General features: G+C 55.7%; 56 protein-coding genes and 1 pseudogene (2 of these 57 cut by a window edge). 47 read left to right on the top strand and 10 right to left on the bottom strand.

All coding sequences use genetic code 11. From position 1 onward, the window contains the following. The 9 genes from purF to hisP all read left to right on the top strand — a co-directional run. Positions 1 to 638: the 3' portion of an amidophosphoribosyltransferase gene (gene purF / locus A936_RS16360; RefSeq protein ID WP_008459723.1), read on the top strand. 880 nt of this gene lie to the left of the window's left edge; only the last 638 of its 1,518 coding nucleotides appear in the window; the start codon falls outside the window, past its left edge; it ends in the stop codon at positions 636 to 638. A gap of 135 nt (positions 639 to 773) precedes the next feature. Further along, positions 774 to 2,186, top strand: a complete 1,413-nt coding sequence (locus A936_RS16365; protein ID WP_008459728.1) for an MFS transporter — start codon at positions 774 to 776, stop codon at positions 2,184 to 2,186. 65 nt (positions 2,187 to 2,251) lie between these two features. Beyond that, positions 2,252 to 2,923, top strand: a complete 672-nt coding sequence (locus A936_RS16370; RefSeq protein WP_008459729.1) for an ArsR/SmtB family transcription factor — start codon at positions 2,252 to 2,254, stop codon at positions 2,921 to 2,923. A 21-nt stretch (positions 2,924 to 2,944) separates the two neighbouring features. Beyond that, entirely contained in the window at positions 2,945 to 3,517 is a 573-nt protein-coding gene (locus tag A936_RS16375) for a UbiX family flavin prenyltransferase (RefSeq protein WP_008459730.1), read from the top strand. A gap of 287 nt (positions 3,518 to 3,804) precedes the next feature. Further along, positions 3,805 to 4,587: a lysine/arginine/ornithine ABC transporter substrate-binding protein ArgT gene (argT, locus tag A936_RS16380; RefSeq protein WP_008459731.1), complete on the top strand. Its 783-nt coding sequence runs from the start codon at positions 3,805 to 3,807 to the stop codon at positions 4,585 to 4,587. A 191-nt stretch (positions 4,588 to 4,778) separates the two neighbouring features. After that, on the top strand, positions 4,779 to 5,561 hold the full coding sequence (gene hisJ / locus A936_RS16385; RefSeq protein ID WP_008459733.1) for a histidine ABC transporter substrate-binding protein HisJ: 783 nt from the start codon (positions 4,779 to 4,781) through the stop codon (positions 5,559 to 5,561). A gap of 74 nt (positions 5,562 to 5,635) precedes the next feature. Then, entirely contained in the window at positions 5,636 to 6,322 is a 687-nt protein-coding gene (locus A936_RS16390) for a histidine ABC transporter permease HisQ (RefSeq protein ID WP_008459735.1), read from the top strand. Further along, positions 6,319 to 7,032: an ABC transporter permease gene (locus A936_RS16395; protein WP_008459736.1), complete on the top strand. Its 714-nt coding sequence runs from the start codon at positions 6,319 to 6,321 to the stop codon at positions 7,030 to 7,032. Before A936_RS16390 ends, A936_RS16395 begins: the two co-directional genes overlap by 4 nt. 10 nt (positions 7,033 to 7,042) lie before the next feature. After that, positions 7,043 to 7,816, top strand: a complete 774-nt coding sequence (gene hisP / locus A936_RS16400) for a histidine ABC transporter ATP-binding protein HisP (protein WP_008459737.1) — start codon at positions 7,043 to 7,045, stop codon at positions 7,814 to 7,816. A gap of 128 nt (positions 7,817 to 7,944) precedes the next feature. On the opposite strand, the gene A936_RS16405 is transcribed toward hisP, so the two are convergent. Further along, positions 7,945 to 8,895 carry a sugar-binding transcriptional regulator gene (locus A936_RS16405; RefSeq protein ID WP_008459738.1) on the bottom strand — a complete coding sequence of 317 codons (951 nt, stop codon included), beginning with the start codon at positions 8,893 to 8,895 and terminating at the stop codon, positions 7,945 to 7,947. A 194-nt stretch (positions 8,896 to 9,089) separates the two neighbouring features. Between A936_RS16405 and dalD the strand changes: the two genes are divergently transcribed. The 3 genes from dalD (at position 9,090) to A936_RS16420 (ending at position 13,301) form a co-directional block, all read left to right on the top strand. Next, on the top strand, positions 9,090 to 10,484 hold the full coding sequence (gene dalD, locus A936_RS16410; RefSeq protein ID WP_034809598.1) for a D-arabinitol 4-dehydrogenase: 1,395 nt from the start codon (positions 9,090 to 9,092) through the stop codon (positions 10,482 to 10,484). A 9-nt stretch (positions 10,485 to 10,493) separates the two neighbouring features. Next, complete coding sequence (xylB, locus tag A936_RS16415; RefSeq protein ID WP_008459740.1) at positions 10,494 to 11,960, top strand: xylulokinase; 1,467 nt, start codon at positions 10,494 to 10,496, stop codon at positions 11,958 to 11,960. A 63-nt stretch (positions 11,961 to 12,023) separates the two neighbouring features. Then, positions 12,024 to 13,301, top strand: coding sequence for an MFS transporter (locus A936_RS16420; protein WP_008459741.1), 1,278 nt, complete (start codon positions 12,024 to 12,026; stop codon positions 13,299 to 13,301). Positions 13,302 to 13,337: 36 nt separating this feature from the next. On the opposite strand, the gene A936_RS16425 is transcribed toward A936_RS16420, so the two are convergent. From A936_RS16425 to yfcG, 3 genes are all read right to left on the bottom strand, one after another. Further along, positions 13,338 to 14,231, bottom strand: a complete 894-nt coding sequence (locus A936_RS16425) for a TIGR01777 family oxidoreductase (RefSeq protein ID WP_008459742.1) — start codon at positions 14,229 to 14,231, stop codon at positions 13,338 to 13,340. 23 nt (positions 14,232 to 14,254) lie between these two features. Continuing rightward, positions 14,255 to 14,614 (bottom strand): dihydroneopterin triphosphate 2'-epimerase, encoded by a 360-nt coding sequence (gene folX, locus A936_RS16430; RefSeq protein WP_192810979.1) that lies wholly within the window; start codon positions 14,612 to 14,614, stop codon positions 14,255 to 14,257. Positions 14,615 to 14,691: 77 nt separating this feature from the next. After that, positions 14,692 to 15,321, bottom strand: a complete 630-nt coding sequence (gene yfcG, locus A936_RS16435) for a GSH-dependent disulfide bond oxidoreductase (protein ID WP_008459744.1) — start codon at positions 15,319 to 15,321, stop codon at positions 14,692 to 14,694. 151 nt (positions 15,322 to 15,472) lie between these two features. Here yfcG and yfcF point away from each other — a divergent pair, with 151 nt between their 5' ends. The 3 genes from yfcF to yfcD are packed head-to-tail and all read left to right on the top strand — an operon-like array spanning position 15,473 to position 17,327. Then, on the top strand, positions 15,473 to 16,117 hold the full coding sequence (yfcF, locus tag A936_RS16440) for a glutathione transferase (protein ID WP_008459745.1): 645 nt from the start codon (positions 15,473 to 15,475) through the stop codon (positions 16,115 to 16,117). 57 nt (positions 16,118 to 16,174) lie between these two features. Beyond that, positions 16,175 to 16,726, top strand: coding sequence for a phosphodiesterase (gene yfcE, locus A936_RS16445; protein ID WP_008459747.1), 552 nt, complete (start codon positions 16,175 to 16,177; stop codon positions 16,724 to 16,726). A 58-nt stretch (positions 16,727 to 16,784) separates the two neighbouring features. Next, positions 16,785 to 17,327: an NUDIX hydrolase YfcD gene (yfcD, locus tag A936_RS16450; protein ID WP_034809601.1), complete on the top strand. Its 543-nt coding sequence runs from the start codon at positions 16,785 to 16,787 to the stop codon at positions 17,325 to 17,327. 57 nt (positions 17,328 to 17,384) lie between these two features. Here the strand turns inward: yfcD and A936_RS16455 are convergent, their stop codons facing one another. Continuing rightward, positions 17,385 to 18,404 carry a LacI family DNA-binding transcriptional regulator gene (locus A936_RS16455; protein ID WP_008459749.1) on the bottom strand — a complete coding sequence of 340 codons (1,020 nt, stop codon included), beginning with the start codon at positions 18,402 to 18,404 and terminating at the stop codon, positions 17,385 to 17,387. A 256-nt stretch (positions 18,405 to 18,660) separates the two neighbouring features. On the opposite strand from A936_RS16455, the gene A936_RS16460 reads away from it, so the two are divergent. The 5 genes from A936_RS16460 to A936_RS16480 all read left to right on the top strand — a co-directional run bounded on the left by A936_RS16460 (position 18,661) and on the right by A936_RS16480 (position 22,657). Next, positions 18,661 to 19,104 (top strand): PTS sugar transporter subunit IIA, encoded by a 444-nt coding sequence (locus tag A936_RS16460; RefSeq protein WP_008459750.1) that lies wholly within the window; start codon positions 18,661 to 18,663, stop codon positions 19,102 to 19,104. Between the two features lie 85 nt (positions 19,105 to 19,189). Then, the gene (locus tag A936_RS16465) at positions 19,190 to 19,462 is read left to right on the top strand and encodes a PTS sugar transporter subunit IIB (protein WP_008459751.1); all 273 of its coding nucleotides are present in this window, start codon (positions 19,190 to 19,192) and stop codon (positions 19,460 to 19,462) included. A 24-nt stretch (positions 19,463 to 19,486) separates the two neighbouring features. Beyond that, a complete protein-coding gene (locus A936_RS16470) occupies positions 19,487 to 20,878 on the top strand; it encodes a PTS ascorbate transporter subunit IIC (RefSeq protein WP_008459752.1) in 1,392 nt (463 codons plus the stop codon). Beyond that, complete coding sequence (locus A936_RS16475; protein WP_008459753.1) at positions 20,878 to 21,711, top strand: transketolase; 834 nt, start codon at positions 20,878 to 20,880, stop codon at positions 21,709 to 21,711. The genes A936_RS16470 and A936_RS16475 overlap by 1 nt, the downstream gene beginning before the upstream one ends. After that, positions 21,704 to 22,657, top strand: coding sequence for a transketolase family protein (locus A936_RS16480; protein ID WP_008459755.1), 954 nt, complete (start codon positions 21,704 to 21,706; stop codon positions 22,655 to 22,657). The genes A936_RS16475 and A936_RS16480 overlap by 8 nt, the downstream gene beginning before the upstream one ends. A gap of 64 nt (positions 22,658 to 22,721) precedes the next feature. Here the strand turns inward: A936_RS16480 and pta are convergent, their stop codons facing one another. Both pta and ackA read right to left on the bottom strand, forming a co-directional pair. Continuing rightward, complete coding sequence (gene pta / locus A936_RS16485; protein ID WP_008459756.1) at positions 22,722 to 24,863, bottom strand: phosphate acetyltransferase; 2,142 nt, start codon at positions 24,861 to 24,863, stop codon at positions 22,722 to 22,724. A gap of 85 nt (positions 24,864 to 24,948) precedes the next feature. After that, entirely contained in the window at positions 24,949 to 26,151 is a 1,203-nt protein-coding gene (gene ackA / locus A936_RS16490) for an acetate kinase (RefSeq protein ID WP_008459758.1), read from the bottom strand. 78 nt (positions 26,152 to 26,229) lie between these two features. Here ackA and A936_RS23510 point away from each other — a divergent pair, with 78 nt between their 5' ends. From A936_RS23510 to A936_RS16510, 5 genes are all read left to right on the top strand, one after another. Beyond that, positions 26,230 to 26,433, top strand: a complete 204-nt coding sequence (locus tag A936_RS23510) for a hypothetical protein (RefSeq protein WP_157141428.1) — start codon at positions 26,230 to 26,232, stop codon at positions 26,431 to 26,433. Positions 26,434 to 26,489: 56 nt separating this feature from the next. Further along, entirely contained in the window at positions 26,490 to 26,945 is a 456-nt protein-coding gene (gene yfbV, locus A936_RS16495; RefSeq protein ID WP_008459760.1) for a terminus macrodomain insulation protein YfbV, read from the top strand. 95 nt (positions 26,946 to 27,040) lie between these two features. Beyond that, a complete protein-coding gene (locus A936_RS16500; protein WP_008459766.1) occupies positions 27,041 to 27,535 on the top strand; it encodes a YfbU family protein in 495 nt (164 codons plus the stop codon). Next, positions 27,513 to 28,208 carry a sugar phosphatase gene (locus tag A936_RS16505; RefSeq protein ID WP_205246337.1) on the top strand — a complete coding sequence of 232 codons (696 nt, stop codon included), beginning with the start codon at positions 27,513 to 27,515 and terminating at the stop codon, positions 28,206 to 28,208. Before A936_RS16500 ends, A936_RS16505 begins: the two co-directional genes overlap by 23 nt. Before the next feature lie 91 nt (positions 28,209 to 28,299). Next, positions 28,300 to 30,132, top strand: coding sequence for an SLC13 family permease (locus tag A936_RS16510; protein ID WP_008459768.1), 1,833 nt, complete (start codon positions 28,300 to 28,302; stop codon positions 30,130 to 30,132). Between the two features lie 82 nt (positions 30,133 to 30,214). On the opposite strand, the gene yfbR is transcribed toward A936_RS16510, so the two are convergent. Continuing rightward, entirely contained in the window at positions 30,215 to 30,814 is a 600-nt protein-coding gene (gene yfbR / locus A936_RS16515) for a 5'-deoxynucleotidase (RefSeq protein ID WP_008459769.1), read from the bottom strand. A 75-nt stretch (positions 30,815 to 30,889) separates the two neighbouring features. Beyond that, positions 30,890 to 32,104, bottom strand: coding sequence for an alanine transaminase AlaA (alaA, locus tag A936_RS16520; RefSeq protein ID WP_008459770.1), 1,215 nt, complete (start codon positions 32,102 to 32,104; stop codon positions 30,890 to 30,892). A gap of 1,002 nt (positions 32,105 to 33,106) precedes the next feature. On the opposite strand from alaA, the gene lrhA reads away from it, so the two are divergent. The 14 genes from lrhA (at position 33,107) to nuoN (ending at position 49,798) form a co-directional block, all read left to right on the top strand. Further along, positions 33,107 to 34,042 carry a transcriptional regulator LrhA gene (lrhA, locus tag A936_RS16525; protein WP_008459771.1) on the top strand — a complete coding sequence of 312 codons (936 nt, stop codon included), beginning with the start codon at positions 33,107 to 33,109 and terminating at the stop codon, positions 34,040 to 34,042. Positions 34,043 to 34,673: 631 nt separating this feature from the next. Next, positions 34,674 to 35,120 carry an NADH-quinone oxidoreductase subunit NuoA gene (gene nuoA / locus A936_RS16530; protein ID WP_008459773.1) on the top strand — a complete coding sequence of 149 codons (447 nt, stop codon included), beginning with the start codon at positions 34,674 to 34,676 and terminating at the stop codon, positions 35,118 to 35,120. A gap of 15 nt (positions 35,121 to 35,135) precedes the next feature. Beyond that, positions 35,136 to 35,810, top strand: a complete 675-nt coding sequence (gene nuoB / locus A936_RS16535) for an NADH-quinone oxidoreductase subunit NuoB (protein ID WP_008459774.1) — start codon at positions 35,136 to 35,138, stop codon at positions 35,808 to 35,810. Between the two features lie 86 nt (positions 35,811 to 35,896). Further along, positions 35,897 to 37,708: an NADH-quinone oxidoreductase subunit C/D gene (gene nuoC, locus A936_RS16540; RefSeq protein ID WP_008459775.1), complete on the top strand. Its 1,812-nt coding sequence runs from the start codon at positions 35,897 to 35,899 to the stop codon at positions 37,706 to 37,708. Positions 37,709 to 37,710: 2 nt separating this feature from the next. Next, a complete protein-coding gene (gene nuoE / locus A936_RS16545) occupies positions 37,711 to 38,211 on the top strand; it encodes an NADH-quinone oxidoreductase subunit NuoE (protein WP_008459776.1) in 501 nt (166 codons plus the stop codon). Then, positions 38,208 to 39,554: an NADH-quinone oxidoreductase subunit NuoF gene (gene nuoF, locus A936_RS16550; protein WP_008459777.1), complete on the top strand. Its 1,347-nt coding sequence runs from the start codon at positions 38,208 to 38,210 to the stop codon at positions 39,552 to 39,554. Before nuoE ends, nuoF begins: the two co-directional genes overlap by 4 nt. Positions 39,555 to 39,723: 169 nt before the next feature. Further along, positions 39,724 to 42,447 carry an NADH-quinone oxidoreductase subunit NuoG gene (nuoG, locus tag A936_RS16555; RefSeq protein WP_008459778.1) on the top strand — a complete coding sequence of 908 codons (2,724 nt, stop codon included), beginning with the start codon at positions 39,724 to 39,726 and terminating at the stop codon, positions 42,445 to 42,447. Then, the gene (gene nuoH, locus A936_RS16560; protein WP_008459779.1) at positions 42,444 to 43,421 is read left to right on the top strand and encodes an NADH-quinone oxidoreductase subunit NuoH; all 978 of its coding nucleotides are present in this window, start codon (positions 42,444 to 42,446) and stop codon (positions 43,419 to 43,421) included. The genes nuoG and nuoH overlap by 4 nt, the downstream gene beginning before the upstream one ends. Before the next feature lie 14 nt (positions 43,422 to 43,435). Further along, the gene (gene nuoI, locus A936_RS16565; protein WP_008459780.1) at positions 43,436 to 43,978 is read left to right on the top strand and encodes an NADH-quinone oxidoreductase subunit NuoI; all 543 of its coding nucleotides are present in this window, start codon (positions 43,436 to 43,438) and stop codon (positions 43,976 to 43,978) included. Between the two features lie 10 nt (positions 43,979 to 43,988). Further along, on the top strand, positions 43,989 to 44,546 hold the full coding sequence (gene nuoJ / locus A936_RS16570) for an NADH-quinone oxidoreductase subunit J (protein ID WP_008459782.1): 558 nt from the start codon (positions 43,989 to 43,991) through the stop codon (positions 44,544 to 44,546). Then, positions 44,543 to 44,845 (top strand): NADH-quinone oxidoreductase subunit NuoK, encoded by a 303-nt coding sequence (gene nuoK / locus A936_RS16575; RefSeq protein ID WP_008459783.1) that lies wholly within the window; start codon positions 44,543 to 44,545, stop codon positions 44,843 to 44,845. Before nuoJ ends, nuoK begins: the two co-directional genes overlap by 4 nt. Then, a complete protein-coding gene (gene nuoL / locus A936_RS16580; RefSeq protein WP_008459786.1) occupies positions 44,842 to 46,683 on the top strand; it encodes an NADH-quinone oxidoreductase subunit L in 1,842 nt (613 codons plus the stop codon). Before nuoK ends, nuoL begins: the two co-directional genes overlap by 4 nt. A 121-nt stretch (positions 46,684 to 46,804) precedes the next feature. Further along, positions 46,805 to 48,334 carry an NADH-quinone oxidoreductase subunit M gene (nuoM, locus tag A936_RS16585; protein WP_008459787.1) on the top strand — a complete coding sequence of 510 codons (1,530 nt, stop codon included), beginning with the start codon at positions 46,805 to 46,807 and terminating at the stop codon, positions 48,332 to 48,334. 6 nt (positions 48,335 to 48,340) lie between these two features. After that, positions 48,341 to 49,798, top strand: coding sequence for an NADH-quinone oxidoreductase subunit NuoN (gene nuoN, locus A936_RS16590; RefSeq protein WP_008459789.1), 1,458 nt, complete (start codon positions 48,341 to 48,343; stop codon positions 49,796 to 49,798). Positions 49,799 to 49,852: 54 nt separating this feature from the next. Here the strand turns inward: nuoN and A936_RS16595 are convergent, their stop codons facing one another. After that, positions 49,853 to 50,755 carry a LysR family transcriptional regulator gene (locus tag A936_RS16595; RefSeq protein WP_008459790.1) on the bottom strand — a complete coding sequence of 301 codons (903 nt, stop codon included), beginning with the start codon at positions 50,753 to 50,755 and terminating at the stop codon, positions 49,853 to 49,855. A gap of 112 nt (positions 50,756 to 50,867) precedes the next feature. Here A936_RS16595 and A936_RS24105 point away from each other — a divergent pair, with 112 nt between their 5' ends. From A936_RS24105 to menB, 8 genes and pseudogenes are all read left to right on the top strand, one after another. Next, entirely contained in the window at positions 50,868 to 50,984 is a 117-nt protein-coding gene (locus A936_RS24105; RefSeq protein WP_442892842.1) for an NAD-dependent epimerase/dehydratase family protein, read from the top strand. Positions 50,985 to 50,999: 15 nt separating this feature from the next. Beyond that, positions 51,000 to 51,725 (top strand): annotated as a pseudogene (locus tag A936_RS16600) (NmrA family NAD(P)-binding protein); the annotation flags it as partial. 37 nt (positions 51,726 to 51,762) lie between these two features. Then, positions 51,763 to 52,212, top strand: coding sequence for a GNAT family N-acetyltransferase (locus A936_RS16605; protein WP_008459792.1), 450 nt, complete (start codon positions 51,763 to 51,765; stop codon positions 52,210 to 52,212). 68 nt (positions 52,213 to 52,280) lie between these two features. Then, positions 52,281 to 52,577 carry a stress response protein ElaB gene (elaB, locus tag A936_RS16610; protein WP_008459793.1) on the top strand — a complete coding sequence of 99 codons (297 nt, stop codon included), beginning with the start codon at positions 52,281 to 52,283 and terminating at the stop codon, positions 52,575 to 52,577. Between the two features lie 111 nt (positions 52,578 to 52,688). Continuing rightward, entirely contained in the window at positions 52,689 to 53,990 is a 1,302-nt protein-coding gene (gene menF / locus A936_RS16615; protein ID WP_008459799.1) for an isochorismate synthase MenF, read from the top strand. Positions 53,991 to 54,072: 82 nt separating this feature from the next. Further along, positions 54,073 to 55,743 (top strand): 2-succinyl-5-enolpyruvyl-6-hydroxy-3-cyclohexene-1-carboxylic-acid synthase, encoded by a 1,671-nt coding sequence (menD, locus tag A936_RS16620; RefSeq protein WP_008459800.1) that lies wholly within the window; start codon positions 54,073 to 54,075, stop codon positions 55,741 to 55,743. After that, positions 55,740 to 56,513, top strand: a complete 774-nt coding sequence (menH, locus tag A936_RS16625; protein ID WP_008459802.1) for a 2-succinyl-6-hydroxy-2,4-cyclohexadiene-1-carboxylate synthase — start codon at positions 55,740 to 55,742, stop codon at positions 56,511 to 56,513. The genes menD and menH overlap by 4 nt, the downstream gene beginning before the upstream one ends. Positions 56,514 to 56,522: 9 nt before the next feature. Next, positions 56,523 to 56,653, top strand: the beginning of a protein-coding gene (menB, locus tag A936_RS16630) for a 1,4-dihydroxy-2-naphthoyl-CoA synthase (protein ID WP_008459804.1). The gene runs 727 nt beyond the window's last position; only the first 131 of its 858 coding nucleotides appear in the window; it begins with the start codon at positions 56,523 to 56,525; its stop codon lies beyond the right edge, outside the window.

Consider the following 56,653-nt stretch of genomic DNA (forward strand, 5'->3'; position numbering starts at 1 on the left):
TGGATATCGATGTGGTCATTCCGATTCCAGAAACCTCCTGCGACATCGCGCTGGAAATCGCCCGCATTCTTGAGAAGCCGTACCGCCAGGGGTTTGTGAAAAACCGCTACGTAGGCCGTACGTTTATTATGCCGGGCCAGCAGCTGCGCCGTAAATCCGTGCGCCGCAAGCTGAACGCCAACCGCGCTGAATTCCGCGACAAGAACGTGCTGCTGGTGGATGACTCCATCGTGCGTGGCACCACCTCTGAGCAGATTATCGAGATGGCGCGTGAAGCCGGTGCCAAAAAGGTTTACCTGGCATCCGCTGCGCCGGAAATTCGCTTCCCTAACGTGTACGGCATTGATATGCCGAGCGCCAACGAGCTGATTGCTCACGGCCGCGAAGTGGATGAAATTCGCCAGATCATCGGCGCCGACGGCCTGATTTTCCAGGATCTGGACGATCTGATCGAAGCGGTACGCGTGGAAAACCCGGACATCACCCAGTTCGAATGCTCCGTCTTTAACGGCATCTACGTGACGAAAGACGTTGACCACAAATACCTGCAGTATCTCGAATCCTTGCGTAACGACGACTCCAAAGCGCTGGCGCGTCAGAACGAAGTGGAAAACTTAGAGATGCACAACGAAGGCTAAGCTAAGCCGCCCTCGTTTACAGGCCCACGGTTTACCCCGTGGGCTTTTTTATGCCCGATGCACAGAGAGACAAATTGTGGTTGGTTTTTCATTCTATCATTCCATTACTTTATGGAATGATAGATGGAAGAGTGAATGTCAGACATTACGAGTCAAAATGCCTCCTGGGCCACGCTGCTTAGCGGCCATAACGGGCTGCGATCCCTGGCCCTCGCCGGCGGCGTGGCGCTGCATGCCATTAATATTTATATCGTCACCACGATTTTGCCGACCGTCATTCAGGAGATTGGCGGCCTGGCCTGGTATGCGTGGAACACCACGCTCTTTGTCGCCGCGTCGATTGTAGGCTCCGCCGTCTCTGCGAAGCTGATTGCGCGGCAGGGCGCGGCGATGGCCTACCTGTCGGCCCTGCTGCTGTTTTCCTGCGGGGCGGTAATCTGCGCGCTGGCACCCTCCATGCCGGTCATGCTCCTGGGGAGAGTGGTGCAGGGACTCGGAGGTGGTGTGTTGTTTGCGCTGAGCTACGCGCTGATCCGCGTCGCCTTTGAGGCTCCGCTATGGTCCCGGGCTATGGCGCTGGTTTCCGGCATGTGGGGTATCGCAACCCTATGCGGCCCGGCGATCGGCGGTGTTTTCGCGGAGATCGGCGAATGGCGCCTTGCGTTTTGGGCGTTGCTGCCGATAGCCGCCGTGCTTGCCCTGATTGTGATGGTGCAATTTAGGAGCATGTCGAAGCCTGAAGCCGGTGAGGCACGATTGCCCGTACTCACCATCTCGCTGTTGGTCCTGTCTGTGCTAGCCATTTCCCTCGCCGGGCTGGGCGGCTCTTTGGCCCTGAATATCTCCGGAATAGCTGTTGGTCTGGGGCTAGGGTGGCTCATCGCTCGCCTGGACAGCAGGCCGGACGCGGCAAAATTGCTGCCTCGCGGCGCTTATTCCCCGACGCGCGGTATTGGCCTGCTTTATGCGATGATGGCGCTGCTGGTCATTGGCCTGACGACGGAAATTTACGTGCCATACTTTCTGCAGCTCATCCATCTATTCAGCCCGTTGTCTGCCGGTTATTTGACGGCAATGATGGCCGGGGGCTGGACGCTGGCGGCGCTTTGTAGCGCTTCAGTCAGTTCAAAAATGTCGCAGCGGATAATCTGCGTCGGGCCGCTGGTGGTGCTTGTGTCGTTGGTCACGCTGTCCATTATTATGCCGACACCTTTTAACGGCCCGGCGGGCGTGGTTGCCTGCGGTACGGCGCTGGCGGGCGTTGGGTTCGGGATTGGTCTTGCCTGGCCTCATCTCTTAACGAAGGTATTTCAGGCGGCACCGCCCGGGGAAGAAACGCTGGCGTCCGCCTCCATTACCACCGTGCAGCTTTACGCGACGGCGCTCGCCGCCGCCCTGGCCGGGGTTATTACTAACGGGGCCGGCATCACCTCACCCGGAGGGGTTGAAGGGGCCAGCGCGGCCAGTATGGCGTTGTTTGGGGTCTTCGCTTTGGCGCCGGCCGGTGCGACGCTTTTAGCAATACGCCTGAGTCGGCAGGCCAGGTGATATCTGTCACTTTAGGGGCGGCAATGCTAACATCGGCGGCGTTTGGCGGATAACGGGCAGCGTGGATGAAAAAAGTGATGGGGAGCCCGCAGGGCCAACTAGAAATACTGGCAGGTCTTGCTCGCGCGATGGCGCATCCCCATCGTCTTGCCTTGCTGGAGGCCGTTTTTCAGCACGAAAGTTCAGTTGAGCAACTGGCAGAGACAACCGGCCTTTCCGTGACCAATACCTCCCAGCATTTACAGCAGCTCAGGCGGGCCGGGTTCGTACAGTCGCGGCGCGTCGGGAAGCAGGTTTTTTACCGCGAAGGCGAAGGGCCGGTGGCAAACGTGCTTTCTGCTCTGCACAATTTTAATACCTGGCAGCACAGCGAAATGCAGCGCGTTGCGACGGAGAGTCTCTACAACCCGCTGCGGCTGGAGGGGGTTTCCATTGAAGCGCTGCTGGCCAGGCTGGAGCAGGGCGCGTTGTTGCTGGATGTTCGCTCCGCGGAAGATTATTCCGCCGGCCATATTCCCGGTGCGCTGAATATTCCGCTGGAGAAGCTGGAGCAGCACCTGTCTGATTTACCTCGCGACAGGGATATTCTGGCCTACTGCGGCGGGCGTTTCTGCGTACTTTCCAGACAGGCAGTGGCGTTTCTGCGCCAGAAAGACTTTATGGTGCAGCGCGTGGATGATGGTTTTCCTGGCTGGCAGGCGGCCGGGTTGCGAGTTGAGTCGAAATGGTCATCCTGAAAGGGTGAGAAAAGGTGATGAATGAAACGACTGATTGTCGGTATTTCCGGCGCAAGCGGCGCCATTTACGGGGTGCGTTTACTGCAGATCCTCCAGCAGCTGCCGGAGGTGGAAAGCCACCTGGTGATGAGCAATGCGGCGCGCCAGACGCTGGCGCTGGAAACCGATTACTCGCTGCGTGATGTGCAGGCCCTGGCGGATGTTGTGCACGACTCACGGGATATCGCCTCCAGCATCTCCTCTGGTTCGTTTAAGACCATGGGGATGGCGGTGCTGCCGTGCTCGATTAAAACGCTGTCCGGCATCGTGCACAGCTATACGGACGGGCTGCTGACCCGTGCGGCGGACGTAGTGCTGAAAGAGCGTCGCCCGCTGGTGCTTTGCATTCGCGAAACGCCGTTGCACCTCGGGCACCTGCGCCTGATGACCCAGGCGTCCGAGCTGGGCGCGGTGATCATGCCGCCAGTGCCGGCTTTTTATCATCGCCCGCAAACGCTGCAGGATATTGTCGACCAGACGGTCAACCGGGTGCTGGATCAGTTTGACCTTGAGCTGCCCGAAGACCTGTTCGTTCGCTGGGGTGAACACAAGTAATGCACTGCTGCGGTGCATCACAAAATGATTGCCTCATTATGGGGCAATTCTGCAACGCCGATCGCTTTTAGAAGATTTAATCCTCGAAAACCGCCTTCCCCTCTAGTCCCGCTTCCCAGACCTGCTATCTTTCAAACTAGCGCGAAGTTGCAACGTTTTATTAACATAAATCAGCGGCTTTTTTCCACGCAGGGAAAAGTGGCATGAGAACTGCAACTCTCCGTATGCAAAGGCATTACCACACAACAAGACATCACAAATAAGAAAGCCAAACTTGAGGGTATCGTATGAAGAAGTCGGTTCTTGCACTGTCTTTACTGCTCGGCCTGTCCAGCGCAGCCAGCGTGTTTGCAGCGATTCCGCAAAACGTCCGCATTGGTACCGACGCGACCTACGCGCCATTCTCTTCGAAAGACGCGAAAGGCGATTTTGTTGGGTTTGATATCGATCTGGGTAACGAACTTTGCAAGCGCATTCAGACCAAATGTACCTGGGTTGGCAGCGACTTTGATTCCCTGATCCCGTCGCTGAAAGCGAAGAAAATTGACGCCATTATCTCGTCTCTGTCGATCACTGAAAAACGCCAGCAGGAGATCCTTTTCTCCAACAAGCTGTACGCGGCGGATTCCCGCCTGATCGCGGCCAAAGGTTCCCCGATTCAGCCGACGCTCGAATCGCTGAAAGGCAAGCACGTTGGGGTGCTGCAGGGCTCCATTCAGGAGACCTACGGCAACGCTGAATGGCGCCCGAAAGGCGTTGATGTGGTGGCCTACGCCAACCAGGATTTGATTTACTCTGACCTCGCTGCAGGGCGCCTGGATGCGGCATTCCAGGACGAAGTTGCCGGGAGCGAAGGCTTCCTGAAACAGCCTGCCGGGAAAGACTATGCCTTTGCCGGTCCGTCCGTGAAGGACAAAAAATACTTCGGCGATGGGACCGGGATCGGCCTGCGTAAAGATGACGTTGAGCTGAAGGCCGCGTTTGACAAAGCGCTGGCTGAAATGCGTAAAGACGGGACTTACGACAAACTGGCGAAAAAGTACTTCGACTTTAATGTTTACGGCGAATAAGTTTATCCCTTAGTCTGTAGCCCGGTTTTGAATATATTCTTAACCGGGCAGGATAACTATGCAGTGGTGCAGCCCCGTTCCGGCTGCACCGTTATGGTGCGAAAACGGTTTGTTCGCAACGTGTTGCGTAAGTTTTCCCTGTTTGTAGTGGGTGTGAGCCTTAAGTAACGGACAGTCTATTGAGGATAATTATGAAAAAGCTGGTTTTGTCTCTTTCTCTGGTGCTGGCGTTTTCCAGCGTGACCACAGCATTCGCTGCCATTCCGAAAACCCTGCGGATTGGCACGGACCCAACCTATGCGCCATTTGAATCCAAAAATGCTCAGGGCCAGCTGATCGGCTTTGATATCGATTTGGCGAAAGAACTCTGCAAGCGCATTAACACCCAATGTACCTTCGTTGAAAACCCATTGGATGCGCTGATCCCGTCGCTGAAAGCGAAGAAGATCGACGCCATCATGTCTTCGTTGTCCATCACCGAGAAACGCCAGCAGGAAATTGCGTTTACCGACAAGCTGTACGCGGCAGATTCTCGTCTGGTGGTGGCCAAGGGTTCCCCGATTCAGCCGACCCTTGAGTCGCTGAAAGGCAAGCGCGTCGGCGTGCTGCAGGGCACCACGCAGGAAACCTACGGCAATGAACACTGGGCGCCGAAAGGCATCGAAATTGTCTCCTATCAGGGACAGGATTCCATTTACGCCGACCTGGCTGCCGGACGTATTGACGCCGCCTTCCAGGATGAAGTCGCCGCCAGCGAAGGCTTCCTGAAGCAGCCGGTGGGCAAAAACTATCAGTTCGGTGGCCCGTCCATCAAAGACGACAAGCTGTTTGGCGTAGGCACCGGCATGGGCCTGCGTAAAGAAGATAACGAACTGCGTGAGGCGCTGAACAAGGCGTTCGCGGAGATGCGTAAAGACGGCACTTACGACAAGTTAGCGAAGCCGTACTTTGATTTTAATGTGTATGGTGAATAAGCCTTACCGGTGACAAAGGCCCCGCGTCAGACGGGGCCCAATAAGCAGCAAACACTGACGACAGGATACGCACCATGTTGTATGGCTTTTCCGAAGTAATTTTCAAAGGGGCTCTGGTTACGCTTGAGCTGGCGCTCGCCTCGGTTGTCCTTTCCGTGCTGATTGGGCTTGCCGGTGCTGGTGCAAAACTGTCCAAAAATCGCCCGCTCGCTTTGCTGTTTGAAGGCTACACCACGCTGATTCGCGGCGTGCCTGATCTGGTGCTGATGCTGTTAATTTTCTACGGGCTGCAGATGCTGCTCAACAGCATTACAGATGCGCTGGGAATGGCGCAGTTTGATATCGATCCAATGATCGCCGGGATCATCACGCTCGGTTTTATCTACGGGGCTTATTTCACCGAAACCTTCCGTGGGGCCTATCTTGCCGTGCCGAAGGGCCATATTGAGGCGGCCACTGCCTTTGGCTTTACCGGATCACAAACTTTCCGCCGTATTCTGTTCCCGGCCATGATGCGCTACGCGCTGCCGGGCATAGGTAACAACTGGCAGGTGATCCTCAAAGCCACCGCGCTGGTTTCTCTGCTTGGCCTGGAAGACGTGGTGAAAGCCACGCAGCTCGCCGGGAAAAGCACCTGGCAGCCGTTCTACTTTGCGATTGTCGCCGGGATTATCTACCTGGTCTTTACCACGGTTTCAAACGGAGTGCTGCTCTGGCTTGAACGCCGCTATTCCGTTGGCGTGAAGAGGGCCGAGCTATGATCGATATTATTCACGATTACTGGCAGTCGCTGCTGTGGACGGACGGTTACCGCTTTACGGGCGTCGCCATTACGCTGTGGCTGTTGATTACGTCGGTGGTGATGGGCGGGATTCTGGCGCTGTTCCTCGCCATTGGGCGAGTGTCCAGCAACAAATTTATTTCGTTCCCCATCTGGCTCTTTACCTACGTATTCCGCGGTACGCCGCTCTACGTGCAGTTGCTGGTGTTCTATTCCGGGATGTACACGCTGGAGATAGTCAAAGGGACGGAGCTGCTGAACGCGTTCTTCCGCAGCGGCCTGAACTGTACCGTACTGGCGCTGACGCTCAACACCTGCGCCTACACCACGGAGATTTTCGCCGGTGCTATTCGCTCGGTTCCGCACGGTGATATTGAAGCGGCGCGCGCTTACGGCTTCTCAAAAGTGAAAATGTACCGCTGTATTATTCTGCCTTCCGCCCTGCGTATTGCGCTGCCGGCCTACAGCAACGAAGTGATCCTGATGCTGCACTCTACGGCGCTGGCGTTTACCGCCACGGTGCCGGATCTGCTCAAGATTGCCCGTGATATCAACTCCGCAACCTACCAGCCGTTTACCGCGTTTGGCATCGCGGCCGTGCTGTATTTGATTATCTCTTATGTGCTGATAAGCCTGTTCCGCAAAGCGGAAAAACGCTGGCTGCAGCACGTTAAACCCGTTTCGCACTGAGTGACTTCTGATGGCTGAAATTAAATTAAACGTAACGGATCTGCACAAACGCTACGGCGAACATGAAGTGCTCAAAGGGGTGTCTCTGAAGGCTAACGCCGGGGACGTGATCAGCATCATCGGTTCGTCTGGCTCGGGCAAAAGTACCTTTTTGCGCTGCATTAACTTCCTTGAAAAACCAAGTGAAGGCACGATTGTGGTCAGCAACCAGAACATCAATCTGGTGCGGGACAAAGACGGCCAGCTCAAAGTCGCCGACAAAAACCAGCTGCGCCTGCTGCGCACTCGCCTGACGATGGTGTTCCAGCACTTCAACCTGTGGAGCCACATGACGGTGCTGGAAAACGTGATGGAAGCGCCTATTCAGGTGCTTGGACTGAGCAAGCAGGAATCAAAAGAACGGGCGATTAAGTACCTGGCCAAAGTCGGCATCGACGAGCGTCAGTACGTTAAATACCCGGTGCATCTGTCCGGTGGCCAGCAGCAGCGCGTTTCCATTGCCCGTGCGCTGGCGATGGAGCCGGAAGTGCTACTGTTTGACGAGCCTACTTCGGCGCTTGACCCGGAGCTGGTGGGCGAAGTCCTGCGCATTATGCAGAAGCTGGCGGAAGAGGGGAAAACCATGGTGGTGGTCACCCACGAGATGGACTTTGCCCGGCATGTTTCCAGCCACGTTATCTTCCTGCATCAGGGCCGCATTGAAGAAGAAGGCCCGCCAGCCGAGCTGTTTGGCAGCCCTAAGAGCGCTCGCCTGCAGCAGTTCCTTTCTGGTTCGTTGAAGTAATCCCTCGCCCTAACCCTCTCCCAAAGGGAGAGGGGACTTATGGTTTTCTCCCTTCCCAATCGGAGTGGGCATTCATTGTTTTCCCCCTCTCCCTCTGGGAGAGGGCCGGGGTGAGGGTGAATAACGCCTCACCTCTCAGCCAACAACCTTACCGCCGTACTCTCATCCGTTACCAGGCCTGACATCCAGCGACCGGTCAATGCTGCTTTGATGGCGGCAAATTTTCGCGCTCCACCGGAAAAAGCGATGATCTTACGTGGGTTATCGCTTTGCAGAGGCACGCTGGTCAGCAGAGCATCCAGCTCGCTGTAAACGCGCTGGCCACCGTGGTCAAAGAAATGCCCCAGCATTTCACCGGCAACGCCCTGGCGGTGCAGCATGTTGACCTGCTCGTCGGTAATAAAACCCTCGGCGTTCAGCGGGCAGCCTATGTCCACCTCGCCAACACCGAGGAACGCGACATTGGCCGCCAGCGCCCGGTCTGTTACTCGCTGGTACACTTTATGCCGGCACCACATGTCTCTGTCTTCTTCGCTGTCGGCGTACAGAGGGGCGGGGATGAAATAATATTTGCCCTGCATTTTTTCCGCCATTTTTAGCGGCATGTCATAGCGCGTACCCGAGTCATCGCGCGCAATCGCCCCAATCATTGAGACGCAGTGGTGCTGCGGGCGTTCGATCCACGGTAGGACGTCGATGATTGAGCGCAGCGTTTTCCCGGAGCCGATGCCGAAAACCTGCGGCTGCTCGTCGGCGATAAACTGTGACATCACTTCGGCACCTTCCACCGCCAGCATCTGCTGGATAGCTTCGTCATCCAGCCCCTCCGAAGGCACCACGCGGCAGATTTCCAGGCCGAAACGCTCCTGGACTTGCTGCGCCAGCTTCAGGCAGCGGGCGACCGGATGGGCAATTTTCACCGTTACCATACCCTGCTCGCGTGCGGAAGAAACCAGCCGCTGAGCGACCTGACGGGAAATGCCCAGTTCGCGGGCAATATCCTGCTGCGTCATACCTGCCACGTAATACATCCAGGCAACGCGTGCGGCTTGCTCTTGTTTTTTCTCTTCTCTGCTCATGGCGACACCTTATGACTCTTTGAAACACATTCTACTCCGCGCGCGTTTCGTTGGTAATTGGGCAAAAGTCATTTTGATGGGCAAATGTTGTCTGTGTGAGTTTGATCTCAGAAAGACGGCACCTGCCGCAACTAGACTATAACAATCGGGCAAATGCCCATGAAAATGACAAATGCTTAATTCTGAGGTGAATCATGACGACGAAATCGGTATGGATGCATATTGGCGCAGGTTCTTTCCACCGTGCCCATCAGGCGTGGTATCTCAATCAGCTGCGCGAGCAGGGCGATGACGGCTGGAGTATTTCGCTGGGCAACATCCGCGATGATGCCGGCGAGTTGCTGAGTCAACTGGCGGCGCAGCACGGCGAATATGTGCTGGAAACCGTTACGCCGGAAGGTGTCCGAGCCTACGAAAAGATTACCTCTATCCGAAAAGTGCTGCCGTGGGATAAAGAGATTACAGCCCTGGTTGAAGAGGGGGCCAGGGCGTCGACCCGCGTGATCGCCTTCACCGTTACCGAAGCCGGGTATTATCTCACGCCGCAGCACGAGCTGGACGTTCATCAGCCGGATGTCAAAGCCGATCTTGCCGGGGGTATGACCACGCTTTACGGCGCGCTCAGCCGCATTCTGCATCGGCGTATGAGCAACGGCGGTGAGCCGGTAACGCTGCTCAACTGCGATAACCTGCGCCACAACGGCGAACGCTTCCGCCACGGCTTTCTGTCGTTCCTGAAGGCGAAGGGCGACCACGCGCTGTTTGACTGGGTGACCACCCACACCGTGTCGCCTAACACCATGGTTGACCGTATTACCCCTCGTCCTACGGCAGACATTGCTCCACGGGTTAAAGCGGCGACGGGGTTCGACGATAAGGTGCCGGTGATGGGGGAGTCTTTTATTCAGTGGGTTATCGAGGACGACTTTATCAACGGTCGCCCGCCGCTTGAGAACGCTGGCGTCGAAATGGTGAAATCGGTGCTGCCCTATGAAGAGGCAAAAATTCGCATTCTGAACGCCAGTCACAGCTGCATTGCCTGGGCGGGGACGCTGACCGGGCTGAACTACATTGATGAAAGCACCGTGCAGCAGCCGATTAGGCAGATGGCATGGGACTACGTCACGGAGGATGTTATTCCTTCACTGTCGCCAAGCCCGTTGGATCTGGCTGAGTATCGAGATGTGGTGCTGGCCCGCTTTAGCAATCCCTATATCAAAGACACCAACCAGCGCGTGGCGGCCGACGGCCTGTCCAAGATCCCTGGCTTTATTACCCCTACGCTGATGGAGTGCTATCAGCGAGGTGAGGAGCCTGCGGCCACGGCGATTCTGCCCGCACTGTTCTTCCTCTTCCTGCAGCGCTGGGCGCAAGGTCAACTGCCTTATGAGTACCAGGATGGCGTCATGCAGGACGACGCGATTCGGGCCTTGTTCGCCGCTCCTGAGCCGCTCAAAGCCTTTGTCAGCGACGAAACTTTGTTTGCTGAACTCGCGCATTCCTCCGCTTTCCATGAGCTGATGGCGTGGACGGTCACTCGCCTTGAGGCGTGGATCAAGTCTCCTCAATCGCCTTTGGCAGCAGCTTAAGGAGGCGCTATGTATCTTGGCATCGATATCGGCACCTCTGAACTAAAGGCTTTGCTGATTGACGGGCAGGGTGAAATTTTAGGCTCTGCTCACGCGGCATTAACCGTTCAGCGCCCGCATCCGCACTGGGCGGAGCAGGATCCTGAGGCCTGGTGGCAGGCGACGCAGCAGGTGGTCTCTACGCTGCGCCAGCAAATGCCTGATGCCTGGGCGAAAATTCGCGCTATTGGCTTGTCCGGGCAGATGCACGGCGCGGTGCTGCTGGACGACCAGGGAAAAGTGCTGCGCCCCTGCATTCTGTGGAACGACACGCGCAGCGCCGAACAATGCGCTCGGCTCACGGCAGAACACCCTGAATTTCTGACCATCAGCGGCAACCTGGTGATGCCCGGTTTTACCGCCCCGAAGCTACGCTGGGTGGCAGAGCACGAGCCGGAAATCTTTTCCCGCGTGGATAAGGTGCTGCTGCCGAAAGACTACCTGCGCTGGCGGCTGAGCGGCGCGTTCGTTTCTGACCCGTCGGACGCCGCCGGAACGCTGTGGCTGGACGTGGCAAAACGTGACTGGTCAGACAAACTGCTGGCGGCGACCGGACTAACCCGCAGCCAGATGCCGCGCCTGGTAGAGGGCAGCGAAGTCAGCGCCGTTTTACGTTCCGCCCTGGCGACCGAGTGGGGGCTTAGCTCCGGCGTTAACATCGCCGGCGGCGGTGGCGATAATGCTACCTCGGCAGTGGGCGTTGGCGCGGTGAACAGCGGCGATGCGTTTATTTCGCTCGGCACGTCTGGCGTTATCTTCGTGGTAAACGACGAGCTGCAAACCCGCCCTGAATCCGGCGTGCATGCTTTTTGCCACGCTCTACCTCAGCGCTGGCACCAGATGAGCGTAATGCTCAGCGCCGCCAGCTGCCTGCGCTGGGTGTGCAATCTGCTGTCGGTCACCGAAAGCCAGCTTATGGAGGAAATGGCAGATCTGAGCGACGAGCAGAAAAAGCATGCGCCTGTTTTCCTGCCTTATCTGTCTGGGGAGCGCACGCCGCATAACGATGCTCACGCCATGGGGAGTTTCTTCGCACTCAACCATGAAACCAGCCGTGCCTTACTGGGGTATTCGGTGATTGAGGGCGTGACTTTTGGCCTGGCGGACGGCATGGCGGTGCTGGAGACGTCCCGCAGCCAGATTACCCAATGCAGCCTGACCGGCGGAGGGGCGCGTAGCGCTATCTGGGCGCAGCTGATTGCCGACGTGCTGGATGTGCCGATTGTGACCCATCCGGCGAGTTCCTCCGGAGCGCTCGGTGCTGCTCGCCTTGGCTGGTTGGCCGACGGCGGCGTAGAAGAAGTTGTTTGCCGCAAGCCTCCTGTTCAACAGCGCTTCACGCCGCGTAAAAAACTGCAAAGTGTGCTGCAGCAGCGGTTGTCCGTGTTCCATCTGCTTTACCAACAACAAAAAGCCGCTCGTAAGCTGCTGCCCTGACGGCCCTTCCGGCGGCCTCTCTGCCGCCGGAAACCCCTGTACCCGTGAACGAGGAAGAGTGTGATGCAATCTAAACACTACTGGTTTGGTTTACCTAAACATCTGCTGTGGGGATTTGTCGCCATCGCTATTTTTATGAGCGGCGATGGTTTCGAGATGGCGTTTTTGTCTAAACACATTACCGACATGGGCTTTACGCCCGCGGAATCAGCGATGGTGTTTACTCTGTATGGCCTTGCGGCAGGTCTGGCGGCCTGGGCTTCCGGCGTAGTCGCTGAGCTTATCACCCCGCAAAAAGCAATGCTGATTGGTTTTGTGACCTGGGTCGTGATGCATGCATTGTTTATGACGCTTGGCCTCGGGATGCGTAACTACCCGCTGATGCTTCTGTTTTACGGCATTCGCGGCCTGGCTTATCCGCTGTTTATCTACTCCTTCATGCTGATGTTGGTGCAGGTGGTACCGCGTGAGAGGCTGGCGGCGGCAACGGGCTGGTTCTGGGCGATGTACTCTATCGGCATCGGCGTGGTAGGGAGCTATCTGCCCAGCCTGACTATCCCGGCATTTGGCGAAACGGGGACGCTGTGGATGGCCATTGCCTGGGTCACGGGCGGGGGGCTTATAGCCTTCTTCAGCCTGCGTAATGTGCCGGTTGACCGTTCGCGGGTTAATTTGCCGCTGAAAGAGAAAATGACGGAGATGTCGCGGGCCGTGACCATTCTGTTCAGCAACCGTGACGTGTTTTACGCCTGTCTTATCCGCATTATTAACACGCTGTCGCTGTTTGGCTTTGCGATAGTGATGCCGCTGCTGTTTGTTGACCGTCTCGGTTTTACGATTTCAGAATGGCTGCAAATCTGGGCGGTGTTCTTCTTCGTCACCATTTTCACCAATATCTTTTGGGGAATCATGGGGGAGTACATCGGCTGGATCCGCCAGGTTCGCTGGTTCGGCTGTTTAGGTATGGCGATCTCCAGCCTGACGTTTTATTACCTGCCGGTGTGGGTGGGGCATAACTTCTGGGTGGCGCTGATCCCGGCGGTCATGCTCGGCACTTTTGTCGCGGCGTTTGTGCCGATGACGGCGGTGTTTCCAACCCTGGAGCCGCATCATCGCGGGGCGGCCATTTCCATCTATAATCTGTCGGCGGGGATGAGCAACTTTGTGGCACCGGCTATTGCGTCACTGATCCTGCCGTTTTTCGACATTGTGGGCGTAGTTTGGGTGTACACCGGGCTGTATCTGTTCGCGGGCGTGCTGACGTTTATCATCAAAGTTCCGCAGCCGAAACGGATGAAGGGTAAAGCTGACGCGGGGAAAATGAGCCCTGTAGAGCAGTAAAATGAAAAAGCCGGGGATAAACCCGGCTTTTTGCCGTTAGCGAATCACATCCGCCAGAGCTTCATCTAAATCAAACCAGCGGAAGCCAAAGCCGGATTCCTCAAGGCGTTTAGGCAGCGCCCGCTGCCCGCCGAGCACTAACACCGAAGATTCCCCCATCAGAAGACGAATGGCCGTGGCCGGGGCGCGAAGTATCGCCGGGCGCTTGAGGGCATGGCCGAGAGCATGGGAAAACTGTTCGTTACGAACCGGGTAAGGGGAAACCAGATTAAACGGCCCGCGCAGGTCGTTATCCAGCAGCCAGAGAATGCCGTTTACCATATCGTCGATGTGGATCCACGCCAGATACTGCCTGCCATTGCCGATGGGGCCGCCGAGCCCCAGCCGGAACAGCGGCAGCATTTTGGCCAGAATTCCGCCTTTGGGGGCTAAAACAACGCCGGTACGTAACAGGCAAACTCGCGTCTTTTCACTTTGCGCACCACAGGCGATTTGCTCCCAGCGGGCGCAAAGTTTGTGGGTAAATTCGTTGTGGGGAGGTTCGTCTTCGGTAACGACCACTTCGCCAAGGTCGCCGTAATAGCCGGTGGCTGACCCGGAAATGAAGACTTTGGGCGGCTGCTGGCTGGCTTTAAACAGCTCGACCAGCCGCTCGGTGATTTGCCAGCGGCTCTGGCACAGGCGCTGCTTTTGGTCCTCGCTCCAGCGCTTATCGGCGATCGGCTCCCCGGCCAGGTTGATGACCGCGTCAAAGGCGTCGAGATTCTGTAAGCCGTCGAGTCCTTTGAGCAGTACGACGCGATTATTCAGCCGCTTGCGGGCCTTTTCCGGCTCACGTGTGACGACCGAAACAGTATGGCCCAGCTCGAGCAGGCGAGCTGTCAGGTGGCGGCCAATCAGCCCGCTGCCGCCGGTAATCAGGATCTCCATACTTTCCTCCCACCTGGACGCGCTTATCGCCGCCAGCTCAGGGTCATGGATACCGAGTCGGCGTAGCGGAGCGCGTGAAGTTTATCGATCTCTACTTCAGCATATGTCACCCACGGGTGGGCGCATGCGATGTTCAGCACATCCTGAGTTAATTTTTCCAGCAGGGAGAAGCGGTTATTCTCAACCAGCTGGATGATGTCTTTGGTCACGGTGCGGTAGTTCAGCGCGTCGTTGATGTCTTCACTCTCCCTGGCTTTGCCCGCTGGGTAGTGGAGAGCGACGTTAATCACGACATCCTGCCGGTTGGCGATCTCTTCTTCTTTGATACCAATAAAAGTCCGCAGGCGCAGGTTTTTAATGCGAATAATGGCGTCTGGTTGCATGGATGACATTGCAGGTTCCTTATTAGTCTTTTCCCGCCACAGGATACACCAGCGCGGGAAAAAACCTGAACCGGGGATTATCCCTTCTCTGCCCGCTGATAAGCCTTCACGGTGGCAGGCCGGGTGCGGATCCGCTCAAACCAGTTCCTAACCGCCGGGAAATTGGCGAGGTCAACGCGCTGGCGCTCATGGGACACCACCCAGGGATAAGTCGCGATGTCCGCAATGCTGTAATCGTGGCCGCCAAGCCACGGGGCTTTCTCCAGCTGTTTATTGAGTACGCCGTAAAGACGCTGGGTTTCAACCTGGTAGCGCTCGATAGCATAAGGGACGGGCTGCGGAGCAAAGTGGTTGAAATGGTGATTCTGGCCCAGCATCGGGCCGAAGCCGCCGACCTGCCAGAAAAGCCACTGCAGCGTGGCATGGCGGGCGCGCAGTTCTTTGCTGAGGAGTAACCCGGTTTTATCCGCCAGATAAAGCAAAATTTCGCCGGACTCAAAGAGACTTAAAGGCTCGCCGCCGTCGGCCGGTTTGTTATCCACGATGGCAGGAATTTTGTTATTCGGCGAGATAGCCAAAAAATCCGGGCGAAACTGTTCGCCTTTGCCGATATCGACCCGGTGGATTTTGTACTCCAGGCCGGTCTCTTCCAGAAACAGGGTAATTTTATGGCCGTTTGGGGTAGGCGCATAATAAAGTTCGATCATGGTCACTCCAGGGGTTAGTCCATTTTGGCAAATGTTTCGAGTATAGAAGTTATTGCTATTTCTGCACCGCAATGGTGCGTTTTAAGCGGATGACAAAACGCTTTTTTCGCTCTATGTTCAATAACCTGTCGCGCGAATAAGTGAGGATATGATGAGCCAGCCTGCCATTACGTTGTGGACCGATAGCCAGTGTTTCAGCCCCTATGTGCTTTCCGTTTTTGTTGCGCTGAAAGAGAAAGGACTCGCCTTTGCGCTGCAAACCATCGACCTCGCCAGTGGCCAGAATTTAAAGCCTGGCTGGAAGGGGTTTGATCTGACTCGCCGCGTGCCGGTGCTGGCGGTTGGCGATTTTGTGCTCAGCGAATCCTCCGCCATTGATGAATATCTGGAAGAGCGTTTTGCGCCGCCGACGTGGGAACGCATTTATCCTCATGACATTGAAAAACGCGCCCGGGCGCGGCAGGTGCAGGCGTGGCTGCGCAGCGACTTAATGCCCATTCGGGAAGAGCGCTCCACGGCCGTGGTCTTTGCCGGCGAGAAGAAACCGGCGCTAAGCCCGGCGGGCCAACGGGCTGCAGAGAAGTTAATCGCTACCGCAGAGCATTTGCTCCCGCAAGGGCAGCAAAATTTGTTTGGTGAATGGTCTATCGCCGACACCGACCTGGCGCTAATGCTCAACCGTCTGATCCTGAACGGGGATGAAGTGCCTGAGCGGCTGAAAGAGTATGCGAGCTTTCAGTGGCAGCGCGCGTCGGTGCAGCTTTGGCTGGCACAGTCGGCCAAAAACGCAGGCTGATAGCGGGCGGGGAATTCGTTATCATTGGCGGATTGTCATTACTGGAGCCAGGGATAAATGAAACTGATGTTTGCTTCGGACCTTCACGGTTCGCTACCCGCTACGGAAAAAGTCCTGGAACGTTTTGCACACAGCGGCGCGAAATGGCTGGTTATTCTGGGCGACTTACTGAATCACGGTCCTCGGAACGCGTTGCCCGAAGGCTATAATCCTCCGGCGGTGGCGCAGTGCCTGAATAGCGTTGCCGATAAGATTATCGCGGTGCGCGGAAACTGCGACAGCGAAGTGGACCAGATGCTGCTCCAGTTTCCGATTACCGCGCCCTGGCAGCAGGTTTTGCTGGCGGAGCAGCGGCTTTTTCTGACCCACGGGCATCTTTATCATCCTGGGCATTTGCCGCCGCTGTCCGCTGGCGATGTTCTGATTTTCGGCCATACGCATCTTCCGGTTGCAGAAAAGCACGAACAGATCTATTTGTTTAATCCAGGCTCTGTCAGCATACCGAAGGGCGGTTTTGAGGCCAGTTACGGGATGCTGGATGATGGTGTTCTGACCGTTCGCACGCTGGAGAGTGATGGGGTTATTGCACAGGTGCGTATTACCCCGTAACGTTGACAGGTTAATCCAATAACGCGCCGTAAGAGCGCCCCTGAATAAGGTTTCCCTGATGGTGGAACAGAGTCATTTTGTCGGCACGGAATGGGTAGATATTGTTAATGAGGACAATGAGGTCATCGCACAGGCAAGCCGCGAGCAAATGCGTGCGCAGCGGCTGCGTCATCGCGCGACCTATATTGTTGTTCACGATGGTATGGGCAAAATTCTGGTGCAGCGTCGCACCGAAATTAAAGACTTCATGCCGGGCATGCTGGATGCTACCGCAGGCGGCGTAGTACAGGCGGATGAACAAATGCTCGAGTCAGCTCGCCGCGAGGCGGAAGAAGAGCTGGGTATTGCCGGCGTGCCGTTCGCGGAACACGGGCAGTTCTACTTCGAAGACGATAGCTGCCGCGTTTGGGGCGGGCTTTTTAGCTGCGTGTCCCACGGGCCTTTCGCGCTGCAGGAAGAAGAAGTCAGCGAAGTGAGCTGGATGTCCCCGGAAGAGATCACCGCGCGCTGTGACGAATTTACCCCTGATTCGCTGAAGGCGCTGGCGCTGTGGATGACCCGCAACGCCAAAAACGAGTCACACAGCGAAGAAAGCGAGTAATTGTTGGCCCTCACCCCGATCCTTTTCCAGCCAGGAGGGGACCTGGGTGAGGGAAAATCAGCAGCTCTCCCGCATACACAGCGATGACGCGATAGTCGGGCTTCTGTCCCATTCTTCTTCGTTAATTCTTGCCAACAGCGCTCGCCCGGCTTCAATCCCAATCTTACGATGCGGTACCGCAATGGTGGTCAGCGCTGGCTGGCACACGCGGCTCACGTCGCTGTCGCCAAACCCGACGATGGCTAAGTCGTCAGGCACTTTGATGCGCCTGCGCTGGCATTCGTACAGCGCGCCGCAGGCCAGCTCATCCGACACGCAAACCAGCGCATCCAGCTCCGGCCAGGCCAGCAAAAACTCGGGTAGCTGTGCGGCCCCGGTGGAGAAATTCGGCGGCGCGGCAGCGTTGATCACCCTGTTGGGCGACATATGGTGGCGCAGCATCGCTTTGTACCAGCCTTGAAGGTGCTGCTGGAAAATCCACTGTTCCTGGTTCGCGCACAGTAGCCCGATATTCTGATAGCCCCGATGGATGAGCATTTCCGTCAGTTCAAACATGGCGGCGACGTTATCAATGCCGATGTTCATGTCCAGCGGATCGGCGCGGGTGGCACCGATTTCGAGCACAGGAATGCTGGCGTGTTTCAGCCAGCCTCGCACCGTGTCGCTGTGTTCCACGCTCAGTAGGATCGCCGCGGCAATATTGGACGCCAGTAGGGTTTCCAGCAGCTTCTCCTCCTGCTCCAGCCGGTGCTGGGATTCTGCCAGGACTATCTGATACCCCGCAGGCTGCAGCACCTGCTGCAGGCCGGCAAACATTTCACTGCAGCCGGATTCTGCCAGGCTTGGGACCACCATTGCAATGGTGTACGAGGAGGCGGAGGCCAGCGCGCTTGCCGCAAGGTTGGGCATATAACCCAGCTCGGAAACCGCCGCTTCGATTTTTTCGCGTAATTTGTCGGAAACCTGCTCCGGGGTTCTTAGCGCTCGCGAAACGGTCATAGTACCAACTCCGGCGAGCTGAGCCACATCTGCAAGCGTCACCTTACCGGTACTTCGCCGCTTTCGGGTTATGGACATTGTGATTCCTGATTCTCGACCTGAAAAACGCCAGGCTGACGTTGGCCCCTGAAAACGAAGGGGAAATATCGCTCAAGTATACGCCTGAAATCGTGCGCCTAAATGCGATTTAACACAATGATTGCAATTTGATAGCGCTATCACAAAATCGAGTGATAGTTATTGGTAGCGCTATCTTTGTGATATCAATCACAGTTAAACCCAGGGCCGTTGAATAAAGTTTGCCCATCATCAATGTCGATTTCGAGAGGTTATCGTGCTCAACCAATGGCTGCATCCGCAGACTATTCAGCTTCAGGACGAGGTCGCAAACTGGCAGCAGGCGCTGGAGATTAGCGCCCGGCCGCTGCTGGACGCGGGGATTATTGCCCCTCATTACCTGACGGCTATTATGCAGCAGCACCAGAAGCTTGGGCCGTACTATGTGCTGGCACCGGGCCTGGCGATGCCGCATGCGCGTCCGGAAGAGGGCGCGACCGGGCTTGGCCTGTCGCTGCTGAAGCTGAAGCGGGGCGTGAGCTTTCATTCTGAGGGGAACGACCCGGTGGACGTCATTATTATGCTGGCGGCCCCGGACAGCCATAGCCATATTGAAATGATTTCTGCGCTCGCTGAGCTATTTTCCAGCGACGAGGACATGGCGTTACTGCATCAGGCCAATAACCTGGAGGAAATACAAAAAATCATTAATCGATTCTAATTTTTTAATTTAACACCATAGGTTTTTACGTTGCATTGAAAAATGCGATGCGCTCTTACTCTACTAAAAATATAAGGTACACAAAATGAAGATAATGGCAATCTGCGGTTCCGGCCTCGGCAGTAGTTTTATGGTCGAAATGAATATTAAAAAGGTGCTTAAAAAACTCAATATTGAGGCAGAGGTTGAACACTCGGATTTATCTTCCGCCACGCCGGACGCGGCGGATGTGTTTGTGATGGCGAAAGATATTGCCGCCAGCGCGCGCCTGCCGGATAGCCAACTGGTGGTGATCAACAACATCATCGATATCAATGAGCTGGAAAATAAGCTGAGCGCTTATTTCGCCGGTCGTTAATCATAATAATAAGCGGAGGCGGATATGTTTATCCTTGGCACGCTGAATTTTATTGTTGATATTCTGAAGGTCCCGGCCATTCTCGTCGGGCTGATAGCCTTAATTGGTCTGGTAGCGCAAAAGAAGTCATTTTCTGATGTGGTGAAAGGCTCAATTAAAACCGTATTAGGTTTTATTGTTTTGGGCGGCGGTGCCACCGTATTAGTGGGGTCTTTGAATCCACTGGGCGGTATGTTTGAGCACGCCTTTAATATCCAGGGTATTATTCCGAATAATGAAGCGATTGTTTCTATCGCACTGGAGAAATACGGGGCATCCACGGCGCTGATCATGGCCTTCGGGATGGTGGCGAACATCATTGTGGCTCGCTTTACCCGCCTGAAGTACATCTTCCTGACCGGGCACCACACATTCTACATGGCGTGCATGATAAGCGTCATCCTCACCGTGGCGGGCTTTGAAGGCGTGGCGCTGGTGTTCACTGGGTCGCTGATCCTCGGGCTGATAATGGCGTTCTTCCCGGCCATTGCGCAGCGCTATATGCGCCGCATCACCGGCACCGATGATATCGGCTTTGGCCACTTCGGTACGCTGGGTTACGTCCTGTCCGGCTGGATCGGCAGCAAGTGCGGGAAAGGTTCGCGCTCAACGGAAGAGATGAACCTGCCGAAGAACCTCAGCTTCCTGCGTGACAGTTCAATCTCCATCTCCCTGACCATGATTGTCATCTACATGATCCTCGCGATTTGTGCAGGCCAGGCTTATGTAGAAGAGAAACTCAGCGGCGGCCAGAACTTCCTGGTTTACTCCATTATTCAGGCGATTACCTTTGCGGCCGGGGTGTTCATCATCCTGCAGGGCGTGCGCTTGATTCTGGCGGAAATCGTCCCGGCGTTTACCGGTTTCTCTGAGAAGCTGGTACCTAATGCACGTCCGGCGCTGGACTGCCCGGTGGTTTACCCTTATGCGCCGAATGCCGTGCTGGTGGGCTTTCTGTTCAGCTTCCTCGGCGGCCTGGTGGGCTTGTTCCTTTTAGGGCAGATGAAGCTGGTGCTGATTTTGCCGGGCGTGGTGCCTCACTTCTTTACCGGGGCGACAGCGGGCGTGTTTGGTAACGCTACTGGCGGCCGTCGCGGCGCGATGGTGGGGGCTTTTGCCAACGGGCTGCTGATCACCTTCCTGCCGGTCTTGCTGCTGCCTGTTCTGGGCGCGCTGGGCTTCGCCAACACAACCTTCTCCGACGCCGATTTTGGCGTGGTGGGGATTATCCTCGGCAACCTTGCACGCTTCCTGTCACCTGCGGCGATTACCGCAGTAGTGGTCGCCGTGTTTGCGGTACTGGTCGGGTTCAACTATCTGGGCAAAGGAAAAGGCACTCCTGCCGTACATACTGAAGACAAGACGGGGGCTAAATAATGAATGAACTGGCTGACGTCACGCGGTTTGCGCGCGACATCCGGGTAGAGACGCTGAAAGCGCTCACCCAACTGGGGTTTGGCCATTACGGCGGCAGCATGTCGGTGGTCGAGACGCTGGCGGTGCTGTACGGCGACGTGATGAATATCGATCCGGGCGACCCTGACTGGGCTGAACGCGACTACTTTGTGCTGTCGAAGGGGCATGCTGGCCCGGCGCTGTACAGCACGCTGGCGCTGAAAGGGTATTTTCCTGTGGAGCAGTTGGCCACGCTAAACCAGAACGGTACCAGCCTGCCCAGCCACCCCGATCGGCTGAAAACGCGCGGTGTGGATGCGACCACAGGTTCGTTAGGGCAAGGGATTTCGATTGCTGCCGGCATGGCGCTGTCCCACAAACTGGCGCAGCGTCGCAACCGGGTCTTCAGCATTGTCGGCGACGGCGAGTTGAACGAGGGGCAGTGCTGGGAGGCTTTCCAGTTTATTGCTCATCACCGTCTTAACAATCTGACGGTGTTTGTGGACTGGAACAAACAGCAGCTGGACGGCGAGCTGGACGAAATCATCTGTGCTTTCGATCTGGCAGAGAAGTTCAGCGCCTTCGGGTTTGACGTGGTGCAGGTGAAAGGCGATGACATTCCCGGTTTGCTGGCGGCGGTGAAACCCGTTCGCAGCGGCGAACAGCGCCCTTTGCTGGTGATCCTCGACAGCATTAAAGGGCAGGGGGTGCCGTACCTTGAGCAACTGGGGAACTCCCACCATCTCCGCCTGACGGAGCAGTCAAAACAGGCGCTGGAGCAGGCCATCGCGCAACTGGAGGCGGCACATGATTAAGGTAAGTCAGAGCGGCGGCCAGGACGCCGTAGAAATGCGTAAAGTCTACGCCGGGTTTGTTCAGCAGCAGATTGGCGAAGGCAGCGGGATCATCGCGCTGGAAGCTGACCTGATGAGTTCGATGGCGATGGATGGCGTGCAGCGAGATAACCCGCAGCATGTGATTAACTGCGGCATCATGGAAGCCAACGTGATTGGCGTGGCGGCCGGGCTGTCGCTGACCGGCCGCAAACCGTTCGTCCACACCTTTACCGCCTTCGCCAGCCGCCGCTGCTTTGACCAGCTGTTTATGTCGCTGGATTACCAGCGGAATAACGTCAAGGTCATTGCTTCCGACGCCGGGGTGACGGCCTGCCATAACGGTGGAACCCATATGTCGTTTGAAGATATGGGCATTGTTCGCGGGCTGGCGCATTCTGTTGTGCTGGAAGTGACTGATGCGGTGATGTTTAAAGACATTCTGCGTCAGTTGATCGAGCTGGAAGGCTTCTACTGGGTGCGGACTATTCGCAAGCAGGCGGCGACGGTTTATGAGGCAGGTTCAACCTTCACCATCGGCAAAGGTAATGTGCTGCGTGAGGGAACGGATATCACGCTAATCGCCAACGGAATTATGGTTGCGGAAGCGCTGAAAGCGGCTCAGCAGCTGGAGCAGGAAGGGGTTAGCGCGGCGGTCATCGACATGTTTACCCTCAAGCCTATCGACCGCATGCTGGTGAAGAACTACGCCGAAAAAACCGGCCGAATTGTGACCTGTGAAAACCACAGTATTCACAACGGGCTGGGCTCAGCGGTGGCGGAAGTGCTGGTGGAAACCTGCCCGGTGCCGATGCGCAGAGTGGGCGTGAAGGAGCGTTACGGCCAGGTCGGGACTCAGGACTTCCTGCAGCAGGAGTATGGCCTGACGGCGGCAGATATCGTGCAGGCGGCGAAAGAGCTGCTGTAGCGGTTAAAGGTGACAGAAAAAGAAAAGGCAGCCAGATGGCTGCCTTTTTTGCGTCTCAGTGAGCTTACGCTTGCTGAGCGGACTGAATCGCGGTCAGCGCGATGGTGTAGACGATATCGTCCACCAGCGCGCCACGGGACAGATCGTTAACCGGCTTGCGCATACCCTGCAGCATTGGCCCGATGGAGATCAGGTCTGCAGAACGCTGTACCGCTTTGTAGGTGGTGTTCCCGGTGTTCAGGTCAGGGAAGATGAACACGGTCGCACGGCCCGCAACAGGAGAGTTTGGTGCCTTAGACTTAGCCACGTCAGCCATAACCGCAGCGTCGTACTGCAGTGGACCGTCGATGACCAGATCAGGGCGTTTTTCCTGAGCGATACGGGTGGCTTCACGCACTTTCTCAACGTCGCTACCCGCGCCGGAGTTACCGGTGGAGTAGGAGAGCATTGCGACGCGTGGGTCGATACCGAAAGCGGCAGCGGAGTCAGCGGACTGAATCGCGATTTCTGCCAGCTGTTCTGCGGTTGGATCCGGGTTGATCGCGCAGTCGCCGTAAACGTAAACCTGTTCAGGCAGCAGCATGAAGAACACGGAAGAGACCAGAGAACTGCCCGGTGCGGTTTTGATCAGCTGCAGCGGTGGACGGATGGTGTTGGCAGTGGTGTGAACCGCGCCGGAAACCAGGCCGTCAACTTCGTCCTGCTCGAGCATCAGGGTGCCCAGCACAACGTTGTCTTCCAGCTGCTCGCGGGCAACGGCTTCGGTCATGCCTTTGCTCTTACGCAGCTCAACCAGGCGGGCAACGTAGCTTTTGCGAACCACTTCTGGATCAACGATTTCGATGCCTGCACCCAGCTCAACGCCCTGCGCCGCAGCAACACGGGTGATTTCATCCGGGTTACCCAACAGAACACAGGTAGCGATACCGCGCTCAGCACAGATGGCTGCCGCTTTAACGGTACGCGGTTCGTCGCCTTCCGGCAGCACGACGCGTTTACCGGCTTTACGAGCCAGTTCGGTCAGCTGGTAACGGAACGCTGGAGGAGACAGACGACGGCTGCGCTCGGAGGTCGCGGTCAGGGATTCGATCCAGTTAGCATCGATGTGGCTGGCCACATATTCCTGCACTTTTTCGATACGCTGATGGTCGTCGGTTGGGACTTCCAGGTTGAAGCTCTGCAGGCTCAGAGAGGTCTGCCAGGTGTTGGTTTCAACCATGAACAGCGGCAGGCCGGTAGCAAAAGCACGTTCGCACAGCTTGCTGATGCGAGGGTCCATTTCGTAACCACCGGTCAGCAGGATAGCGCCGATTTCCACGCCATTCATGGCGGCCAGGCAGGCAGCAACCAGCACATCCGGGCGATCTGCGGAGGTAACCAGCAGAGAGCCAGGGCGGAAGTGTTCCAGCATGTGCGGAATGCTGCGCGCACAGAAGGTAACGGACTTCACGCGGCGGGTGTTGATGTCGCCTTCGTTAACGATGGTCGCGTTCAGGTGGCGAGCCATGTCGATTGCGCGGGTGGCAATCAGCTCGAAGCTCCACGGCACGCAGCCCAGAACCGGCAGCGGGCTGTCGGCAAACAGCAGCTTAGGATCGATGTTCGCGATGCTTGCTTTGCTGGAATCGTCGAAGATTTCAGACAGATCGGGACGGGTGCGGCCTTGCTCATCAACCGGGGCGTTCAGCTTGTTGATGATGACGCCGGTGATGTTGGTGTTCTTGCTGCCGCCGAAGCTGCTGCGGGTCAGTTCGATACGCTCTTTCAGCTGCTCCGGAGAGTCATTGCCCAGAGACATCACGAAGACGATTTCTGCGTTCAGGGTTTTAGCGATTTCATAGTTCAGCGCCTGCGCAAACTGGTGTTTGCGGGTTGGGACCAGGCCTTCAACCAGTACAACTTCAGCATCTTTGCTGCTGTTGTGGTAGTTGGCGATGATCTCTTCCATCAGCACGTCCTGCTGGTTGCTGGACAGCAGAGACTCAACGTGGCTCATGTGCAGCGGCTCAGCGGCCGGGATGGTGGAGTTAGCACGGATGATGCTGGTGGTCTGGTCCGGCGTATCGCCGCCGGTACGCGGCTGGGCGATAGGTTTGAACACGCTCAGGCGAACGCCTTTTTGTTCCATAGCACGGATAACGCCAAGGCTTACGCTGGTAAGGCCGACGCTGGTTCCGGTAGGGATCAGCATAATAGTACGGGACACGGTATAACCTCTTTCGTTTTCGCGAGCAGATATGCTCACTCGACTCAGAAAACAACACCGCCAGCTAAGGCTGGCGGTGAGGGAATCAGGCGGTCAGGCGGGATGCATCCTGAGCGATGACCAGCTCTTCGTTGGTGGTGATAACCACCGCAGGGCGGGTGCCTTCCTTGTTGATGAAGCCAGACTTGCCGAAACGTGCAGCCAGGTTGCGCTCGTGATCAACATCGAAGCCCAGTACGCCCAGTTTGCCCAGGGACAGCTCGCGCACCATTGCGGCGTTTTCACCGATACCGCCGGTGAAGACAACGGCGTCCAGACGACCGTCCATCAGCGCGGTGTAAGAACCGATGTATTTCGCCAGACGGTGGCAGTAAACGTCCATTGCGCGTTTAGCGTCTTCTTTAGTTGCGTAGTTGTCTTCAACGTAACGGCAGTCGCTGGTCACTTCGGTCAGACCCAGCAGGCCGGATTCTTTGGTCAGCATTTTGTTGATGTCTTCTACGCTCATGCCCAGGGCATCGTGCAGGTGGAAGATGATAGCCGGGTCGATGTCGCCGGAGCGGGTACCCATCACCAGACCTTCCAGCGGGGTCAGACCCATGGAGGTATCAACGCATTTGCCGTTACGGATTGCAGAAACGGAACCGCCGTTGCCCAGGTGGCAGGTGATGATGTTCAGTTCATCAACCGGCTTGTTCAGCATTTTTGCGGCTTCCTGAGTCACGTAGAAGTGGCTGGTGCCGTGTGCGCCGTAGCGACGAACGCCGTGCTCTTTGTACAGTTTGTACGGCAGAGCGTAGAGGAAAGATTCTTCCGGCATGGTCTGATGGAACGCGGTGTCGAACACGGCAACGTTTTTATCAGCCAGGTTAGGGAAGGATTTCAGGGCTTCAGCGATACCGATCAGGTGAGCCGGGTTATGCAGCGGTGCAAAAGAGGCTGAATCTTTGATACCCTGAATCACGGAATCATCGATAACTACGGAGCTGGTGTATTTTTCACCGCCGTGTACGATACGGTGACCAATTGCGGTCAGCTGAGCGGACAATTCTGGTTTTTCTGCCAGAATTTTATTAACGATGAAGTTAAGAGCTTCGCTGTGAGCGGCACCTGCACCCAGAGCCGCTTCTTGTTTAGCACCGTCCAGCTTCCACTTGATACGGGCTTCAGGAAGGTGGAAACACTCTGCTAAACCAGAAAGGTACTCTTCACCGTTTACAGCATCGATAATTGCGAATTTCAGGGATGAGCTACCGCAGTTCAGAACCAGTACTAGCTTACTCGACATGGAAGTACCTATTTTTGATACGTGGCTAAAAAAACGTCAGTGAGTCTATCAGCGTAGCGCATGATGACGCGGACATTTATGATTAACGTCATGCCGGAAGCGTTTTTCGGCATGGCGAATAAAATTACTCAGAGTTTACGCCATATTCCTGAAGCTGCAGGTCACGGCGATGTAAAAGAATGTTTGACAGCTTGTGGTTTCCCAACTACGGCCATCAAAGGCCGGCACAGGGTAGCAGATAGCGGCTCGGAAAGACAAAATTTTTTGAACGATGTCATTTAGAGTTGTTGAGTTACAGTATTATTTTATTTTTTATACGTAGAGTTGAGGTATGAGCCATGTCGACACCCCAGAATAGCCATGTAAGCTGGTTTAGCCTGTTCGGACGTGGGCAACACTACTCGAAGACCTGGCCGCTGGATAAGCGTCTGGCGCCGGTATTTATCGAAAACCGCGTGATACGCGCCACCCGCTATGCCATCCGCTTTATGCCGCCGCTGGCGGTATTTACCCTGACGTGGCAAATCGCGTTGGGTGGCCAGCTTGGCCCGGCGGTGGCGACGGCACTCTTTGCCTGTAGCCTGCCGATGCAAGGGCTGTGGTGGCTGGGTAAGCGCTCGGTCACGCCATTACCGCCGTCGACGTTACAGTGGTTTTATGACGTTCGCATGAAGCTTCAGGAAGCCGGGCAGGCGCTGGCGCCGGTGGAAGGCAAGCCAGACTACCAGGCGCTGGCGGACGTGCTGAAGCGCGCGTTTAAGCAGCTGGATAAAACTTTCCTGGATGATTTGTAATTACCCTGCGGTTGCGCATATAAAGGAAGGCACACTTTCTTACAGGTTATCCTCGTCGTAACCTGCATTTTTCCATGTACCAAAGGAGCCAGGAAATGGAAATGACCCACGCGCAACGTCTGATTTTATCTAACCAGTATAAGATGATGACGATGATGGACCCGGATAACGCCGAACGCTATCGCCGTCTGCAGACCATCATCGAACGCGGCTATGGCCTGCAAATGCGCGAGCTGGATCGCGAGTTTGGCGAGCTAAAAGAAGAAACATGCCGCATCGTTATCGACATCATGGAAATGTATCACGCGATGCATGTCTCCTGGACCAACCTGAAAGACAGCAAAGAAATCGATGAACGCCGCGTCACCTTTATGGGGTTTGATGCTGCCACCGAAGCCCGCTTCCTCGGCTATGTTCGCTTTATGGTGAATATTGAAGGCCGCTATACCCATTTTGATGCCGGCACCCACGGTTTCAACGCCCAAACCCCAATGTGGGACAAATACCAACGAATGCTGAAAGTGTGGCACGCCTGCCCACGTCAGTATCACTTAAGCGCCAACGAGATTGCGCAGATCATTAACGCCTGAGGAGAGACGCGGAGTGAAGTGTAAAGGTTTCTTGTTTGATTTGGATGGTACGCTGGTTGACTCTCTTCCCGCCGTTGAACGCGCGTGGGTAAACTGGGCAAAGCGTTTTAATATTTCCCCGGAAGAAGTATTAGGCTTCATCCACGGCAAGCAGGCGATTACCTCACTGCGCCACTTTATGGCCGGTGCTTCTGAGGAAGAGATTCAGCAAGAGTTCCTGCGTCTGGAGAAGCTTGAGTCTGAAGATACCGACGGCATTGTCGCGCTGCCGGGAGCTGCGGAGCTGCTGGCGCATCTTAACGAAGCGGGTATTCCGTGGGCCATTGTCACTTCAGGTTCCGTGCCGGTGGCATCCGCTCGTCGCCTGGCCGGTGGGCTGCCAGAACCGGACGTGTTTGTGACGGCGGAACGCGTCGCACGCGGTAAGCCTGAGCCGGATGCCTATTTGCTGGGAGCGCAGCTGCTTGGCCTGGAGCCGGAAGAGTGCGTGGTCGTTGAAGACGCGCCAGCAGGCGTGCTTTCAGGGCTGGCTGCCGGTTGCCACGTGATAGCCGTTAACGCCCCGGCGGATACACCCCGGCTTGAGCACGTGGATTACGTTCTGACGTCCCTCACCGAACTGCTCGTCCAGAAATCCCCGGACGGAGTCGTCGAAGTGTTAAGAAAACACTAATCCCATGATTTAACCCCGCATTTGCGGGGTTTTTTTATGGCATTCTCGTCTACATTCAATTCACCAATATTCAGCCATTCAGGGACTCGTTTTGAATTCGGAACTCATTTGGGTGTTGTCGCTACTGGCGGTTGCCGTTCTGCTGTTCGCCACCGGAAAAATGCGTATGGACGCGGTGGCGTTATTGGTGATTGTCGCTTTTGTGCTCAGCGGAACATTAAGCCTCAGCGAAGCATTTTCCGGCTTTAGCGATCCCAACGTGATTCTGATTGCCGCGCTGTTCATTATTGGCGACGGGCTGGTGCGCACCGGTGTAGCCACCAAGATGGGAAGCTGGCTGGTGGACGTGGCGGGCAGCAGCGAAACCAAAATGCTGGTCCTGCTGATGGTGACGGTGGCCGGGTTGGGGGCATTTATGAGCTCCACCGGCGTGGTGGCGATTTTTATACCAGTGGTGCTCAGCGTTTCTATGCGCATGAAAATCTCACCTTCCCGGCTGATGATGCCGCTCAGTTTTGCCGGGCTGATAAGCGGCATGATGACGCTGGTTGCGACGCCGCCTAACCTGGTGATCAACAGCGAACTGCTTCGTGAAGGGCTGGAGGGGTTCCAGTTCTTTAGCGTGACGCCGATTGGCCTGGCGGTGCTGGTGCTGGGCATCCTTTATATGCTGGTGGCGCGTTTTGCGCTCAAAGGCCAGGGCGAAGAGGCAGGCAAAGAGAGCTGGAAGCGCCGTTCATTTCGCGATCTGATAAAAGAATATCGCCTGACCGGGCGGGCTCGCCGGTTGGCTATTCGCCCTGGCTCACCGATGGTTGGCCATCGTCTGGACGATTTAAAGCTGCGTGAACGCTACGGCGCGAACGTGATTGGCCTGGAGCGCTGGCGCCGCTTTCGGCGCGTTATTGTCAACGTGACCGGCGGTACGGAATTCCGCGCCCGCGATGTACTGCTGATTGACATGTCCGCCTCTGAGGTTGATTTGCGAGAGTTTTGCGGGGAGCAAATGCTGGAGCCAATGATCCTGCGGGGAGAGTATTTTTCCGATCAGGCGCTGGATGTGGGGATGGCAGAAGTTTCTCTGCTGCCAGAGTCAGGGCTTACCGGGCAGACTTTGCGAGAAATGGCTTTCCGAACCCGCTACGGCCTTAACGTTGTTGGCCTGCGGCGGGCGGGTGAAGCCATGGCAGGATTGCTGGTGGATGAACCTATCCAGTTGGGCGACATTATGCTGGTGGTTGGTGACTGGAAGCTGATCAACCAGCTTTCACAGCAGAACCGTGATTTCCTGGTGCTGAGTCTGCCTGTGGAAGAGCAGGATGCCTCCCCGGCCCACAGCCAGGCACCTCATGCGATTTTCTGCCTGGCGCTGATGGTGGCGCTGATGCTGACCGACGAAATACCCAATCCAATCGCCGCGATTATCGCCTGTTTGTTGATGGGCAAATTCCGCTGTATTGATATGGAAAGTGCCTATAAGGCGATTCACTGGCCGAGCATTATTCTGATTGTCGGGATGATGCCTTTCGCTTTAGCGCTGCAGAAAACCGGCGGGGTGGATCTGATCGTTCATGGGCTGATGGAGTTTGGCGGTGGCTACGGCCCATATATCATGCTGGTGTGCCTGTTTGTGATGTGTGCGGCTATCGGGTTATTTATTTCTAATACCGCCACGGCAGTATTGATGGCGCCTATTGCGTTGGCTGCGGCTAAATCAATGGGGGTGTCGCCGTATCCGTTTGCGATGATTGTGGCGATGGCGGCTTCTGCGGCGTTTATGACGCCAGTCTCTTCGCCAGTGAACACGCTGGTGCTGGGGCCAGGAAACTATAAGTTCAGCGACTTCGTGAAGCTCGGCGTGCCGTTTACGGTCATTGTGATGATCGTGAGCGTGGTGATGGTACCGATGTTATTCCCGTTCTGATATTTACCCTCATCCCGGCCTCCTCCCTGTAAGGGAGAAGGGGAAAACATTATCCTGATTTCGCTTCGGCAGATGGACGTGTTTAAAGCGGCGAATCCTGGCTGATTTCATCCAGCGAAAGCTGGAAGCTTGGCACAAAGACCTGCATAAAATAATCCATTTCCGGGCTGTGGCGGTCGGCCAGCGTTTTTTCCAGGCGACTTTTCGCCAGCAGAAACTCGTTGTTCCCGGCCGACAGCTCCTCCAGGCATTTCAGATAAGCGCATAACGCATCGGCCTGCTTCACCAGCGCTTTCTCTTCTTCACTGTAGCTGTGCTCATCAATCAACGGCGCCCAGATATCACGCAGCTCTTCCGGCACCATTTCGATCAGTTTTTGCTGCGCAATCTTTTCAATGGCTTTGTATTCATGGGCAATTTGCGAGTTGAAGTATTTTACCGGCGTGGGGAGATCCCCGGTCAGCACCTCGCTGGCGTCGTGATACATCGCCAGCAGCGCAATACGTTCGGCATTTACGTTGCCGTTAAACTTGCGATTTTTGATAGCGGCAAGGGCGTGGGCAACCATGGCGACCTGCAGGCTGTGTTCAGACACGTTCTCGGTGCGGACATTCCGCATTAGTGGCCAGCGGCTAATCAGTTTCAGGCGGGAGAGGTGGGCAAAGAAATGGCTCTGACTCATGACGTTCTCGCGGTAACAACTTGGTGACGTCATTGTGAGGGGAGAAAGGGGGCATTGCAAATGCCCCCGAACGGCTTACTGATGGTAGTGTCCGAGGAAACGTCCCAGCTTAGCTATCGACATTTCCAGATCATCAATGCGTGGCAGAGTGACAATACGCACGTGATCCGGCCACGGCCAGTTAAATGCCGTACCCTGAACCAGCAGAACCTTTTCCTGCAGCAGGAAGTCCAGCACCATTTTCTGGTCGTCATGAATATTGAAGCGCTTTGCGTCAATTTTCGGGAACATGTACAGCGCCCCACGAGGCTTAACGCAGGAGACGCCAGGAATTTCGTTGATCAGCTCCCAGGCACGATTACGCTGTTCGTACAGACGGCCACCAGGCACGATAAACTCGCTAATGCTTTGGTATCCTCCCAGCGCTGTCTGGATAGCATGTTGGGCAGGGACGTTGGCGCACAGGCGCATAGAGGCTAACATTTCCAGACCTTCAATATAGCCTTTAGCGTGTTTCTTCGGCCCGTTGAGCACCATCCAACCCTGACGGAAACCGGCCACGCGATAGGTTTTTGACAGGCCGTTGAAGGTAATGGTTAACAGATCCGGTGCCAGGGCTGCGATCGAGTGATGCTCGGCATCGTCATAAAGGATTTTGTCGTAAATCTCATCGGCAAAGATGATCAGATTATGCTGGCGTGCAATCTCGACAATCTCTAACAGCAACTCTTTGGAGTAAACGGCGCCGGTAGGGTTGTTTGGGTTAATAATCACAATGCCACGCGTGCGTGGGGTGATTTTAGCGCGGATATCGTCGAGGTCCGGGAACCAGTCAGAACTCTCATCACACAGATAATGCACGGCTTTGCCGCTGGACAAAGAAACGGCAGCTGTCCAAAGCGGGTAGTCCGGCGCGGGAACCAGCATTTCGTCACCGCTGTTTAGCAGCGCCTGCATCGACTGGACGATCAGTTCGGAAACGCCGTTCCCGATATAAATATCTTCCGTAGTCACATCCCGCATCCCACGAGCCTGATAATGCTGCATGATTGCTTTACGGGCAGAGAAAAGCCCTTTGGAGTCGCAATATCCCTGGGCGGTTGGAAGATTACGGATCACATCAACAAGGATTTCATCCGGCGCTTCGAAACCGAACGGCGCGGGGTTGCCGATGTTGAGCTTAAGCACTTTGTTGCCTTCTTCTTCAAGGCGTTTTGCCTCTTTGAGTACCGGGCCACGGATGTCATAACAGACATTATCAAGTTTGCTGGATTTTTCGATGGGGGACATGAAGCTTCGACCTTTGTTGTTAATTTCGCGTCCTGCCGTGGAAGCGCACCGCCACAATGTACTCCTGCTTAAGCGAGATTTGAAGGATGGGGCCTGAAGAAATGCAATTTATCTTTACAGCACAATGTATAAGCACGGAACGCGATTTAAAAATACTGATGGTTAAAAAAACTATGAATTTTAGTTATTGTGGTTTTATTGTCTAATTATATCGCCGTGATGCAAAGGTATTCACTGCTTCTTGCTCACTGCGGAGGGAGAGGTGCTGCCGACGTAAATGCGTTGTCGCTAAACATAAGTAAAAATTAATATTCATGCCTGAAACATTAAGGGATTAATGAAAAGGTAGTTAAAGAGATGTATATCAAAAGATTGGTCAATGTAATAGATAAATACCTCGGCAATAATTAAGTGTCTTTTATTATAGTGTGTGGCTGACTTCAAAAAACGTTGTAAATAATCAACAGAGTGGAAACCACAAAAAGAGAATAAGATCAGATAATTCGCAATAAGTGTTATAAAACATCATGTTTTACTGTAAGATACACTACGAAAAATGGTAGGTTTTGGATGCCAGTAGCTGTGCCAACGACATGGCTTTGCCGGAAAATTAAAATATTTCCATTATTATTCAGCTGGTTGTGTGTTTTGGCCGGTTTAAGCCTGCCGCTGCACTCCAGCCCGTTAAATAATCATATAAAAGCTTATTAAAAGTCGTTTTTTGAAGCTGACTTACCTTTCTAACGCAGTTTTAAAATAGTCGACTGGTACGATGAGTTGGTGGTTTTTTTCTTATCCTGACCTGCTTAATATCCCGTTTGGGTGTGTTTTAGATTATTGGGACATGCCGGGGAATACAAAAATAACAAACAGAACCGTCGCTAACGTATGCGGCCAAGACTACCGGAGACATTCGGTAAAAGGAATTGCTTTATCTCTTTGATAAATCATAGCAATACAACCAGGGCAGACTCGAAAGAGCAACCTATTAGTGAATAAATTATGATTAACGCAAATCGTCCGATACTGAACCTCGACCTCGATCTGCTGAGGACATTCGTTGCGGTCGCCGATCTCAATACCTTTGCGGCAGCGGCAGCGGCAGTGTGCCGTACTCAATCCGCTGTAAGCCAACAGATGCAGCGCCTCGAGCAATTAGTTGGGAAAGAGCTTTTTGCCCGACATGGCCGCAATAAACTGCTCACCGAGCACGGCATTCAACTGCTGGGCTATGCGCGTAAAATCCTACGCTTTAATGATGAAGCGTGCTCTTCGCTGATGTTTAACAACCTGCAAGGGTCGCTTACCCTTGGCGCCTCCGATGAAACGGCGGACACCATCCTGCCGTTCCTGTTAAACCGCATCAGTTCGGTTTACCCCAAGCTTGCGCTGGATGTCAGGGTCAAACGCAACCCCTTTATGATCGAAATGCTTAATCAGCATGAGGTCGATTTGGTGGTGACGACATCAAACCCTTCTAACTTTGATGCCATTGTCCTGCGAACCTCGCCTACGCTGTGGTACTGCGCCGCCGATTATGTCTTTCAAAGTGGGGAAGCGCTGCCGCTGGTGATGCTGGACGATCCAAGCCCGTACCGCGATATGATGCTCGAACATCTTGATGCCAGCCAGACGCCATGGCGTATTTCTTATGTCGCCTCTACGCTTGCCGCGGTCAGGGCCGCCGTAAAAGCGGGATTAGGCGTAACGGCCAGGCCGGTTGAAATGATGAGTCCGGAACTTCGTGTGCTGGGGGCGTCAGAAGGACTGCCTATTTTACCTGAAACCCAATATCTGCTGTGTAAAAACCCCGAAAGTGGTAATGAGCTGGCGCAAGCGATCTTCAGTGCGCTGGCTACGCCGGAAAACCCATACCGTTATAACACCGTGGGAAGTGAAGGGGACGACACGCTGCTGGTTGAAGGGGATTTTGAGTAGCTGCAGGTCGACTAGTTAGTAACAAAATATTAAAGATACAAAATGGGTCGTTGGTGGTTTTTTTTACGCCAACGGCCCATTTTTTATACCTGATTTTCATTAAATCACGTGGGTGCTCATCTTTTCTAACAAATTCAATATATTGGTTGCATGTTTATTTTCGCTCGTTTTATGCGCAAAAACTTCATGCAAAGGCCAAGTAATGTTAAAAAACGCATAACAATGTTGCTTCTTTTTGAAGTGGATTAACAAAAGCGTGTCTCAGATCAAGAAAATACTCCCTCTTGGGGGGAGGAATAGTTGTAATTTCCTGCCAAAATATAGGGGCTGTTTATTTTTTCACACGGAACGGACACGATTCACCCTCATCTAAATCTGGTCTTTACGCGAGTGTTGATGAGTTTTAACGCATTAAATGTTAATGAATTGCTGTCGGTGTAAATTAATGTGTGGATACTTTTGTTAAAGTTGACAAAAGGTTATAGAAAGGAGTAAAAAACCCCATCAATTGGCTGCCTACGTATTATTTCCGGTAGTTATTGTACGGTTGATTGTTCCTCCCCATGAATCGATGTGGCGTTCATCTGCCAACAAGAGCAGAGACTTTGGCGCCACTTTTGATGAGTAAGCAATGAGTATGTCAACATCCACTGAAGTTATCGCTCATCACTGGGCGTTCGCTGTCTTTCTTATTGTCGCCGTTGGCCTGTGTTGTTTGATGCTTGTCGGGGGCTGGTTCCTTGGCGGACGAGCTAAGGCACGGCACAAAAACACCCCCTTCGAGTCGGGCATCGACTCCGTTGGTACGGCGCGTCTACGTCTCTCCGCCAAGTTTTACCTGGTCGCCATGTTCTTCGTTATTTTTGACGTGGAAGCCTTGTATCTCTACGCGTGGTCAACTTCTATCCGTGAAAGCGGTTGGATTGGCTTCGTCGAGGCCGCAATTTTCATTTTAGTGCTACTGGCTGGTCTGGTTTATCTGGTGCGCGTTGGCGCTCTGGATTGGACTCCTGCGCGTTCGCGTCGTGAGAAAATCAACCCGGAAACAGACAGTCTCACTAACCGTCATACGCAGTAATAGCGAGGCAATAAGATGGACTATACGCTCACCCGCATAGACCCCAACGGTGAGAATGACCGTTACCCCCTGCAAAAGCAGGAGATCGTAACCGATCCCCTCGAACAAGAGATTAACCGCAGCGTTTACATGGGCAAGCTCGAGCATGCTATGCACGATGTGGTGAACTGGGGTCGCAAAAACTCAATCTGGCCATACAACTTTGGCCTTTCCTGCTGCTATGTAGAGATGGTGACCTCGTTTACCGCTGTACATGACGTGGCGCGTTTCGGTGCAGAAGTTTTACGTGCTTCTCCTCGTCAGGCTGACCTGATGGTGGTGGCCGGTACCTGCTTCACCAAAATGGCTCCGGTAATTCAGCGCCTTTACGATCAGATGCTGGAGCCTAAATGGGTCATTTCCATGGGCGCCTGCGCTAACTCTGGCGGCATGTACGACATCTATTCCGTTGTGCAAGGTGTCGATAAATTTATCCCGGTTGATGTGTACATCCCAGGTTGCCCGCCGCGTCCGGAGGCTTACATGCAGGCGTTGATGCTGTTGCAGGAGTCTATCGGTAAAGAGCGCCGCCCGCTGTCGTGGGTCGTTGGCGATCAGGGCGTTTACCGCGCCAACATGCAGTCCGAGCGTGAGCGTAAGCGCGGCGAGCGTATCGCGGTCACCAACCTGCGGACGCCGGACGAGATTTAATTAGCGCCTGCGGTCAGTGAGCGTCTTTGTATATCAATAATATAAAAACAAAGACACTGAACGCAGTCACCACAGAACCATTTGCAATGGTGAGAACTATGACCGATTTAACCGCGCAAGACGCCGCTATGCCAGCCTGGCAGACAAGGGATCACCTGGATGATCCGGTCATTGGCGAATTGCGTAACCGTTTTGGGCCGGATGCCTTTACCGTTCAGCCAACCCGCACCGGGGTGCCCGTCGTTTGGGTTAAGCGTGAACAGTTACTGGAAGTGGTCGATTTCCTTAAGAAATCACCAAAACCCTACGTTATGCTGTTCGACCTGCATGGCATGGATGAGCGTCTACGCACACACCGCAACGGTTTACCGGCTGCGGATTTTTCCGTTTTCTACCACCTGATTTCCATTGAACGCAATCGCGATATCATGCTCAAGGTGGCGTTGTCTGAAAACGATCTCAACCTGCCGACGCTGACCAAACTCTTCCCGAACGCCAACTGGTATGAGCGTGAAACCTGGGAGATGTTTGGCATCACCTTTAATGGTCACCCGCACCTGACGCGCATCATGATGCCGCCGACCTGGGAAGGCCACCCGCTGCGTAAAGACTACCCGGCGCGCGCCACCGAATTCGATCCGTTTATCCTGACTAAACAGAAAGAAGATCTGGAAATGGAAGCGCTGACCTTCAAGCCTGAAGAGTGGGGCATGAAGCGCAGCAGCGAACATGAAGACTTCATGTTCCTGAACCTGGGGCCGAACCACCCCTCCGCGCACGGTGCTTTCCGTATCATCCTGCAGCTGGACGGCGAAGAGATCGTCGACTGCGTGCCGGATATCGGCTACCACCATCGTGGTGCTGAGAAGATGGGTGAGCGTCAGTCCTGGCACAGCTACATTCCGTATACCGACCGTATTGAGTACCTCGGCGGTTGCGTCAACGAAATGCCTTACGTGCTGGCGGTTGAAAAGCTGGCTGGCATCGTCGTGCCGGAACGCGTTGAAGTTATCCGCGTTATGCTCTCTGAGCTGTTCCGTATCAACAGCCACCTGCTGTACATCTCCACCTTTATTCAGGACGTAGGCGCCATGACGCCGGTCTTCTTCGCGTTTACCGATCGTCAGAAAATCTACGATCTGGTGGAAGCGATTACCGGTTTCCGTATGCACCCGGCCTGGTTCCGTATTGGCGGTGTTGCACACGACCTGCCGAAGGGCTGGGAACGCCTGCTGAAAGAGTTCCTGGAGTGGATGCCGAAGCGCCTGGATTCTTATGAGAAAGCCGCGCTGCGCAACACCATTCTGAAAGGCCGTTCCCAGGGCGTTGCAGCCTATACCGCGAAAGAAGCGCTGGAGTGGGGCACCACCGGTGCTGGCCTGCGCGCCACCGGTATCGACTTCGACGTGCGTAAGGCTCGTCCTTACTCCGGCTACCAGAACTTCGATTTCGAAGTCCCGGTTGGCGGTGGCATCAGCGACTGCTACACCCGCGTTATGCTGAAAGTTGAAGAGCTGCGCCAGAGTCTGCGCATCCTTGAGCAGTGTCTGAAAAATATGCCAGCCGGCCCGTTCAAAGCGGATCATCCGCTGACTACGCCGCCGCCGAAAGAGCGCACGCTGCAGCATATCGAAACCCTGATCACTCACTTCCTGCAGGTTTCCTGGGGCCCGGTCATGCCGGCCAATGAATCCTTCCAGATGATTGAGGCAACGAAAGGGATTAACAGTTACTACCTGACCAGCGACGCTAGCACCATGAGCTATCGTACCCGTATCCGTACCCCGAGCTTTGCGCACCTGCAGCAAATTCCGGCGGCGATCCGCGGCAGCCTGGTTTCTGACCTGATTGTCTATCTGGGTAGTATCGATTTTGTAATGTCTGATGTGGATCGCTAACTATGCACGATAACCAACAAAACCAGGCTGAAGCTTTTGAGCTGAGTGCGGCAGAGCGTGAGGCGATTGAGCACGAGAAACACCATTACGAAGATGCCCGTGCGGCCTCTATCGAAGCGCTGAAAATCGTTCAGAAACAGCGCGGTTGGGTGCCAGATGGTGCCATCTACGCGATTGCTGACGTGCTGGGTATCCCGGCGAGCGATGTAGAAGGTGTGGCCACTTTCTATAGCCAAATATTCCGCCAGCCGGTTGGCCGCCACGTGATTCGCTACTGCGACAGCGTGGTTTGCCATATCACCGGTTACCAGGGCATTCAGTCGGCTATCGAAGCCAAACTGAACATCAAGCCGGGCCAGACTACGTTTGACGGCCGCTTTACCCTGCTGCCAACCTGCTGCCTGGGGAACTGCGACAAGGGGCCGACCATGATGATTGATGAGGACACTCACAGCCATCTGACGCCGGAAGCCATCCCTGACTTGCTGGAGCAGTATAAATGAAGACGATTATTCGTACTGCCGAAACCCATCCGCTGACCTGGCGTCTGCGCGATGACAAACAGCCGGTCTGGCTTGACGAATACCGTAGCAAAAACGGCTATGAAGGCGCGCGTAAAGCGCTGACCGGCATGGCGCCAGATGAAATCGTGATTGCGGTAAAAGACGCTGGCCTGAAAGGGCGCGGCGGCGCGGGCTTTTCCACCGGTTTGAAGTGGAGCCTGATGCCGAAAGACGAGTCCATGAACATCCGTTACCTGCTGTGTAACGCCGATGAAATGGAGCCAGGCACCTATAAAGACCGCCTGCTGATGGAGCAACTGCCTCACCTGCTGGTGGAAGGCATGCTGATTTCCGCTTTTGCGCTGAAAGCATACCGTGGATACATCTTCCTGCGTGGTGAGTACATCGAGGCGGCAGACCACCTGCGTCGCGCGATTGCCGAAGCCACCGAAGCGGGCCTGCTGGGTAAGAACATCCTGGGTTCCGGTTTCGATTTCGAACTGTTCGTACACACCGGAGCCGGGCGTTATATCTGCGGGGAAGAAACCGCGCTGATTAACTCCCTGGAAGGCCGTCGTGCGAACCCACGTTCTAAGCCACCGTTCCCGGCATCAAGCGGCGTTTGGGGTAAACCGACCTGTGTAAACAACGTCGAAACCCTGTGTAACGTCCCGGCTATTCTGGCTAACGGCGTGGAGTGGTATCAGGGCATTGGCGGCGGCATGAGTAAAGATGCCGGCACCAAGCTGATGGGCTTCTCTGGCCGCGTGAAAAACCCTGGCGTCTGGGAATTGCCGTTCGGCACAACCGCTCGCGAAATCCTGGAAGAATACGCCGGCGGCATGCGTGATGGCCTGAAGTTTAAAGCCTGGCAGCCGGGTGGGGCGGGGACCGACTTCCTGACGGAAGCTCATCTCGACCTGCCGATGGAATTTGAAAGTATTGGTAAAGCAGGCAGCCGTCTCGGTACGGCGCTGGCAATGGCGGTTGACCATGAAATTGGTATGGTGCCGCTGGTGCGTAACCTGGAAGAGTTCTTTGCCCGTGAATCCTGCGGCTGGTGTACACCGTGCCGCGATGGTTTGCCGTGGAGCGTAAAAATCCTGCGCGCGCTTGAGCGCGGCGAAGGACAGCCGGGGGATATCGAAACCCTGGAGCAGCTTTGCCGCCATCTGGGTCCAGGTAAAACCTTCTGTGCCCACGCGCCGGGTGCCGTTGAGCCATTGCAGAGTGCGATTAAATATTTCCGCGACGAATTCGAAGCAGGCATTGCCAAACAGGATTACGGAAATCTGCGTGCCATTAATGGTATTCAGCCGAACCTGTTAAAAACGCGCTGGTGATAGACAGCTTTTCACCCTCACCCTACCCCTCACCCTGAGGGAGAGGGGATCGACCGGTGATTTTCTCCCTCTCCTGGGGGAGAAGGCCGGGGTGAGGGCGAAGGTGGTTCGCACAAGAATTTTTGATTAACGCCTGAAGTTATTCAGGCCAACTGGAAGCATGCTGACTATGGCTACGATTCATGTAGACGGCAAAGAATACGAGGTCAACGGAGCAGACAACTTGCTAGAAGCTTGTCTCTCCCTCGGTCTTGATATTCCTTATTTTTGCTGGCATCCGGCGCTGGGCAGCGTCGGTGCTTGCCGCCAGTGTGCGGTGAAGCAATATCAGAACGCGGAAGACACTCGCGGTCGCCTGGTGATGTCCTGTATGACACCGGCCTCCGACGGGACCTTCATCTCTATTGATGATGGCGAAGCGAAACAGTTCCGTGAAAGCGTTGTGGAATGGTTGATGACTAACCACCCGCACGACTGTCCGGTCTGTGAAGAGGGCGGCAACTGCCACCTGCAGGATATGACCGTGATGACCGGTCATAGCTTCCGTCGCTACCGCTTTACCAAGCGTACTCACCGCAATCAGGATCTCGGTCCGTTCATCTCTCATGAAATGAACCGCTGTATCGCCTGCTACCGCTGCGTGCGTTACTACAAAGACTACGCAGACGGTAAAGACCTGGGCGTTTACGGCGCGCACGACAACGTCTACTTCGGTCGTCCGGAAGACGGCACGCTGGAAAGCGAGTTCTCCGGTAACCTGGTAGAAATTTGCCCGACCGGCGTATTCACCGACAAAACGCATTCCGAACGCTACAACCGTAAGTGGGATATGCAGTTCGCACCGAGCATCTGCCAGCAGTGCTCGCTGGGCTGTAACACCAGCCCGGGTGAACGTTACGGCGAACTTCGTCGTATCGAAAACCGCTACAACGGCACCGTGAACCACTACTTCCTGTGCGACCGCGGCCGTTTCGGTTATGGCTATGTGAACCTGAAAGACCGTCCGCGTCAGCCAATTCAGCGCCGTGGTGATGACCTCATTACCCTGAACGCCGAACAGGCAATGCAGGGTGCGGCGGATATCCTGCGTCAGTCGAAGAAAGTGATCGGCATCGGTTCTCCGCGCGCAAGCGTGGAAAGCAACTTTGCTCTGCGCGAGCTGGTTGGCGCTGAAAACTTCTACACCGGTATTGCGGCAGGTGAGCAGGCTCGCCTGCAGCTGATGCTGAAAGTGCTGCGTGACAGCGGCGTTCACACGCCTGCGCTGCGTGAAATCGAATCTTACGATGCGGTGCTGATCCTGGGCGAAGACGTTACCCAGACCGGCGCTCGTGCTGCTCTGGCTATCCGTCAGGCGGTCAAAGGCAAGGCGCGTGAAATGGCAGCGGCTCAGAAAGTGGCTGACTGGCAGATCGCCGCAATCCTGAACATCGGTCAGAACGCTAAGCATCCGCTGTTTGTCACCAACGTGGATAGCACTCGCCTGGATGATATCGCCGCATGGACTTACCGTGCGCCGGTTGAAGATCAGGCTCGCCTTGGTTTTGCGATTGCCAATGCGCTGGACATCAACTCTCCGGCGGTTGAACTGGATCGTGACCTGAAAAACAAAGTGGACGTTATCGTGCAGGCGTTGGCCGGTGCGAAGAAACCTCTGATTGTTTCCGGGACGAACGCCGGTAGCGAAGCTGTGATTCAGGCGGCAGCCAACGTGGCTAAAGCGCTGAAGGGCCGCGGTGCAGACGTCGGCGTCACCATGATTGCTCGCGCGGTTAACAGCGTTGGCCTCGGCATGATCGGCGGTGGCTCTTTGGAAGAGGCTCTGAGCGAGCTGGAAAGCGGCGCTGCCGATGCGGTAGTGGTGCTGGAAAACGACCTCCATCGCCATGCTTCCGCTGCCCGTGTAGATGCGGCGCTGAGTAAAGCCCCTCTGGTAATGGTTATTGACCATCAGCGTACGGCCATCATGGACAAAGCACACCTGGTACTTTCCGCGGCGAGCTTTGCAGAAAGCGACGGGACGGTGATCAACAACGAAGGCCGCGCCCAGCGTTTCTTCCAGGTTTATGACCCGGCTTACTACGACACCAGCGTGACGATGTTCGAAAGCTGGCGCTGGCTGCACTCGCTGCACAGCACCGTGCAGAGCCGTGACGTTGACTGGACGCAGCTTGACCATGTGATTGACGCCTGCGTGAAGGTATTGCCTCAGTTAGCCGGTATTAAAGATGCCGCGCCGGATGCTTCCTTCCGTATCAAAGGTCAGAAGCTGTCCCGTTCTCCTATCCGTTCGAGCGGACGCACCGCTATGCGCGCCAATATCAGCGTGCACGAACCGCGTCAGCCGCAGGATAAAGACACGATGTTTGCCTTCTCGATGGAAGGGAACAACAGCCCGCTGGCCGACCGTCAGCAGATTCCGTTTGCCTGGGCTCCAGGCTGGAACTCCCCGCAAGCATGGAACAAATTCCAGGCCGAAGTGGGCGGTCATCTGCGCCACGGCGATCCGGGCGTGCGCCTGATCGAAGCCTCTGAAACGGGCCTGGACTACTTCACTTCCGTGCCGGATACCTTCCACGCGGAAGAGGGCAAATGGCGAATCGCGCCGTACTACCACCTGTTTGGTAGCGACGAGCTGTCCCAGCGTTCTCCTGTGTTCCAGAAGCGTATGGTTGAGCCTTACATCAAGCTGAACCCGGCCGATGCCGCGAAGCTTGGCGTTAACGCCGGAAGCCTGATCTCCTTCAGCTACGAAGGCCAGACGCTGAGTCTGCCGCTGCAGCTGTCCGAAGGTCTGGTTGCAGGGCAGGTTGGTTTGCCGATGGGGATGCCGGGGATTGCGCCAGTGCTTGCCGGTGCTCGTCTTGAAAATCTGCAGGAGGCTGCGCAATGAGCTGGCTGACACCGGAAGTTATCGACATTCTGCTGAGCATCCTCAAAGCGGTTGTCATTCTACTGGTCGTGGTGACCTGTGGGGCATTCATGAGTTTCGGCGAACGTCGTCTGCTCGGTCTGTTCCAGAACCGCTACGGACCGAACCGCGTAGGCTGGGGTGGTTCACTCCAGCTGGTTGCGGACATGATCAAGATGTTCTTTAAAGAGGACTGGATCCCTAAGTTTTCTGACCGCGTGATCTTTACGCTTGCACCCATGATCGCGTTCACCTCGCTGCTGCTGGCCTTTGCTATTGTGCCGGTCAGCCCAAGCTGGGTGGTGGCGGATTTGAACATCGGGATCCTGTTCTTCCTGATGCTGGCGGGCCTGGCGGTGTACGCCGTGCTGTTCGCTGGCTGGTCCAGTAACAACAAATACTCCCTGCTTGGTGCGATGCGTGCTTCCGCGCAGACCCTGAGTTATGAAGTGTTCCTGGGGCTTTCCCTGATGGGCGTGGTGGCGCAGGCCGGTTCCTTTAATATGGCCGACATCGTCAACAACCAGGCACATCTGTGGAACATCATCCCGCAGTTCTTCGGCTTCGTGACCTTTGCGATTGCCGGCGTTGCGGTTTGCCACCGTCACCCGTTTGACCAACCGGAAGCCGAGCAGGAACTGGCCGATGGTTATCACATCGAGTATTCCGGTATGAAGTTCGGTCTGTTCTTCGTCGGGGAATACATCGGCATCGTCACCGTTTCTGCACTGATTGTGACGCTGTTCTTTGGTGGCTGGCATGGCCCGTGGTTACCACCGTTCATCTGGTTCGCGCTGAAAACCGCGTTCTTCATGATGATGTTCATTTTGATTCGCGCCGCACTGCCTCGTCCACGTTATGACCAGGTGATGTCCTTCGGCTGGAAAGTTTGCCTGCCGCTGACGCTAATCAACTTGCTGGTGACCGCCGCGGTCATTCTTTACCAGGCACCATAAGGGGTGAAAAAACCATGACATTGAAAGAGTTAGTGGTTGGTTTCGGCACCCAGGTACGCAGTATCTGGATGATCGGCATGCACGCTTTCGCCAAGCGCGAAACCCGCATGTATCCGGAAGAACCAGTGTATCTGCCGCCGCGCTACCGTGGCCGTATCGTGCTGACGCGCGACCCGGACGGTGAAGAGCGCTGCGTTGCCTGTAACCTGTGTGCGGTAGCCTGCCCGGTAGGCTGTATTTCCCTGCAGAAAGCCGAGATGAAAGACGGTCGTTGGTATCCGGAGTTCTTCCGCATCAACTTCTCACGCTGCATCTTCTGTGGCCTGTGCGAAGAAGCCTGTCCAACCACCGCGATTCAGCTTACCCCGGACTTTGAGCTGGGTGAGTATAAGCGCCAGGATCTGGTGTACGAGAAAGAGGATCTGCTGATCTCCGGTCCGGGCAAATACCCGGAATATAACTTCTATCGGATGGCAGGTATGGCAATCGACGGCAAAGATAAGGGCGAAGCGGAAAATGAAGCTAAGCCTATCGACGTCAAAGGCCTGTTACCTTAAGGAGTCAGGAATGGAATTCGCTTTTTATATCTGCGCCATTGTGGCCGTCCTGACGACCCTTCGGACGATCACTCACACCAATCCAGTGCATGCGCTGCTGTACCTGATCATCTCGCTGCTGGCGATCTCCGGGGTGTTTTTCTCCCTCGGAGCTTACTTCGCCGGTGCGCTGGAGATCATCGTGTATGCCGGGGCTATCATGGTGCTGTTCGTCTTCGTGGTGATGATGCTTAACCTCGGTAACGCGGTTCAGCAGCAGGAACGCGAGTGGCTGAAACCGCAGCTGTGGATTGGGCCTGGCGTCCTGTCTGCAGTGCTGCTGGTGGTTCTGATTTACGCCATCCGCACCGTTAACGACCAGGGTATTGATGGCACGTCCATCGATGCGAAGCAGGTCGGTATCGCGCTGTTCGGGCCTTACGTACTGGCGGTGGAGCTGGCCTCCATGCTGCTGCTGGCGGGTCTGGTCGTTGCGTTCCACCTGGGTCGTGAAGACCGTGCCGGTGAGGTGCTGAGCAATCGCCCTGCTGACATGGCCGTGAGAAGAAAAACGGAGGAGAACGTATGATCCCGCTGCAACATGGACTGATCCTCGCCGCCATTCTGTTCGTGCTGGGACTGACCGGGCTGGTCATCCGCCGCAACCTGCTGTTCATGCTGATCAGCCTGGAAGTGATGATTAACGCCGCCGCGCTGGCCTTCGTGGTTGCCGGCAGCTACTGGGGCCAGGCTGACGGTCAGGTGATGTATATACTCGCGATTAGCTTAGCTGCTGCCGAAGCCAGTATTGGCCTCGCGCTGTTACTGCAGCTCCATCGTCGTCGCCAGAATCTGAATATCGATTCAGTAAGTGAGATGCGTGGATGAACCTTCTCTGGTTAACCATTGTTCTGCCATTGATTGGCTTTTTACTGTTGGCATTTTCCCGCGGCCGCTGGTCAGAAAACCTGTCCGCAACCATCGGGATGGGCTCTGTAGGTCTGGCGGCGGTAGTCACCGCCATTGCCGGGGTTGATTTCTTTAACAACGGGCAGCAGGCGTTCACTCAGCCGCTGTGGACCTGGATGGCGGTCGGTGATTTTAATATCGGCTTCAACCTGGTGCTGGACGGCCTGTCCCTGACCATGCTTTCTGTGGTTACCGGTGTCGGCTTCCTGATCCACATGTTCGCTTCCTGGTACATGCGCGGTGAAGAGGGTTATTCCCGCTTCTTCGCCTACACCAACCTGTTCATCGCCAGCATGGTGGTTCTGGTCCTTGCCGACAACCTGCTGCTGATGTATCTCGGCTGGGAAGGCGTGGGCCTCTGTTCTTACCTGCTGATCGGTTTCTACTACACCGATCCGAAGAACAACGCGGCGGCAATGAAAGCGTTCGTGGTGACTCGCGTCGGGGACGTGTTCCTGGCCTTCGGCCTGTTCATCCTCTACAACGAGCTGGGCACGCTGAACTTCCGCGAAATGGTTGAGCTGGCACCGCAGCACTTCGCTGCCGGCAACCAAATGCTGACCTGGGCAACCCTTATGCTGTTAGGCGGTGCGGTCGGTAAGTCTGCACAGCTTCCGCTGCAAACATGGCTTGCGGATGCGATGGCGGGCCCAACCCCGGTTTCTGCGCTGATTCACGCGGCTACCATGGTTACCGCGGGCGTCTACCTGATTGCCCGTACCCATGGCCTGTTCCTGATGACCCCGGAAATTCTGCATCTGGTGGGTATCGTAGGTGCGATCACGCTGGTGCTGGCAGGCTTTGCCGCGCTGGTACAGACCGACATCAAACGCGTACTCGCTTACTCCACCATGAGCCAGATTGGCTACATGTTCCTGGCGCTGGGCGTGCAGGCGTGGGATGCGGCAATCTTCCACCTGATGACCCACGCGTTCTTTAAAGCGTTGCTGTTCCTGTCATCCGGTTCGGTGATTCTGGCGTGCCATCACGAACAAAACATCTTCAAGATGGGTGGGCTGCGTAAGTCTATTCCGCTGGTGTATGTCTGCTTCCTGGTTGGGGGCGCGGCGCTGTCCGCTCTGCCGCTGATTACCGCAGGCTTCTTCAGTAAAGATGAAATTCTTGCCGGTGCGATGGCGAACGGCCACATCAACCTGATGGTTGCGGGCCTGGTCGGGGCGTTTATGACCTCGCTCTACACCTTCCGCATGATTTTCATTACGTTCCACGGTGAAGAAAAAATTCACGCTCACGCAGGGAAGGGGATTACCCACCACCTGCCGCTGGTTGTTCTGCTGGTGCTGTCCACCTTCGTTGGCGCAATGATTGTGCCACCGCTGCGCGGCGTACTGCCGGAAACCACTGAACTTGCGCACGGCAGCGTGCTGACCCTGGAGATCATCTCCGGCGTCGTCGCCATTGCCGGTATCCTGATTGCCGCCTTCCTGTGGCTGGGTAAACGTACTCTGGTGACGTCGCTTGCGAACAGCGCACTGGGGCGTTTCTTCGGTACCTGGTGGTTCAATGCCTGGGGCTTCGACTGGCTGTACGACATGATTTTCGTCAAGCCATTCCTCGGTATTGCGTGGCTGCTGCGCCGTGACCCGCTGAATGCTTTGATGAACATTCCGGCAGTTCTCTCCCGCTTTGCTGGCCGCGGCCTGCTGGTGAGCGAGAACGGTTATCTGCGCTGGTATGTTGCGTCCATGAGCATCGGTGCCGTTGTAGTTCTCGGCCTGCTGCTGGTTCTGCGTTAACAGGATTTCTTCCATCCCCCTCTCTCTGTTGAGAGAGGGTCGGAGTGGGGCTTAATACCTCCTCTGGCGCTGGGAAGTGAGCGATGTTTAAGAATTATTTTGACTTAGGGACTCAAACGCCATGCTATTACCCTGGCTAATACTAATCCCCTTTATCGGCGGCTTCTTCTGCTGGCAGACCGAACGCTTCGGCGTGAAAGTGCCTCGCTGGATTGCGCTGATCACCATGGGGCTGACACTGGCACTGTCTCTGCAATTGTGGTTGCAGGGTGGCTATTCTCTGACGCAGTCGGCGGGTTTGCCGCAGTGGCAGTCAGAGTACATTCTGAAATGGATCACACGTTTTGGCATTGATATTCACCTGGCGCTCGACGGTCTGTCGCTGCTGATGGTGGTGCTGACCGGCCTGCTTGGCGTGCTGGCGGTGCTCTGTTCCTGGAATGAAATCGAAAAATATCAGGGCTTCTTCCACCTCAACCTGATGTGGATCCTCGGCGGCGTTATCGGCGTGTTCCTTGCCATCGACATGTTCCTGTTCTTCTTCTTCTGGGAAATGATGCTGGTGCCGATGTACTTCCTGATTGCGCTGTGGGGCCACAAAGCCTCCGACGGGAAGACGCGTATTACCGCCGCGACCAAGTTCTTCATCTATACCCAGGCGAGCGGCCTGGTGATGCTGATTGCTATCCTGGGTCTGGTGTTTGTGCACTACAATGCGACCGGCGTATGGACCTTCAACTATGAGCTGTTGCTGAAAACGCCGATGTCCCACGGTGTACAGTGGCTGCTGATGCTGGGCTTCTTTATCGCCTTCGCGGTAAAAATGCCGGTGGTTCCTCTTCACGGCTGGCTGCCGGATGCGCACTCCCAGGCACCAACGGCGGGTTCCGTTGACCTGGCAGGTATCTTGCTCAAAACTGCGGCCTACGGCCTGCTGCGTTTCTCTCTGCCGCTGTTCCCTGAAGCGTCTGCTGAATTTGCACCAATCGCCATGTGGCTGGGTGTCATCGGCATCTTCTACGGCGCGTGGATGGCCTTTGCCCAGACCGACATTAAACGCCTGATAGCTTATACCTCCGTTTCCCACATGGGCTTCGTGCTGATTGCTATCTACACCGGCAACCAGCTGGCTTACCAGGGCGCGGTAATTCAGATGATCGCTCACGGTCTGTCCGCGGCGGGTATGTTCATCATCTGCGGTCAGCTTTACGAGCGTCTGCACACGCGTGACATGCGCATGATGGGCGGCCTGTGGAACAAAATTAAATGGCTGCCTGGTCTGTCGATGTTCTTCGCTGTTGCCACGCTGGGTATGCCCGGGACCGGTAACTTCGTCGGTGAATTCATGATCCTGTTCGGCAGCTTCCACGTTGTGCCGGTCATTACCGTGATTTCAACCTTCGGTCTGGTCTTTGCCTCTGTTTACTCTCTGGCGATGCTGCATCGCGCGTACTTCGGGAAAGCTAAGAGCGAAATCAGCGATAAACAACTGCCTGGCATGTCCATGCGCGAGTTCTTTATCATTCTGTTGCTGGTGGTGCTGTTAGTTCTGCTGGGCTTCTTCCCGCAGCCGATTCTGGATACCTCGCATTCTGCGATGAGCAATATTCAGCAGTGGTTTACCAGTTCACTTTCTACTACAAGGCCGTAATTCGCCATGACAATAACTCCTCAACATTTGATCGCGCTGCTACCGCTGTTGATCGTCGGATTGACGGTGGTGGTTGTGATGCTCTCCATTGCGTGGCGACGCGACCATTTTCTGAATGCTACGCTGTCGGTTATCGGCCTTAACGCCGCGCTGATTTCACTGTGGTTTGTCGGTCAGGCAGGGGCGATGGATGTCACCCCGCTGATGCGCGTTGACGGCTACGCCATGCTCTACACCGGGCTGGTACTGCTGGCGAGCCTGGCAACCTGTACCTTTGCTTATCCGTGGCTGCAGGGCTACACCGACAACCGCGAAGAGTTCTATCTGCTGGTCCTGATTGCTGCCCTGGGCGGTATTCTGCTGGCTAATGCGAACCACCTCGCGGCGCTGTTCCTCGGCATTGAGCTGATCTCTCTGCCGCTGTTCGGCCTGGTTGGCTACGCCTTCCGCCAGAAGCGTTCTCTGGAAGCGAGCATCAAGTACACCATTCTGTCAGCGGCGGCATCGTCCTTCCTGCTGTTCGGTATGGCGCTGGTATACGCTGATTCCGGTAGCCTGTCGTTTGTTAGCCTCGGCAAGAGCCTGGCGGACAACATGCTGCACGAACCTCTGCTGCTGGCGGGCCTGGGTCTGATGATCGTCGGTCTTGGCTTCAAGCTTTCTTTGGTGCCGTTCCACCTGTGGACCCCAGACGTATACCAGGGCGCGCCTGCCCCGGTTTCCACCTTCCTGGCAACCGCCAGCAAAATCGCCATCTTTGGCGTGGTGATGCGTCTGTTCCTGTACGCCCCAGTGGGCAACAGCGAAGCGGTTCGCGTCGTGCTGGGTATTATCGCCTTCGCGTCAATCCTGTTCGGTAACCTGATGGCGCTGAACCAGTCCAACATTAAGCGTCTGCTGGGCTACTCTTCCATCGCACACCTCGGTTACCTGTTGGTGGCACTGATTGCGCTGCAAACCGGTAACATGTCGATGGAAGCGGTAGGGGTTTATCTGGCCGCTTACCTGTTCAGCAGCCTGGGTGCATTCGGCGTGGTTAGCCTGATGTCCAGCCCGTACCGTGGCCCGGATGCCGACTCACTGTTCTCCTACCGCGGTTTGTTCTGGCACAAGCCGGTGCTTTCGGCGGTGATGACCGTGATGATGCTTTCTCTGGCGGGTATCCCAATGACCCTGGGCTTCATCGGTAAGTTCTACATCATTGCCGTGGGCGTTCAGGCTCACCTGTGGTGGCTGACCGGCGCCGTGGTTCTGGGCAGTGCCATCGGCCTGTACTACTACCTGCGCGTGACCGTGAGTCTGTACCTGAGCGCGCCTCAGCAGCTTAACCGCGACACCCCATCTAACTGGGCGTTGACTGCGGGCGGCGTAGTGGTGCTGATCTCCTCCCTGCTGGTGCTGTTGCTCGGTATTTATCCGCAGCCGCTTATCAGCCTGGTGCAGCTGGCGCAGCCGCTGATGTAATCGGGTTAACAAGACAGTTCAAAACCGCCACTTGCTGGCGGTTTTTTTATGGGCTTAGTTTTTGGCTAGCTCGAGGATAAAATCCAGAAAACAGCGGGTGCGTGCGGCGGGATTGATACGTGAAGGGTAGTAAGCATAAAGCGGAAAACGCTCGTCCGGCCAGTCGGGAAATAAATCCACCAACAGTCCCTGTTTCACAAGATCGTCAGAGCCAAACGTCATCATCTGGGCAATCGCGTGCCCGCTCAGGCAGGCTTCATGCAAAGTGCGGGCGTCGTTCAGCGTCAGGCGGCCGCTGACCGGGACTTTAATCACTTCTCCTTTACGATGAAACTCCCATTCAAACGGCCTGCCGGTTTCCGGATCGCGGAAATGAATGCAGGTATGCCCCAATAGCGCCTGTGGTGTTTCAGGCCTGCCGTGCCGCGCTAGATAGGCCGGGGTGGCAACCGTCATGATGCGAGTTTCCAGCAGCTTGCGTGCCACCAGCGTGCTATTTCGAGGCACGCCAAAACGAACAGCCAGATCGAAACCATCGCCAATCATATCCCCCAGCCGATCGCTTGTGACCAGATCCAGTTTAAGATCGGGATAGCGGGACATAAAAGTTTCCAGTTGAGGCCCCAGGATCAGGCTAGAGAAGAACGGATCGATGTTGACCCGAAGTCTGCCGGTAATGGCTTTAGTGGCTAGCGACGCGGTGCTGGTCACGTCCTCCAGCGCGGCCAGCAGCGGAAGGATCTGACGATAAAACGCTTTGCCTTCAACGGTCAATGCCACTGCGCGGGTAGTGCGGTCAAAAAGGCGGATGCCGAGGCGTTTCTCCAGGCGGGCAATCGCCCGGCTGACCCCGGGTGGGGACATATTGATCACCTCCGCGGCGGCGGCAAACGTGCCGCTTTCCACTACGGCGGTAAACACGGACAGACCATTAAAGGTCCGATCGTTAAAAATCATATTAGTGCTCCGCAGTCATCAGTGAATTGTCTTAGGTGCTATCGATACAACATAGCTGCATCCGCATAATGCCGTCCACACCCTGCGGGGGATCTCTAACTGGAGAAACATTATGTTCGCAATTACAGGTATTACCGGACAAGTTGGCGGTGCACTGGCAGAAGCATTGCTTGCTCAAGGGCATGAGATTCGGGCCGTCGTCCGCTCTGAAGCTAAGGGACAGCCCTAGGCACAGCAGGGCGCAGACGTTGCGCTGGCTGAAATGTTCGATGGCGAAGCGCTGGCACAAGCCTTCACCGGGGCCGAAGCGGTCTTTATCCTGCTGCCGCCGGTGTTCGATCCTTCAGGGAATATGGCTGAACCAAGAGCCCACATCTCGGCCATCAGGCACGCACTGCTGGCTGCGCGCCCGCAGCACGTGGTCTGCCTTTCAACCATCGGGGCGCAGGCAACGCAGCCAAACCTGCTGAATGCTCTGGGCCTGATGGAAAAAGAGCTGACGGATGTTTGTGATTCCGTCGCGTTCCTCCGCGCGGGCTGGTTTATGGAGAACTTCCTCTGGGATGTAGAAAGTGCCAAAGAGACCGGGACTATCTACAGCCACCTGCAGCCGCTTGAGCGCGTTATCCCAATGATTGCGACAGTCGATATCGGCCAGCTTGCCGCCGAATTATTGACTCAGCCAGAATCAGGAACCCGGATTGTGGAACTGGAAGGACCGCAGCGCTACAGCCCGCAGCTGGCAGCCGAAGCGTTCTCTCAAGTTTTGGGGCGGCCGGTAACGGTAAAAGCCGTGCCGCGGGAAAACTGGGAGGCAGATTTCCTTGCTCAGGGCATGAAAAACCCGCTCCCACGCATGCAGATGCTGGACGGCTTTAACGAAGGCTGGATTGATTTCACCGGCGATACGGTGAAAGGTGCCACGCCTCTGGAAACTGTGCTAAAACAGTTGCTTGAGCGGCACCAGTAATCCGTCAGGTGGCGCCTGAATCAAAAGGAGTTTTTCAATGCTTAACTGGCAGGATTTACACCATTCTGAACTGAGCGCCACCGACCTTTATGCCCTTTTGGCCCTGCGCTGCGAAGTCTTTATTGTTGAGCAGCGTTGTGCATATCTGGATGTTGATGGTGAGGACTTGGTGGGAGAGAACCGCCATATCCTCGGCTGGCGGGACGGCAAACTGATTGCCTATGCCCGCATTCTAAAGAGTGACAACGAGCTGGAGCCGGTGGTCATTGGCCGGGTTATTGTTGATGCGTCGGTGCGCGGCGAAAAGCTTGGGCAACAGCTCATGACTCAGGCGCTTGCCGCCTGCCAGCGCCAATGGCCTGACCGTGTAATTTACCTGGGCGCTCAGGCGCATTTACAGGCGTTTTATGCCCAGTTCGGCTTCTACCCGGTCACCGAAGTGTATGACGAAGATGGTATTCCGCATGTCGGGATGGCCAACGGCTAACGCAGGCGAAATCAGCTCCGGTTGTCTATAGTTAGCGGACGAGAAATTTTTTAACACGGAGAACAGTGATGCAACCGTATGAATCTCGTCTCGATGATGACCTCGCACTTTTAAGCGACACGCTTGAAGAAGTGCTTCGCGCCTCCGGCGACCCGGCTGACCAGAAGTACATTGAGCTAAAGGAAAAGGCCGAGCAGGCGCTGAATGACGTCAAAGCACGCATCAGCAACGCTTCCGACACTTACTATTACCGCACCAAAAAAGCAGTCTACCGCGCCGATGATTACGTGCATGAAAAGCCCTGGCAAGGTATTGGCATCGGGGCTGCAGTCGGGTTGATGGTTGGGCTTTTGCTTCGCCGATAATCTTGATCGCGCCTGCAAATGGCAAATAAAAAATCTTACCCCCTGGGTAGGATTTTTTTTTGTGGGAACGACCACGTATAATCAGGGGTTTTTACGGGGCGTGAGGTAAACGTGAATTCAGTAGCCGTCGCACTGCAGCAAATGCAGCAGGAATTAGCAGGGGAATTTGCGGATAAGCCGGGCCTTCAGCGCCTGTGCGTGCCGGTCACGCTGAGTGACGCCTCCGATCCTCTCGCCTGGCTCACGGCTCAGTCACGTTATCCCCAATTTTACTGGCAGCAGCGCAACGGTAACGAAGAAGTGGCTGCCCTGGGGGCATTGCTGAGTTTTTCTGCGTTGGAAGACGCCCAGGCTTTTCTGCAGTCCCACCCGGAACAGCCTTTCCTGCGCGTCTGGGGATTAAATGCCTTTGATCCGTCCCACGGTTTTCTTTTTCTCTCGCGGCTGGAATGGCGGCGAGTAGGTGGGGAGGCGTTTCTTTGGCTGCATCTGTACAGCGAAACTTCCTTGAAGCAGGATGCGTTGGCGGCTGCGGCTTTTATTGAGCAGCTTCTGCCGGCGAAACTTCTCCCGCAGCTCAATCTCAAATGCCTGGGTGAAAGCCATCTGCCGGAGCAGCCCGAATGGAACCGCCTGGTGGATCAGGCTGTCAGCGCCATCAGCCAGAAAGCGCTGGATAAAGTCGTGCTCGCCCGGGCCACCGATCTGGCGTTTTCTTCCCCGGTTTCTGCCGCAGGATTCATGGCCGCCAGCCGCCGGGTGAACCTGAACTGCTACCATTTCCTGATGGCGTTTGATGCGAAAAATGCCTTTCTTGGCTCCAGCCCGGAACGCCTGTGGCGAAGAATCGACGATGCGCTGCGAACGGAGGCCCTGGCCGGAACGGTAGCTAACCACCCGGACGATGCTCAGGCCGCTACACTAGGCCAGTGGCTGCTGAAAGATGACAAAAACCAGCGTGAAAATATGCTGGTGGTCGAAGACATCTGCCAGCGCTTACAGGCTGCGGTTGGTGCACTGGATGTGCTGCCGCCGCAGGTTATGCGGCTGCGCAAAGTGCAGCATTTGCGTCGCTGCATCTGGACGCGGCTGAAGCGTCAGGACGATGCGCTTTGCCTTAAACAGCTGCAGCCTACCGCCGCCGTGGCGGGGTTACCGCGTGAGCTGGCTCGGGCATTTATTGCCGCGAATGAGCCTTTTGCGCGTGAATGGTACGCAGGTTCGGCGGGTTATCTGTCCCGCCATCAAACGGAGTTTTGTGTGGCGCTGCGCTCGGCAAAAGTGAGCCATACCGGCGTTCGCCTTTATGCCGGGGCGGGCATTGTCGCCGGCTCGGTTGCCGCAGAAGAGTGGCAGGAAATTGAAAACAAAGCGGCCGGTTTGAAGACGTTACTGATCGGCAGTGGTAACTGAATAAGCTATTCACGACGCAAATCAATTTAACCCTTGCCATAGTATTTATAATCGAAAGTCGAAATTGACTGCGGACAATATTATGTCGATAAGCTCATTTAACCGCCGCTGGGCGGGCGTCATACTCGAAGCATTAACCCGACATGGGGTGCGGCATGTGTGTATCGCGCCCGGCTCCCGCTCCACGCCGCTGACGCTCAGCGCGGCGGAAAACCGCAGTTTCATTTGCCATACTCACTTTGATGAACGGGGCCTGGGCCATCTGGCGCTTGGGCTGGCAAAAGCCAGCGGCGAGCCGGTGGCAATCATTGTCACCTCCGGCACCGCCGTGGCCAATCTTTATCCTGCCGTGATAGAAGCCGGATTGACCGGCGAAAAGCTGATTTTGCTGACGGCAGATCGCCCGCCCGAACTTATCGACTGTGGTGCGAACCAGGCGATTCGCCAGCCGGGACTGTTTAACTCCCATCCTTCCGCTGCACTCAATCTGCCTCGCCCAACGCATGATATTCACGCCAGCTGGCTGGTCTCTGCCATTGACAGCGCCGTCGGCCAGCTCAACGGGGGCGCACTGCATATCAATTGCCCCTTTGCTGAGCCACTTTATGGCGCGCCGGACGATACCGGCGTCGACTGGCAAAACCAGCTTGAAGGCTGGTGGGAAGGCAACACGCCCTGGCTGCGTGAAGTGCACGACAATGCCGTGCCGAAGCAAAGAGACTGGTTCTTCTGGCGGCAAAAACGCGGCGTGGTAGTGGCCGGACGGCTTTCTGCCAGCGAAGGTGAGCAGGTCGCGGCCTGGGCGCAAATGCTTGGCTGGCCGCTTATCGGCGATGTGCTTTCACAGACCGGACAGCCTCTGCCGTGTGCGGATCTGTGGCTGAGCAATAGCCAGGCCGTGACTTGTCTTGAACAGGCGCAAATTGTCATCCAGTTTGGCGGCAGTCTGACCGGAAAACGGGTTCTTCAGTGGCAGGCCGCCTGCAGGCCGGAAGAGTACTGGCTGGTGGACAAGCAGCCCGGGCGTCTCGATCCTGCCAACCACCGTGGCCGCCGTCTGGTTGCCAGCGTTGAAGCCTGGCTGGAAAAACATCCGGCAGAAAAACGCCTGCCCTGGGCCGAAGCGCTAACGTCTCTGGCCTGGCAGACGCTGGAAAAGGTTGAGCAAGGAACCCGAGAATTTGGTGAGGCACAGGTTGCCCAGCGCCTGTCGCAGCTGCTGCCGGAAGGCGGCCAGCTGTTTGTGGGCAACAGTTTAATTGTGCGTTTGATCGATGCTTTTGCCCAGCTTCCCGTGGGGTATCCGGTGTACAGCAATCGAGGGGCGAGCGGCATTGATGGCCTGCTGTCAACCGCCGCAGGCGTTCAGCGGGCAACGGCGCGCTCCACGCTCGCGATAGTCGGCGACATTTCGGCGCTCTATGATCTTAATGCCCTTGCACTGCTGCGTCACGCCTCGGCACCGTTTGTGCTGCTGGTGGTCAACAATAACGGTGGCCAGATCTTCTCACTTTTGCCGACGCCTGCCGAAGAGCGTGAGCGTTTTTACTGTATGCCGCAAAACGTGAACTTCTCCCACGCAGCCGCCATGTTTGAGTTGGGGTATCAGAACCCTGAAAACTGGCAGGCGCTTGAAGAGGCCGTTCGTCGGGCCTGGTTGCGCCCTGGCGCGACGGTGATTGAAATTAGCGTGCCGGAAACCGCCGGCGCTCAGACGCTGCAGCATTTGCTGGCCCTGGTTAGCCAGGCATGATCCTTCATGCCGCGCCGCATTCGGGCCACCGTTCAACTCTGCCACACATAGTCTGGCTGCACGGTTTTCTTGGTAGCCATCATGAGTGGCAGGCGCTTAAGCCGCACTTTTCCGACTGGCCGCAGCTGTGCGTAGACCTGCCCGGCCACGGTGGTTCCACCGATCTTCACGTGCAGAGTTTTGCCGAGGTTGATAACGCGTTACGAAATACCCTCAAACATCACGGTATAAATCACTATTGGCTCGTGGGCTACTCCCTGGGCGGGCGCATCGCGATGTATCACGCCAGTCAGGCTGAGTCGAAAGGGCTGCGTGGCCTGGTGGTAGAAGGCAGTCATCCTGGCCTGATAAGTGGGGCAGATCGCGAGGCGAGAGCGCTGAACGATGCCCGCTGGGCGCAGCGTTTGATGCACGAAGATATCCAGACCGTGTTGAACGACTGGTATCAGCAGCCTGTTTTCCGTTCCCTCAGCCGCGCGCAACGCACTGACTTAGTCGCCCTGCGTGCGCAAAACAATCCCGAGACGCTAGCCCGGATGCTTGAGGCAACGTCGCTTTCCCGACAGCCCGATTTACGTGAGCCACTTGGCCAGCTAGCCGCGCCGTTTCATTTTATTTGCGGTGAACGAGACGAAAAGTTTCGCGCCGTTGCCGCCGAGCTTAACTGTTCCCTGGCTCTTATTTCCGGGGCAGGACACAACGCCCACCGTGAAGCTCCCGCCGCGTTTAGTTCCGCTCTGTTAACCCTCTTTCGTCAATATGACCTGTAAGGATCTTTCATGATTTATCCTGATGAACAAATGCTTTATGCCCCGATTGAATGGCTGGATTGCTCCGAAGGTTACACCGATATTCGCTACCACAAATCCAGCGACGGTATCGCCAAAATCACCATCAACCGCCCGGAAGT

Origin of the sequence: Enterobacter sp. Ag1, from assembly GCA_000277545.1 — a bacterium.
Lineage (GTDB): Bacteria > Pseudomonadota > Gammaproteobacteria > Enterobacterales > Enterobacteriaceae > Cedecea.

Bases quoted from the DNA above. Each gene is read 5' to 3' on its own strand.
- A936_RS16375 (WP_008459730.1), top strand. From the start codon at position 2,945: ATGAAACGACTGATTGTCGGTATTTCCGGCGCAAGCGGCGCCATTTAC.
- nuoC (WP_008459775.1), top strand. From the start codon at position 35,897: ATGGTGAGAACTATGACCGATTTAACCGCGCAAGACGCCGCTATGCCA.
- nuoF (WP_008459777.1), top strand. From the start codon at position 38,208: ATGAAGACGATTATTCGTACTGCCGAAACCCATCCGCTGACCTGGCGT.
- yfcE (WP_008459747.1), top strand. From the start codon at position 16,175: ATGAAACTGATGTTTGCTTCGGACCTTCACGGTTCGCTACCCGCTACG.
- nuoA (WP_008459773.1), top strand. From the start codon at position 34,674: ATGAGTATGTCAACATCCACTGAAGTTATCGCTCATCACTGGGCGTTC.
- nuoL (WP_008459786.1), top strand. From the start codon at position 44,842: ATGAACCTTCTCTGGTTAACCATTGTTCTGCCATTGATTGGCTTTTTA.
- menD (WP_008459800.1), top strand. From the start codon at position 54,073: ATGTCGATAAGCTCATTTAACCGCCGCTGGGCGGGCGTCATACTCGAA.
- menH (WP_008459802.1), top strand. From the start codon at position 55,740: ATGATCCTTCATGCCGCGCCGCATTCGGGCCACCGTTCAACTCTGCCA.
- nuoE (WP_008459776.1), top strand. From the start codon at position 37,711: ATGCACGATAACCAACAAAACCAGGCTGAAGCTTTTGAGCTGAGTGCG.
- A936_RS16395 (WP_008459736.1), top strand. From the start codon at position 6,319: ATGATCGATATTATTCACGATTACTGGCAGTCGCTGCTGTGGACGGAC.
- ackA (WP_008459758.1), bottom strand. From the start codon at position 26,151: ATGTCGAGTAAGCTAGTACTGGTTCTGAACTGCGGTAGCTCATCCCTG.
- nuoH (WP_008459779.1), top strand. From the start codon at position 42,444: ATGAGCTGGCTGACACCGGAAGTTATCGACATTCTGCTGAGCATCCTC.
- folX (WP_192810979.1), bottom strand. From the start codon at position 14,614: ATGCAACCAGACGCCATTATTCGCATTAAAAACCTGCGCCTGCGGACT.
- nuoN (WP_008459789.1), top strand. From the start codon at position 48,341: ATGACAATAACTCCTCAACATTTGATCGCGCTGCTACCGCTGTTGATC.
- nuoB (WP_008459774.1), top strand. From the start codon at position 35,136: ATGGACTATACGCTCACCCGCATAGACCCCAACGGTGAGAATGACCGT.
- hisJ (WP_008459733.1), top strand. From the start codon at position 4,779: ATGAAAAAGCTGGTTTTGTCTCTTTCTCTGGTGCTGGCGTTTTCCAGC.
- A936_RS16425 (WP_008459742.1), bottom strand. From the start codon at position 14,231: ATGGAGATCCTGATTACCGGCGGCAGCGGGCTGATTGGCCGCCACCTG.
- argT (WP_008459731.1), top strand. From the start codon at position 3,805: ATGAAGAAGTCGGTTCTTGCACTGTCTTTACTGCTCGGCCTGTCCAGC.
- A936_RS16465 (WP_008459751.1), top strand. From the start codon at position 19,190: ATGAAGATAATGGCAATCTGCGGTTCCGGCCTCGGCAGTAGTTTTATG.
- A936_RS16480 (WP_008459755.1), top strand. From the start codon at position 21,704: ATGATTAAGGTAAGTCAGAGCGGCGGCCAGGACGCCGTAGAAATGCGT.
- yfcF (WP_008459745.1), top strand. From the start codon at position 15,473: ATGAGCCAGCCTGCCATTACGTTGTGGACCGATAGCCAGTGTTTCAGC.
- nuoJ (WP_008459782.1), top strand. From the start codon at position 43,989: ATGGAATTCGCTTTTTATATCTGCGCCATTGTGGCCGTCCTGACGACC.
- A936_RS16405 (WP_008459738.1), bottom strand. From the start codon at position 8,895: ATGAGCAGAGAAGAGAAAAAACAAGAGCAAGCCGCACGCGTTGCCTGG.
- elaB (WP_008459793.1), top strand. From the start codon at position 52,281: ATGCAACCGTATGAATCTCGTCTCGATGATGACCTCGCACTTTTAAGC.
- A936_RS16370 (WP_008459729.1), top strand. From the start codon at position 2,252: ATGAAAAAAGTGATGGGGAGCCCGCAGGGCCAACTAGAAATACTGGCA.
- A936_RS16420 (WP_008459741.1), top strand. From the start codon at position 12,024: ATGCAATCTAAACACTACTGGTTTGGTTTACCTAAACATCTGCTGTGG.
- yfbR (WP_008459769.1), bottom strand. From the start codon at position 30,814: ATGAGTCAGAGCCATTTCTTTGCCCACCTCTCCCGCCTGAAACTGATT.
- A936_RS16455 (WP_008459749.1), bottom strand. From the start codon at position 18,404: ATGTCCATAACCCGAAAGCGGCGAAGTACCGGTAAGGTGACGCTTGCA.
- nuoI (WP_008459780.1), top strand. From the start codon at position 43,436: ATGACATTGAAAGAGTTAGTGGTTGGTTTCGGCACCCAGGTACGCAGT.
- yfcG (WP_008459744.1), bottom strand. From the start codon at position 15,321: ATGATCGAACTTTATTATGCGCCTACCCCAAACGGCCATAAAATTACC.
- hisP (WP_008459737.1), top strand. From the start codon at position 7,043: ATGGCTGAAATTAAATTAAACGTAACGGATCTGCACAAACGCTACGGC.
- dalD (WP_034809598.1), top strand. From the start codon at position 9,090: ATGACGACGAAATCGGTATGGATGCATATTGGCGCAGGTTCTTTCCAC.
- A936_RS16500 (WP_008459766.1), top strand. From the start codon at position 27,041: ATGGAAATGACCCACGCGCAACGTCTGATTTTATCTAACCAGTATAAG.
- A936_RS16470 (WP_008459752.1), top strand. From the start codon at position 19,487: ATGTTTATCCTTGGCACGCTGAATTTTATTGTTGATATTCTGAAGGTC.
- yfcD (WP_034809601.1), top strand. From the start codon at position 16,785: ATGGTGGAACAGAGTCATTTTGTCGGCACGGAATGGGTAGATATTGTT.
- A936_RS16595 (WP_008459790.1), bottom strand. From the start codon at position 50,755: ATGATTTTTAACGATCGGACCTTTAATGGTCTGTCCGTGTTTACCGCC.
- yfbV (WP_008459760.1), top strand. From the start codon at position 26,490: ATGTCGACACCCCAGAATAGCCATGTAAGCTGGTTTAGCCTGTTCGGA.
- nuoG (WP_008459778.1), top strand. From the start codon at position 39,724: ATGGCTACGATTCATGTAGACGGCAAAGAATACGAGGTCAACGGAGCA.
- nuoM (WP_008459787.1), top strand. From the start codon at position 46,805: ATGCTATTACCCTGGCTAATACTAATCCCCTTTATCGGCGGCTTCTTC.
- A936_RS23510 (WP_157141428.1), top strand. From the start codon at position 26,230: ATGATTAACGTCATGCCGGAAGCGTTTTTCGGCATGGCGAATAAAATT.
- lrhA (WP_008459771.1), top strand. From the start codon at position 33,107: ATGATTAACGCAAATCGTCCGATACTGAACCTCGACCTCGATCTGCTG.
- A936_RS24105 (WP_442892842.1), top strand. From the start codon at position 50,868: ATGTTCGCAATTACAGGTATTACCGGACAAGTTGGCGGTGCACTGGCA.
- A936_RS16365 (WP_008459728.1), top strand. From the start codon at position 774: ATGTCAGACATTACGAGTCAAAATGCCTCCTGGGCCACGCTGCTTAGC.
- nuoK (WP_008459783.1), top strand. From the start codon at position 44,543: ATGATCCCGCTGCAACATGGACTGATCCTCGCCGCCATTCTGTTCGTG.
- A936_RS16390 (WP_008459735.1), top strand. From the start codon at position 5,636: ATGTTGTATGGCTTTTCCGAAGTAATTTTCAAAGGGGCTCTGGTTACG.
- alaA (WP_008459770.1), bottom strand. From the start codon at position 32,104: ATGTCCCCCATCGAAAAATCCAGCAAACTTGATAATGTCTGTTATGAC.
- A936_RS16605 (WP_008459792.1), top strand. From the start codon at position 51,763: ATGCTTAACTGGCAGGATTTACACCATTCTGAACTGAGCGCCACCGAC.
- xylB (WP_008459740.1), top strand. From the start codon at position 10,494: ATGTATCTTGGCATCGATATCGGCACCTCTGAACTAAAGGCTTTGCTG.
- A936_RS16475 (WP_008459753.1), top strand. From the start codon at position 20,878: ATGAATGAACTGGCTGACGTCACGCGGTTTGCGCGCGACATCCGGGTA.